At 70.3% G+C, this 56,584-nt stretch carries 47 protein-coding genes and 5 pseudogenes (1 of these 52 cut by a window edge); 21 read left to right on the top strand and 31 right to left on the bottom strand.

Going from position 1 to position 56,584, the window contains the following annotated elements; genetic code table 11:
• Positions 1 to 371, top strand: the final stretch of a protein-coding gene (locus ACTWQR_RS42105) for a GAF domain-containing protein (protein WP_443232552.1). 1,369 nt of this gene lie to the left of the window's left edge; only the last 371 of its 1,740 coding nucleotides appear in the window; the start codon falls outside the window, past its left edge; it ends in the stop codon at positions 369 to 371.
• A gap of 160 nt (positions 372 to 531) precedes the next feature.
• On the opposite strand, the gene ACTWQR_RS42100 is transcribed toward ACTWQR_RS42105, so the two are convergent.
• The 9 genes from ACTWQR_RS42100 to ACTWQR_RS42060 form a co-directional block, all read right to left on the bottom strand.
• Complete coding sequence (locus ACTWQR_RS42100) at positions 532 to 900, bottom strand: hypothetical protein (RefSeq protein ID WP_443232551.1); 369 nt, start codon at positions 898 to 900, stop codon at positions 532 to 534.
• Between the two features lie 30 nt (positions 901 to 930).
• Positions 931 to 1,185 carry a DUF2933 domain-containing protein gene (locus tag ACTWQR_RS42095; protein WP_443232550.1) on the bottom strand — a complete coding sequence of 85 codons (255 nt, stop codon included), beginning with the start codon at positions 1,183 to 1,185 and terminating at the stop codon, positions 931 to 933.
• A gap of 57 nt (positions 1,186 to 1,242) precedes the next feature.
• On the bottom strand, positions 1,243 to 1,509 hold the full coding sequence (locus tag ACTWQR_RS42090) for an SHOCT domain-containing protein (RefSeq protein WP_443232549.1): 267 nt from the start codon (positions 1,507 to 1,509) through the stop codon (positions 1,243 to 1,245).
• A gap of 562 nt (positions 1,510 to 2,071) precedes the next feature.
• Entirely contained in the window at positions 2,072 to 2,842 is a 771-nt protein-coding gene (gene narI / locus ACTWQR_RS42085) for a respiratory nitrate reductase subunit gamma (RefSeq protein WP_443232548.1), read from the bottom strand.
• Entirely contained in the window at positions 2,839 to 3,501 is a 663-nt protein-coding gene (gene narJ / locus ACTWQR_RS42080; RefSeq protein ID WP_443232547.1) for a nitrate reductase molybdenum cofactor assembly chaperone, read from the bottom strand. Before narJ (ACTWQR_RS42080) ends, narI (ACTWQR_RS42085) begins: the two co-directional genes overlap by 4 nt.
• Positions 3,498 to 5,222 (bottom strand): nitrate reductase subunit beta, encoded by a 1,725-nt coding sequence (gene narH, locus ACTWQR_RS42075; RefSeq protein WP_443232546.1) that lies wholly within the window; start codon positions 5,220 to 5,222, stop codon positions 3,498 to 3,500. The genes narJ (ACTWQR_RS42080) and narH (ACTWQR_RS42075) overlap by 4 nt, the downstream gene beginning before the upstream one ends.
• A complete protein-coding gene (locus ACTWQR_RS42070; protein WP_443232556.1) occupies positions 5,222 to 8,905 on the bottom strand; it encodes a nitrate reductase subunit alpha in 3,684 nt (1,227 codons plus the stop codon). Before ACTWQR_RS42070 ends, narH (ACTWQR_RS42075) begins: the two co-directional genes overlap by 1 nt.
• A 308-nt stretch (positions 8,906 to 9,213) precedes the next feature.
• A complete protein-coding gene (locus ACTWQR_RS42065) occupies positions 9,214 to 9,690 on the bottom strand; it encodes a hemerythrin domain-containing protein (RefSeq protein WP_443232545.1) in 477 nt (158 codons plus the stop codon).
• Positions 9,691 to 9,737: 47 nt separating this feature from the next.
• Complete coding sequence (locus ACTWQR_RS42060; protein WP_443232555.1) at positions 9,738 to 10,952, bottom strand: nitrate/nitrite transporter; 1,215 nt, start codon at positions 10,950 to 10,952, stop codon at positions 9,738 to 9,740.
• 387 nt (positions 10,953 to 11,339) lie between these two features.
• On the opposite strand from ACTWQR_RS42060, the gene ACTWQR_RS42055 reads away from it, so the two are divergent.
• Positions 11,340 to 11,762 (top strand): pyridoxamine 5'-phosphate oxidase family protein, encoded by a 423-nt coding sequence (locus tag ACTWQR_RS42055; RefSeq protein ID WP_443232544.1) that lies wholly within the window; start codon positions 11,340 to 11,342, stop codon positions 11,760 to 11,762.
• A gap of 756 nt (positions 11,763 to 12,518) precedes the next feature.
• On the opposite strand, the gene ACTWQR_RS42050 is transcribed toward ACTWQR_RS42055, so the two are convergent.
• The 5 genes from ACTWQR_RS42050 to ACTWQR_RS42030 form a co-directional block, all read right to left on the bottom strand.
• Positions 12,519 to 12,818, bottom strand: a complete 300-nt coding sequence (locus ACTWQR_RS42050) for a hypothetical protein (protein WP_443232543.1) — start codon at positions 12,816 to 12,818, stop codon at positions 12,519 to 12,521.
• Positions 12,819 to 12,910: 92 nt separating this feature from the next.
• Complete coding sequence (locus ACTWQR_RS42045) at positions 12,911 to 13,267, bottom strand: hypothetical protein (protein WP_443232542.1); 357 nt, start codon at positions 13,265 to 13,267, stop codon at positions 12,911 to 12,913.
• On the bottom strand, positions 13,264 to 13,878 hold the full coding sequence (locus tag ACTWQR_RS42040; protein ID WP_443232541.1) for a radical SAM protein: 615 nt from the start codon (positions 13,876 to 13,878) through the stop codon (positions 13,264 to 13,266). The genes ACTWQR_RS42045 and ACTWQR_RS42040 overlap by 4 nt, the downstream gene beginning before the upstream one ends.
• 634 nt (positions 13,879 to 14,512) lie before the next feature.
• Complete coding sequence (locus ACTWQR_RS42035) at positions 14,513 to 15,016, bottom strand: hypothetical protein (protein ID WP_443232540.1); 504 nt, start codon at positions 15,014 to 15,016, stop codon at positions 14,513 to 14,515.
• A gap of 102 nt (positions 15,017 to 15,118) precedes the next feature.
• Positions 15,119 to 15,952: a DUF2249 domain-containing protein gene (locus tag ACTWQR_RS42030; protein ID WP_443232539.1), complete on the bottom strand. Its 834-nt coding sequence runs from the start codon at positions 15,950 to 15,952 to the stop codon at positions 15,119 to 15,121.
• A 405-nt stretch (positions 15,953 to 16,357) separates the two neighbouring features.
• Here ACTWQR_RS42030 and ACTWQR_RS42025 point away from each other — a divergent pair, with 405 nt between their 5' ends.
• The 5 genes from ACTWQR_RS42025 to ACTWQR_RS42005 are packed head-to-tail and all read left to right on the top strand — an operon-like array spanning position 16,358 to position 23,804.
• Positions 16,358 to 20,056, top strand: a complete 3,699-nt coding sequence (locus tag ACTWQR_RS42025; protein ID WP_443232538.1) for a nitrate reductase subunit alpha — start codon at positions 16,358 to 16,360, stop codon at positions 20,054 to 20,056.
• A 1-nt stretch (position 20,057) separates the two neighbouring features.
• Complete coding sequence (gene narH / locus ACTWQR_RS42020; protein ID WP_443232537.1) at positions 20,058 to 21,614, top strand: nitrate reductase subunit beta; 1,557 nt, start codon at positions 20,058 to 20,060, stop codon at positions 21,612 to 21,614.
• Positions 21,611 to 22,405, top strand: coding sequence for a nitrate reductase molybdenum cofactor assembly chaperone (narJ, locus tag ACTWQR_RS42015; protein WP_443232536.1), 795 nt, complete (start codon positions 21,611 to 21,613; stop codon positions 22,403 to 22,405). Before narH (ACTWQR_RS42020) ends, narJ (ACTWQR_RS42015) begins: the two co-directional genes overlap by 4 nt.
• Entirely contained in the window at positions 22,402 to 23,172 is a 771-nt protein-coding gene (narI, locus tag ACTWQR_RS42010) for a respiratory nitrate reductase subunit gamma (RefSeq protein WP_443232535.1), read from the top strand. The genes narJ (ACTWQR_RS42015) and narI (ACTWQR_RS42010) overlap by 4 nt, the downstream gene beginning before the upstream one ends.
• Positions 23,169 to 23,804, top strand: a complete 636-nt coding sequence (locus ACTWQR_RS42005; RefSeq protein ID WP_443232534.1) for a vitamin K epoxide reductase family protein — start codon at positions 23,169 to 23,171, stop codon at positions 23,802 to 23,804. The genes narI (ACTWQR_RS42010) and ACTWQR_RS42005 overlap by 4 nt, the downstream gene beginning before the upstream one ends.
• Before the next feature lie 82 nt (positions 23,805 to 23,886).
• Here the strand turns inward: ACTWQR_RS42005 and ACTWQR_RS42000 are convergent.
• Positions 23,887 to 24,603, bottom strand: a pseudogene (locus ACTWQR_RS42000) (globin domain-containing protein); the annotation flags it as partial.
• 676 nt (positions 24,604 to 25,279) lie between these two features.
• On the opposite strand from ACTWQR_RS42000, the gene ACTWQR_RS41995 reads away from it, so the two are divergent.
• The 4 genes from ACTWQR_RS41995 (at position 25,280) to ACTWQR_RS41980 (ending at position 28,228) form a co-directional block, all read left to right on the top strand.
• Complete coding sequence (locus ACTWQR_RS41995) at positions 25,280 to 25,855, top strand: TetR/AcrR family transcriptional regulator (protein WP_443232533.1); 576 nt, start codon at positions 25,280 to 25,282, stop codon at positions 25,853 to 25,855.
• Positions 25,856 to 25,876: 21 nt separating this feature from the next.
• Positions 25,877 to 26,746, top strand: a complete 870-nt coding sequence (locus tag ACTWQR_RS41990) for an SDR family NAD(P)-dependent oxidoreductase (protein WP_443232532.1) — start codon at positions 25,877 to 25,879, stop codon at positions 26,744 to 26,746.
• The gene (locus tag ACTWQR_RS41985; RefSeq protein WP_443232531.1) at positions 26,743 to 27,000 is read left to right on the top strand and encodes a dienelactone hydrolase family protein; all 258 of its coding nucleotides are present in this window, start codon (positions 26,743 to 26,745) and stop codon (positions 26,998 to 27,000) included. Before ACTWQR_RS41990 ends, ACTWQR_RS41985 begins: the two co-directional genes overlap by 4 nt.
• An 88-nt stretch (positions 27,001 to 27,088) precedes the next feature.
• On the top strand, positions 27,089 to 28,228 hold the full coding sequence (locus tag ACTWQR_RS41980) for an IS630 family transposase (RefSeq protein ID WP_443232530.1): 1,140 nt from the start codon (positions 27,089 to 27,091) through the stop codon (positions 28,226 to 28,228).
• 521 nt (positions 28,229 to 28,749) lie between these two features.
• Here ACTWQR_RS41980 and ACTWQR_RS41975 read toward each other — a convergent pair.
• From ACTWQR_RS41975 to ACTWQR_RS41965, 3 genes and pseudogenes are all read right to left on the bottom strand, one after another.
• On the bottom strand, positions 28,750 to 29,742 hold the full coding sequence (locus tag ACTWQR_RS41975) for an Acg family FMN-binding oxidoreductase (protein WP_443232529.1): 993 nt from the start codon (positions 29,740 to 29,742) through the stop codon (positions 28,750 to 28,752).
• 440 nt (positions 29,743 to 30,182) lie between these two features.
• Positions 30,183 to 30,408 (bottom strand): annotated as a pseudogene (locus ACTWQR_RS41970) (NAD(P)-dependent oxidoreductase); the annotation flags it as partial.
• A gap of 94 nt (positions 30,409 to 30,502) precedes the next feature.
• Positions 30,503 to 31,195 (bottom strand): response regulator, encoded by a 693-nt coding sequence (locus ACTWQR_RS41965; RefSeq protein ID WP_443232528.1) that lies wholly within the window; start codon positions 31,193 to 31,195, stop codon positions 30,503 to 30,505.
• A gap of 356 nt (positions 31,196 to 31,551) precedes the next feature.
• Between ACTWQR_RS41965 and ACTWQR_RS41960 the strand changes: the two genes are divergently transcribed.
• From ACTWQR_RS41960 to ACTWQR_RS41950, 3 genes and pseudogenes are all read left to right on the top strand, one after another.
• A complete protein-coding gene (locus tag ACTWQR_RS41960) occupies positions 31,552 to 32,424 on the top strand; it encodes a universal stress protein (RefSeq protein WP_443232527.1) in 873 nt (290 codons plus the stop codon).
• A 50-nt stretch (positions 32,425 to 32,474) separates the two neighbouring features.
• Positions 32,475 to 32,733 (top strand): annotated as a pseudogene (locus ACTWQR_RS41955) (hypothetical protein); the annotation flags it as partial.
• 235 nt (positions 32,734 to 32,968) lie between these two features.
• Complete coding sequence (locus tag ACTWQR_RS41950; RefSeq protein ID WP_443232526.1) at positions 32,969 to 33,613, top strand: hypothetical protein; 645 nt, start codon at positions 32,969 to 32,971, stop codon at positions 33,611 to 33,613.
• On the opposite strand, the gene ACTWQR_RS41945 is transcribed toward ACTWQR_RS41950, so the two are convergent.
• From ACTWQR_RS41945 to ACTWQR_RS41915, 7 genes are all read right to left on the bottom strand, one after another.
• Positions 33,579 to 33,734, bottom strand: a complete 156-nt coding sequence (locus ACTWQR_RS41945; protein WP_443232525.1) for a hypothetical protein — start codon at positions 33,732 to 33,734, stop codon at positions 33,579 to 33,581. The genes ACTWQR_RS41950 and ACTWQR_RS41945 overlap by 35 nt on opposite strands.
• Positions 33,735 to 34,380: 646 nt before the next feature.
• Positions 34,381 to 35,127 (bottom strand): pyruvate formate-lyase-activating protein, encoded by a 747-nt coding sequence (pflA, locus tag ACTWQR_RS41940; protein WP_443232524.1) that lies wholly within the window; start codon positions 35,125 to 35,127, stop codon positions 34,381 to 34,383.
• Entirely contained in the window at positions 35,124 to 37,382 is a 2,259-nt protein-coding gene (gene pflB, locus ACTWQR_RS41935; RefSeq protein WP_443232523.1) for a formate C-acetyltransferase, read from the bottom strand. Before pflB ends, pflA begins: the two co-directional genes overlap by 4 nt.
• A 231-nt stretch (positions 37,383 to 37,613) precedes the next feature.
• Positions 37,614 to 38,237 (bottom strand): hypothetical protein, encoded by a 624-nt coding sequence (locus ACTWQR_RS41930; protein ID WP_443232522.1) that lies wholly within the window; start codon positions 38,235 to 38,237, stop codon positions 37,614 to 37,616.
• A gap of 153 nt (positions 38,238 to 38,390) precedes the next feature.
• Complete coding sequence (locus ACTWQR_RS41925; protein ID WP_443232521.1) at positions 38,391 to 40,775, bottom strand: phosphoketolase family protein; 2,385 nt, start codon at positions 40,773 to 40,775, stop codon at positions 38,391 to 38,393.
• Positions 40,776 to 40,901: 126 nt separating this feature from the next.
• Complete coding sequence (locus ACTWQR_RS41920) at positions 40,902 to 41,732, bottom strand: universal stress protein (RefSeq protein ID WP_443232520.1); 831 nt, start codon at positions 41,730 to 41,732, stop codon at positions 40,902 to 40,904.
• A gap of 250 nt (positions 41,733 to 41,982) precedes the next feature.
• Positions 41,983 to 42,423, bottom strand: a complete 441-nt coding sequence (locus tag ACTWQR_RS41915) for a pyridoxamine 5'-phosphate oxidase family protein (RefSeq protein ID WP_443232519.1) — start codon at positions 42,421 to 42,423, stop codon at positions 41,983 to 41,985.
• 280 nt (positions 42,424 to 42,703) lie between these two features.
• Here ACTWQR_RS41915 and ACTWQR_RS41910 point away from each other — a divergent pair, with 280 nt between their 5' ends.
• Complete coding sequence (locus ACTWQR_RS41910) at positions 42,704 to 43,096, top strand: STAS domain-containing protein (protein ID WP_443232518.1); 393 nt, start codon at positions 42,704 to 42,706, stop codon at positions 43,094 to 43,096.
• A 171-nt stretch (positions 43,097 to 43,267) separates the two neighbouring features.
• On the opposite strand, the gene ACTWQR_RS41905 is transcribed toward ACTWQR_RS41910, so the two are convergent.
• The 3 genes from ACTWQR_RS41905 to ACTWQR_RS41895 are packed head-to-tail and all read right to left on the bottom strand — an operon-like array spanning position 43,268 to position 47,264.
• Entirely contained in the window at positions 43,268 to 43,771 is a 504-nt protein-coding gene (locus ACTWQR_RS41905; protein ID WP_443232517.1) for a flavodoxin domain-containing protein, read from the bottom strand.
• Positions 43,772 to 43,787: 16 nt separating this feature from the next.
• Complete coding sequence (locus tag ACTWQR_RS41900) at positions 43,788 to 44,519, bottom strand: CBS domain-containing protein (protein WP_443232516.1); 732 nt, start codon at positions 44,517 to 44,519, stop codon at positions 43,788 to 43,790.
• 15 nt (positions 44,520 to 44,534) lie between these two features.
• Complete coding sequence (locus ACTWQR_RS41895; RefSeq protein ID WP_443232515.1) at positions 44,535 to 47,264, bottom strand: bifunctional acetate--CoA ligase family protein/GNAT family N-acetyltransferase; 2,730 nt, start codon at positions 47,262 to 47,264, stop codon at positions 44,535 to 44,537.
• A 278-nt stretch (positions 47,265 to 47,542) separates the two neighbouring features.
• Here ACTWQR_RS41895 and ppk2 point away from each other — a divergent pair, with 278 nt between their 5' ends.
• Positions 47,543 to 48,346 carry a polyphosphate kinase 2 gene (ppk2, locus tag ACTWQR_RS41890; protein WP_443232514.1) on the top strand — a complete coding sequence of 268 codons (804 nt, stop codon included), beginning with the start codon at positions 47,543 to 47,545 and terminating at the stop codon, positions 48,344 to 48,346.
• An 8-nt stretch (positions 48,347 to 48,354) separates the two neighbouring features.
• Here ppk2 and ACTWQR_RS41885 read toward each other — a convergent pair whose 3' ends face one another.
• A complete protein-coding gene (locus ACTWQR_RS41885) occupies positions 48,355 to 49,260 on the bottom strand; it encodes a universal stress protein (protein WP_443232513.1) in 906 nt (301 codons plus the stop codon).
• A 26-nt stretch (positions 49,261 to 49,286) separates the two neighbouring features.
• Positions 49,287 to 50,192, bottom strand: coding sequence for a universal stress protein (locus ACTWQR_RS41880; protein WP_443232512.1), 906 nt, complete (start codon positions 50,190 to 50,192; stop codon positions 49,287 to 49,289).
• Between the two features lie 362 nt (positions 50,193 to 50,554).
• Here ACTWQR_RS41880 and ACTWQR_RS41875 point away from each other — a divergent pair.
• From ACTWQR_RS41875 to ACTWQR_RS41855, 5 genes and pseudogenes are all read left to right on the top strand, one after another.
• Positions 50,555 to 51,385, top strand: a pseudogene (locus tag ACTWQR_RS41875) (transposase); the annotation flags it as partial.
• Positions 51,366 to 51,905, top strand: a pseudogene (locus tag ACTWQR_RS41870) (IS701 family transposase); the annotation flags it as partial. The pseudogenes ACTWQR_RS41875 and ACTWQR_RS41870, both read left to right, overlap by 20 nt.
• 187 nt (positions 51,906 to 52,092) lie before the next feature.
• A complete protein-coding gene (locus tag ACTWQR_RS41865; protein WP_443232554.1) occupies positions 52,093 to 52,359 on the top strand; it encodes a helix-turn-helix domain-containing protein in 267 nt (88 codons plus the stop codon).
• A 607-nt stretch (positions 52,360 to 52,966) separates the two neighbouring features.
• On the top strand, positions 52,967 to 53,920 hold the full coding sequence (locus tag ACTWQR_RS41860) for a hypothetical protein (protein ID WP_443232553.1): 954 nt from the start codon (positions 52,967 to 52,969) through the stop codon (positions 53,918 to 53,920).
• 2 nt (positions 53,921 to 53,922) lie between these two features.
• On the top strand, positions 53,923 to 55,029 hold the full coding sequence (locus ACTWQR_RS41855) for a hypothetical protein (RefSeq protein WP_443232511.1): 1,107 nt from the start codon (positions 53,923 to 53,925) through the stop codon (positions 55,027 to 55,029).
• A 134-nt stretch (positions 55,030 to 55,163) separates the two neighbouring features.
• Here the strand turns inward: ACTWQR_RS41855 and ACTWQR_RS41850 are convergent, their stop codons facing one another.
• Positions 55,164 to 56,582, bottom strand: a complete 1,419-nt coding sequence (locus ACTWQR_RS41850) for a gamma-aminobutyraldehyde dehydrogenase (RefSeq protein ID WP_443232510.1) — start codon at positions 56,580 to 56,582, stop codon at positions 55,164 to 55,166.
• Between the last annotated feature and the right edge of the window lie 2 nt (positions 56,583 to 56,584).

Raw genomic sequence — 56,584 nt, 5'->3', positions numbered from 1 at the left:
AGACCGACCAGGCCGCCGACACCCTCGGCTTCGCACCCGCGCTGCGCATGACCGGCCTGCTGGACACCGAGGTACCCGACGAGCACGCCGAGCACCTGCTGGCAGTGCTCCGCGAGACGCTGTCGAACGCCGCCCGGCACGCACACGCCACCGCGGTGGAGGTCACCGCCGAGACGGACGGCACCCGGCTGCGGCTGCGCGTCGCCGACAACGGACGAGGCATCGACCCGGCCGTCACCCGCCGCAGCGGCCTGGACAACCTCCGCCAACGCGCCACCGACCTGGGCGGCAACCTGGCTCTCACGCCGAACCAGCCCACCGGCACCATCGTCGAATGGACGGTCCCCCTGCCCACCCAGGCGGACGCCTGACCCGCCGCCCAACCGCACCTCCCGACCGGCTCGGTCCGCAGCGTCCCGTCAGGTCGACGCCCTGGAGTACGCGGGCATCCACGATCACTCCTCAGGATCGACACGAAACGCCGCCTGATGTTCGAGGCCGGCTCCGCGACGGTCAGAATGCCGACGGCGATCAAAAAGCCAGGTCAATGCCATCGTTACCGGTCACCTCCGGGCGGCCGGTCAACCCTGCCACAGGACGCATCCGGCGGCTGGGCCCGGGGTTCGCCCGGTTGAGCGGGCTGGGCCAGAACGCCGCGGTCTGCGTGGCACAGGCCGCCCGCTGCTCGCCGAAACGTCGGACTACCTCGCGTTCTTCCTGCGGGCCGGCCGGAGGTACATGGACACCAGCACCGGGAACATGATCAGAGTGGGGGGCGCGCCGCCCACGCGGCGGGCCGGCGGCGGGCAGCGGGGCTCGTCGGGGGACCAGGCGGGCGGTGTCGTAGACGACGCCCGCCTGGATCAGCACTCCGGCCGGCGTGGCGATCACGGCGGCCATGGCACCCACCGCACTGCTGCCGGGGCCTGGTCAAGCTCGCCCGGGACCAGTGTGGTGGTCATGCTTGTGCAACGGGTCGTCGTCCCGGTCGGCGGGACCATGACCGCCGGGCATGCCCGAGCCACCGTGCATGCCGCGCATCATGAAGAACATCATCAGGGGGCAGGCGGCGACGATCGCCAGCCAGACCATGGTCGCCAGCGGGACACCCAGCGCGAGGGCGCCGACGAGTGCGATCGCGGCGGCGATGGCGTACAAGCCGTAGTTGCGGTTGTTGGTGTTCATCGCGGATCTCCTTCACTGCAGGGCTCGGCCGCAACGAGTGCGGCCCTATGGATTGCTTCAGGACTTGGTGAGCGGGCCGGCGCGCAACGCGCTCAGGCGGCGCCAGTACTCCTCCTCATCGATCTCCCCGCGGGCGAACCGGACCCCGAGAACCTGCTCGGGCGTGGACGCCACGGGGGTGTGGGTGTGCTCCCCCGGGGGGCGGTTCAGAGCACGGAAGAGCAGCACGGCTGCGGTGATGATCAGCGCCCAGAACAAGATCATGCTGGCCGACATCGCGAACCAGCCCCATCCGCTCACGTCGTGGTCGTACCAGGACATCATCGCCACTCACCTGCTCGGGGTATCCGGCGCGGCCCGCCGGTGGGGTTCTTGCCTTACTCGAATGCTCTTCTTCGAACCGGATCAGGGGCAGGGGCCGGATGGTCCCAGCCGCTGGGCCGACCAGCACTTACGGGGTGGGGGTAAGCGGACAACGCTGGACGAGACCTGACAAAGGAGTCGAATGGCATGGGGCCGGGCCCTCGGGCCCGACCCATCCGGGCGAGGACCAGGGAAGGGACGACGGCATCGCCTGCGGGGTCCTTCCCCGCAGAAGCCTCGTCAGCACGACCGGATCCGCTTCACCCACCCGCGGAGTCAGCGACGACGTCGGCGGGAGCACGCGTCCCTCCGACGTCGACCAGGCCCTGGGTGTGGATCTGGCCCTCGACTCGCCCCGGTGGCTGCTCGGATGGCACAGCGCCGCCGAGGTCCTGGCGGCATCCGAAGGAGCTGAACGACGCAGTACGGGCCGGCGTGGAAGTGCGGAGGCCCGGCCTTTTGCAGAGATCTGATCCGGCAACAGACGACCAGCCGGTCAGCCGAAGGGCCATCCACAAGGCGCTCATGCCCCGGTGCGTTCCCAGCCCCGGCGCGGAGCCCGGGTGCCGAGTTGGGTGTCGCGGCTGCGGTAGACGATGTAGGGGCGGGTCAGGTAGCCGAGCGGTGCGGTGAGCATGTGCACGAGCCGGGTGAACGGCCAGGCCGCGAACAGCAGGAGGGCGCTGAGGGCGTGGAGCTGGAAGAGCACCGGGGCTTCGGTCATCAGGGCGGGGTCTGGCTGAAGGTAGAAGATGGAGCGGAACCAGGGGGAGATGGTCTCGCGGTAGTCGTATCCCCCGCCGACGACGTTCGCGGCCACGGTTGCGGCCAGGCCGAGCACGATGGTGACGGTCAGGGAGACGTACATGGCCTTGTCGTTGCGGGTGGTGGCGGAGAAGACCGGGCCGACCGTGCGGCGCCGGTAGATCAGGATGGCCAGCCCGCCGAGCGTGGCGACGCCCGCGATGGTGCCGAGCACGACTGCGCCGATGTGATAGGTGTCCTCGCTGATCCCGACCGCTTCGGTCCAGCTCTTGGGGATGACCAGTCCGCCGATGTGGCCGATCAGGACTACCAGGATGCCGAAGTGGAACAGCGGGCTGCCGATGCGCAGCAGTCGGCTCTCGTACAGTTGGGAGGAGCGGGTGGTCCAGCCGAACTTGTCGTAGCGGTAGCGCCAGACGTGGCCGAGGACGAACACCGCGAGGACGACGTAGGGCAGCACGACCCACAGCAGGATGCCGCCGGTTCCTGACTCCGCCGCCAGGGTGAGGTGCCGCGCGGGTGCGGTCATCGTGGACCTCCTACGACGGGGTCGGGCAGGAACACGGGCGATGCGTACGGGTCCAGGCCGACCTGCTCCTCGGGCGGGCCCTGGGCGGCGAGGCGCATGACGGCTTGGCGGTCGTCGCCGGCGAGGGCGGGCAGGGTGGCGGAAACCGAGTCCAGTACCTGTGCCCAGGGGGAGCCGTCGTCGTTCAGGGCCAGCCGCAGCAGCTCCAGGCCGGCACGATGTTCGGTGAGCAAGCGCGCCCCCGCGGCAGGGTCGGTGGCGGCGAATTCGAGGACGACGGCCAGGTGGTCGGGCAGTTCGTCGTCGCCCAGGCGCCATCCCGCCGCGGCGTAGGTCTGCTTCAGTCGCAGCAGGCCGATGCCGCGCTTCCTGGTGTCGCCGTAGGCGTAATACGTCAGGTACGGGCAGCAGCGTTTGCGGTGGTCGAAGGTGGCCACGTAGGCGGCGGCCAGGTCGGCCGGGGCAGTCTGCTCGGCGTGTGCGGTGAAGCGGACCAGGGGGCGAGCAACCGAGTCGGGAAGGGCGGCGGCGACCCGGTCGGCCAGGGCCAGGCGCTGTGCGAACCGCTCGTCGGGGTAGGCGAGCAGCAGGGACTGGGCCTGCCAGGCATGGGGATGCCAGGACTCGGTGCGGGCTGTGCGCGTGGTCTTCCGTTTCATGGCTTCGGCTCGACCTCCCCACCACTGTCCGCGCCGCTGCCGCTGCCGGATGGTGTGTCCGGGAACAGGCCGGGCGGGGTGCCCTTGCCGTCCCAGTTGAGGAGGTTGACGCGGGTGGCCTTGCCGGTGGGCGTGGCTTGGGTGTCGGAGGTCTGGCGGTCGCGCAGGGCGTGGAAGTTCTCCACGGCGATCGGGGCGGCGCCGCCGGAGGTCTCGCCGAAGGGGCCGGAGCCTCCCATGCCGGGGCCGCCCTCGTAATCGAGGCTGCACTCGGTGGCCAACTCCTCGAGCTTGTGGGCCTGTTCGGCGTGGGCGGGCGGGATGACGTACCGCTCGTCGTACTTGGCCAGCGCCAGCAGCCGGTACATGTCGTAAATCTGCTCCCCGCTCATGCCGACCGCCTTGGGGATGGCGTCGTTGGGTTCGCGGCCGAGGTTGATGTCGCGCATGTACGCGCGCATGGCGGCCAGCCGGTGCAGCACCGCATCGACAGGCTGTGGATCGCCCGCGGTGAACAGCTGGGCGAGGTAATCGACGGGGATGCGCAGGGCGTCGACCGCGGCGAAGAGGTTGCGGTGGTCCTCGGCGTCCTCGCCGGTGTCACGGACGGCGTCCACCACCGGGGACAGCGGTGGGATGTACCAGACCATGGGCAGCGTGCGGTACTCCGGGTGCAGCGGCAGGGCCACCTTGAAGGTGTTGATCAGGGCGTGGATCGGGGAGCGCTGGGCGGCCTCGATCCAGTCGCGGGGGATGTCCGCCTTCTCGGCTGCGGCGATGACGTCCGGGTCGTTGGGGTCGAGGAAGACCTGCCGCTGGGCTTCGTACAGGCCGGTCTCGTCCGGGGTGGAGGCGGCTTCCAGGACGCGGTCGGCGTCGTAGAGAACGAGGCCGATGTAGCGCAGCCGGCCCACACAGGTCTCGGAGCAGACGGTGGGCAGGCCGACCTCGACGCGCGGGAAGCAGAAGGTGCACTTCTCGGCCTTGCCGGTGCGGTGGTTGAAGTAGACCTTCTTGTACGGGCAGCCCGTGACGCACATGCGCCAGCCGCGGCAGCGGTCCTGGTCGACCAGGACGATGCCGTCCTCCTCACGCTTGTAGATGGCGCCGGAGGGGCAGGAAGCCGCGCAGGACGGGTTGAGGCAGTGTTCGCAGATCCGCGGCAGATAGAACATGAAGGTCTGCTCGAACTCGAACTTGATCTTCTCCGCGACCTCGTTCAGCAGGACGTCCTGCTCGCTGGTCGCAGCCGAGCCGCCGAGGTCGTCGTCCCAGTTCGCCGACCAGGCGATCTTCATGTCCTTGCCCGAGATCAGGGACTTGGGGCGGGCGACCGGGGTGTGCTCCTGCAACGGAGCGTTGGTCAGCGTCTCGTAGTCGTACGTCCACGGCTCGTAGTAGTCGTCGAGAGACGGCAACACCGGGTTGGAGAAGATCTGGATCAGCTTCCTGAACCGGCCGCCGGCTTTGAGTGCGAGGCGGCCGCGTTTGTTGAGTTCCCAGCCGCCCTTCCAGGTTTCCTGGTCCTCGTAGCGGCGGGGGTAGCCCTGGCCGGGACGGGTCTCGACGTTGTTGAACCACACGTACTCCACCCCGGTACGGTTGGTCCACGCCTGTTTGCAGGTGACCGAGCAGGTGTGGCAGCCGATGCACTTGTCGAGGTTCATCACCATCGCCATCTGGGCCATACAGCGTCCGATGGCGGCTTCGCCACGGGGCATCAGTACGTCACCTCCTGGTTGGCGCGGCGGCGGATGACGGTCACCTCGTCGCGCTGGTTGCCGGTCGGGCCGAGGTAGTTGAAGGCGTACGACAGCTGGGCGTAGCCGCCGATCAGATGGCTGGGTTTGATCAGCAGGCGGGTCAGGGAGTTGTGGATGCCGCCGCGCCGACCTGTCGTCTCGGTGCGGGGCACGTCGATGAGCCGGTCCTGGGCGTGGTGCATGTAGACGGTGCCCTCCGGCATGCGGTGCGAGACGACCGCGCGGGCGGCGACGACGCCGTTGCGGTTGACGGCCTCGATCCAGTCGTTGTCCTTCACGCCGACCTTGGCCGCGTCCTGGGCGCTCATCCAGATCGTCGGGCCTCCCCGGGAGAGGGAGAGCATGAACAGGTTGTCCTGGTACTCGGAGTGGATGGACCACTTGTTGTGCGGGGTCAGATAGCGCACGGTCACGCCCAGCTCCCCTACGTCCCCGAGGCGCGGCTCGTCGAACAGGGCGTCCATGTTCAACGGGGGCCGGTAAACAGGCAGTTGTTCACCGAGTGCGGTGATCCAGTCGTGGTCGAGATAGAAGTGCTGGCGGCCGGTGAGGGTGTGCCAGGGCTTGAGGCGCTCGACGTTGACGGTGAACGGCGAGTAGCGGCGCCCGCCCGTCTCCGAGCCGGACCACTCGGGTGAGGTGATGACCGGGACCGGTGCGGCCTGGGTGTCGGCGAAGGTGATCTGCTTGCCCTCGTGCTCGGCGGCCAGGTCGGCGAGCTGTGTGCCGGTGCGGGCTTCGAGGGTGTGGAAGCCCTGGGTGGCGAGACGGCCGTTGGTGGTGCCGGAGAGGGCGAGGATCGCCTCGCAGGCGTGTACGTCCCTGGCGATGGAGGGCCGTCCATCGGCCGCTCCGCCGCGCACGGTGCCGTTCTTGTGGCGCAGGTACTCCAGCTCGCGGTCGACCTTGAAGGTGATGCCCTTGGTGGTGGCGCCGAGGGAGTCCAGCAGCGGGCCGAGGGCGGCCATCTTCTCGGCGACGGCCGCGTAGTCGCGCTCCACCGTCACCAGCTTCGGCATCGTGCGGCCGGGCACTGGCTCGCACTCCCCTGCCTTCCAGTCGAGCACCTTCCCGTGCGGGTTGGCCAGTTCGTCGGGAGTGTCGTGCAGCAGCGGCGCGGCCACGACATCCTTGCGGGCGCCGAGGTGGTCGGCGGCCTGGCGGCTGAACTCCTTGGCCAGGGTGTGGAAGGCGTCCCAGTCGGTGCGGGTCTGCCAGGGCGGGGCGATCGCCGGGTTGAAGGCGTGCACGAAGGGGTGCATGTCCGTGCTGGACAGGTCGTGTTTCTCGTACCAGGTGGCTGCGGGCAGGACGACGTCGGAGAAGACGGTCGTGCTGGTCATCCGGAAGTCCAGCGTCAGCAGCAGGTCGAGCTTGCCGGCCGGCGCCTCCTCCCGCCACACCACGTCCCGCGGACGGGCATCCGGCGGCGCCTCAGTGGCACGCACGGACGCGTCGGTGCCGAGCAGATGCTTGAGGAAGTACTCGTTGCCCTTCGCCGACGAGCCCAGAAGATTGGCCCGCCATACGGTCAGTACGCGCGGGAAGTTCTCCGGCGCGTCCGGGTCCTCGCCCGCGAACTTCAGCCGTCCTGTCTTGAGTTCGTCCACGATGTGCTCGCCGACCGGGCGGCCCGCGGCCTGTGCCGCGTCGGCGAGGTCGAGCGGGTTGCGGTCGAAGGTCGGGTACGACGGCATCCAGCCCATCCGCGCGGACTGGGCGATGACATCGGCGGTGGTCTTCCCGGCAAAGGGACCCCCCGCACCGGCCGCCGAGAGCGTGTCGGCCGAGAAGGGGTCGTAGCGGAACTGGTCGCTGTGCAGATACCAGTACGCGGTCTGGATCATCAACCGGGCCGGCCGGTTCCAGTCGGCCGCGGTCGCGATCGCCGAGTAGCCGGTGATCGGGCGGACCTTCTCCTGGCCGACGTAGTGCGCCCAGCCGCCGCCGTTGACCCCCTGACAGCCGGTCAGCGTCGTGAGAGTCAGGAAGGCCCGGTAGATGGTGTCGGAGTGGAACCAGTGGTTGGTACCCGCCCCCATGATGATCATCGAGCGGCCGCCGGACTCCTCCGCGTTGGCCGCGAACTCCCGGGCGATCCGGGCGGCCCGGCCCGCGTCCACGCCGGTGATGGCCGCCTGCCAGGCCGGGGTGTACGGCTCTTCCGCGTCCTCGTACGAGGACGGCCATCGTCCGGGCAGGCCGTCTCGGGCCACTCCGTACTGGGCCAGCATCAGGTCGTACACCGTGGTCACCAGACGCCCCGCCACCCGCCGCACCGGCACGCCGCGCCGCAGCCGTCCCGCGCTGCCGTCTGGCGCGTCGAAGCGCGGTAGGTCGACCGCGACCGGCGTCTGGTCACCGCCTTCGGCGGACAGCAGGGGCTGGGTGTCGCCGAGGTCCAGGTTCCACTTCCCGGCGCCGGCCGCGCCGTAGCGGTCGCCGAGCGTGCCATTGGGCACCACCGGCCGCCCTGTGACCGCGTCCAGCAGTACGGTTCGAAACTCCGCGTGATCGGCCTCCGCGTACTCGACGCCGAGGTCGGCGGCGGTAAGGAACTTGCCCGGCCGGTAGGTGCCCGGCTCACCCTCGGCCTCGTCAAGGGCAACCAGGAAGGGCAGATCCGTGTACTTCTTGACGTAGTCGGTGAAGTACGGCGTGGCCCGGTCGACGAAGAACTCCTTGAGGACGACATGCCCCATCGACATCGCCAGCGCCCCGTCGGTGCCGGGCTGAGCCGCAAGCCACTCGTCGGCGAACTTCACGTTGTCCGCGTAGTCCGGGGAGACCGCCACCACCTTCTGGCCCCGATAGCGGGCCTCCGCCATCCAGTGCGCGTCCGGCGTCCGCGTCACCGGCAGGTTGGAACCCCACATGATCAGGTAGCCGGCATCCCACCAGTCCCCCGACTCCGGCACGTCGGTCTGGTCGCCGAACACCTGCGGCGACGCCACCGGCAGGTCGGCGTACCAGTCGTAGAACGACAGCATCGCCCCGCCGAGCAACGAGTAGAACCGGGCTCCGGCCGCGTGCGAGACCATCGACATCGCGGGGATCGGCGAGAACCCGGCCAGCCGGTCGGGCCCGTACGCCTTGATGGTGTGTACGTGGGCGGCGGCGACCATCTCCACCGCCTCGTCCCAACTCGCCCGCACCAGGCCGCCCTTGCCGCGCGCCTGCTTGTAGCGACGGGCGCGCTCGGGGTCGGAGACGATGTCCGCCCAGGCCGCCGCCGGATCCCCGAGGCGGGTCTTGGCCTCGCGGTACATCTGCAGCAGTACGCCGCGTACGTACGGGTAGCGGACCCGGGTGGGCGAGTACGTGTACCAGGAGAACGCCGCACCGCGCGGGCAGCCCCGCGGCTCGTACTCGGGGCGGTCCGGGCCCACCGACGGGTAGTCGGTCTGCTGCGCCTCCCAGGTGATGATGCCGTCCTTGACGTACACCTTCCACGAACACGAACCGGTGCAGTTCACGCCGTGCGTGGAGCGCACCACCTTGTCGTGCGACCACCGGTCCCGGTAGAACTCGTCCGCCTGTCGGCCGCCCTTTCGGTGCAGGGTGCGCAGGTCGTCGGAGACCTCCGCCCGGGTGAAGAACCGGCGGCTGCGCACCAGCGCCTCCGCCAGATCGCTGTCCATGGCCGCCTGCGTCTGTTCCCGGCTGGTCTCCGTGCTCACCGTGCCACTCCGCCCCGGGCGCCACGGGCCCGTTCGAATTGTGATCGGTTCCGGCCGCAAACGACTCTACGACCGCCGCCCCCTGAAGGGTCAACAGCCACACCACGAACAACGCGGGGCCTGATAAAGATCGCCTGCGTGCAGGGGCCGGTTACCCCGGCTCCGCGCGGCCAAGCCCTCGTCTGCAAAGCCCCGTACCCCCGCTCAGGTGGGGCGGGGGTACGGGGCTTGCGTGGTGTGTCGCCCTGCCGGGGCTGGAGGGCGATCGGTCAGGCGGACGGCCGGGACAGGGCGTCGCCCGCCTTCAGACGCTCGGCCTCGACCGCTTCCCACTCCTCAGTGCTGAGGTTGGCGAGTGCGGCCGGGAAGACGCCGTCCTGTTCCTTGAGGATGTGATCGCGCAGCATCGCCATCGCCCCCAGCAGCCGGTCGGGCCAGGCCGGATCCGAGGGCGTGACGCCGTCGGCGGCCTCCACCAGGACGGCCTCGATCCGACGATGTTCGGCCTCCAGGGCGGAGATCTGCTCCGGGAAGTCCCGGGCCATCGCGGGAAACAGCCCATGCTCCTCCACCTGGGTGTGGGGGCCAAGCACGGTCGCGATCTCGCGGGCGACCTGTGCCATCCGGTCCACGTCACCGTTCTGGTGAGCGGGGCGGAGGTGGCTGATCAAACGGACGACCTCGTCGTGCTCCCGGGTCAGCTCGTCGATCGACGCCAGAGACTGGCAGCCGCAGTACTCGCACACCGGTCCTCTCCCTGCCCTTCGTTCCCGCTGGTCCCGTCCGTGTGCCCTTATGCGGTGGTGCCGGCGGTGGTGCCGTGCCCGCGCCGGCGATCAGTGCGGGGCTTCCGCTCCCCACCTTCGGCGGCCGCGCGGACGGCGGTGAGGGTGAAGCCCAGCGCCGCGGTGGCCACGATCGCGAGCAGGACAAGGCCGATCGCGTACGACTCGTACGCCCCGTACAGCGAGCCCATGACCAGCGGCGGCAGGAAGCCGCCCAGGCCGCCTGCGGCGCCGACCACTCCGGTGACCGAGCCGACCTGGTTGGGCGGGGTCATCAGGGCCACCAGGGCGAAGGTCGCTCCGCTGGCTGCGCCGAGCGCGGCGGCCATGGCCAGGAAGGCGATGGTGCCCAGCGGTGCCAGGGCCGGGGTGAACGACTGGGTCACGGCCCCGGCCACGACCACCGCGAGCGAGCCGGCCAGCACGCGGGCCGGGCCCATACGGTCCGACAGCCAGCCGCCGACAGGCCGCATCGCCACCGCGAAGAGCACGAACCCTGCCATGCGGTTCGCGGCGTCGGCCTGGGTGAGGCCGTAGCCGGTCTTGAGGTAGGTGGGCAGATAGACGGAGAAGGCCACGTAGCCGCCGAACGCGACCGCGTACAGCGCGGACGCCTGCCATGTGATGGGCAGCCGGAAGGTGGCGGCCAGTCGGCGGGCCAGCGGCTCGGTCGGCACGGTACGACCGGGAGCGTCACGCAGCAGCAGCGCGGCAACCACGGCGTACACGGCCAGCACCGCGGCGGTGATCAGGAACGGAGTGGACATGCTGCCCGCGTCGACCAGCTTCACCGTCGTCAGTGCGCTGATCGCGGTGCCGCCCATGCCGGCGCCGAAGACACCGATGGCAAGCCCTCGCCGCTCGGGCGGGAACCAGGCGTTGACGAGCGGCACACCAACAGCGAAGGCGGTGCCGCCGATGCCGAGGAAGAACCCGCCGACCAGCAGGGCGGCGAGGGAGGAGTGCCCGGCCAGGCCGAGGTAGAGCACCGGCACGATGGTGGCCGCCGACACGATCGGGAACATGACCCGTCCGCCGAACCGGTCGGTCAGCGCGCCCACCGGGATCCGGCCCAGCGAGCCGACCACGACCGGCACCGCCACCAGCAGCGACTGCTCGAACGACGACAGGTCGAGGCCATCCTTGAACCGAGGGCCGAGCGGGCTGAGCAGCGCCCACGCCCAGAAGTTCACGGCGAAACCGACCGTGGCCAGGGCCAGCATCAGCCACGCCCGTCCGGACACCTGCGCACCCGACGGTGAGCTGTCGCTCTTCGACTTCAACGGCTGGACCATGTTGTCCGTCCCTTTCCTCTTCATGGTGGTACTGCGCCACCGGGATCGCACGCGCACCGCAGGCCCCGTGCCTGCGGAGCAGCGGGCCGTCTCCACTGTCCGCGTCAGCACTCACCGGAGGCATGGGCCGTCAGTCCCTGCCGGCGGACAGACGGTCCCCGGGTTCGGACCCGGCCGTCCTCCAAACAGCCCCGATGTACCACCTGCCCGCGCGGCTCCCGCGTAACGACGGCTGCGATCGGCCGTCCCTCGCGCGGCGAGGGGTAGGGCCGGTCGGCCCTACCCCCTGGCCACGATCGCGGGGACGATGGACCGATGTTCCAGAACGACGCCTTTCGCGCACTCGACCGACAGGAGTGCCTGCGCCTGCTCGCCAAGGTGCCGGTCGGCCGCGTGGTCTACACCCGGCAGGCACTGCCCGCGGTCCTCCCCATCAACTTCTCCCTGGACGCGGACGCCTCCGTTCTGCTGCGCACCTCACAGGACTCGGACCTCGTACGCGCCATCGACGGCGTCGTGGTCGCCTTCGAGGCGGACGAGTTCGACGCGGCGACCCGGTCCGGCTGGAGTGTGGTCGTCACCGGACGGGCCACCGTGGTGACCGACCCAGCCGAGCACGACCGGCTCACGCAGGCCGGCCCCACTTCCTGGATGCCCCTGCGGGAGGCCGTGTTCGTACGGATCGAATCCGAAATGGTCACCGGACGCGACCTCAAAGGAACGCGCGGCCCTCAGTGAGGCGCAGCCCGCAGCGTTCCTCTGCGCTTCTGCCGCCTGCACGGCCGACCGTGCACACACCGACGGTGCGGAGTCAGTCCGTCGGCTCGGTCCACAGACCACTTCCCATGTGAGAAGCCTCTGGCTCTGACCCCGCGACGGCAGTATGTACGGGATCTGCGGCCGCACGGGGCGTACGTCCGCCGTCCGGGCCGTACCCGAAACGGATCAGCGGTTGCGGGCAGCACCGCCGCCTCGATCCCGCCATCGCCGCCCGCAGGTCCGGCCACTCCATCGCCTGGTGCAGTATCGAGGTGCGCACCCCGCGCCGGTCGCCGTGGGCGACACATGCTCCAGGGCCTGGCCCGCCCGCAACCAGTCCTCCCGCCGATCGTGAGATGTCCACAGCAGGGCCGCCTGGGCGTGGCGTTCGAAACGCAGGGCGGGCAGCCGCGGCGGGCAAGGCGGCGGTGAAGTCCCGCACCGGCATCCGCCCGGAGGCATCCCGCGGGCCGGGCTGTGATGGGAATGCCGTAGGAGACGTCCGTTCCCGGAGCGGTGATCCAGGTGCGCGCCTCGGCTGCGCGGGCAGGATGGACGGCGTTGCGGGCCTCCGCCGCCTGGGTCAGGCGCAGCAGGCGCCGGGTTCCCGGGATATCAGGTATCTCCAAGTGGCCGCCCTCGGCCCGGGCCGAGCTGATCATCTCGGTCACGATCGGCTCCGGAACCGGGCGGCCGGTGAACGGCATCCGGCTCGTGTGGCGCCGCTCGACCGCCTCATGCAGGTCGCACAAGAGCAGCTGCGCGTCTGGGGGCGGGCCCGGCCAGTTGCACCGTGGCCAGCAGGTCCCGATCGTGTGCGGCGGGAAGCAGCCGGACGATGGGATCCCAGCCCAGATGCACAGCGGCCACCCGCGGGTTGAAGACGGCCGCGCCCACCGACGGCTGCTGGGGCGGGCAGATCCGGGTCGGCCATCGGCAGCTGCCGCCGCCGGTCGACACGACCTCGACCGACCGGCTCTCCGGGGCCAGGCCGAACCGCCAGGGCTGCGTGCTGTGGATCGACGGCGCCGCCACGCCGGCCCAGGAGCGACCCCACCGTGGCTGCGTCCAGCAGGGCTTGGGTGCGCAAGATGCCTTCTCTTCCTTCCTTCGTCGTGGCCGCCCGGTCAGGTGGCGGGCAGGGCCATGGCCAGGAGCACGACGCCGAGTGAGCCGACGAGGGAGACGACCGCCAGGGCCCGGGCCAGGTCGGCGCGGCCCTTGGCGTGGGCGATGCCGTGGCCGGCCGCGGCGAGCATCACCAGGGCGAACAGGGCGAGTTTGGTTGCCAGGGTGCGGCCGTAGCCAGGTTCGGCGAGGGAGGCCCAGGTGACGCACTTGTGCCAGGCCATGGCCCAGCCGGTGGCCAGCTGCACGGGCAGGAACACCGCTCCGGTCGGCAGGCCGAAGCGGCGGCCGGCTGCGGCGGTGAAGCTGTCCTTGGCCTCCGGGGCCAGCAGGTGGCGGGCCAGTGGCAGGATCACCTCAGGGCGGGCAGGTCGGCCCACACGCCGGTGAGGACGCCCACGACCCCGGTGTTGACGCCGGCCAGCCGGGCGTTGCTCCACCGCCGGTCGGGCTGCGGGGCGTGCAGCATGGCGACGGCGAAGTGCTCGCTCCACACCACGATGGCGGTGGTGGCGGCGCCCAGCAGGAACAGGTGGATCGCCAGCCAGCGGGCCACCGGCAGCGTCTGCTGGGCGGTCGCCGACAGCAGCGAGAGCCCGACGGCGCCCGCCGATTGCAGGTCCCGCAGCCGCTCCGCGGTGAGTGTCGGGGTGCCGGACGGGGACACCGCGACCCGGACCCCGACCTCCCGGCCGTAAGCGGTGAGCTCCGTCAGGTCGGGGCGCTGGAACGGGTCACCGCCGGTGATCACGAACAGTGGGGCGGGCTGCCCGAAGGCGGCCACCTGGTCCAGCAGGTTCTTCGCGGCGGCGGTGTCCAGCTCGCGCCGGTCGCGGTCGGGCACGGCCTCGGCACGGCAGTGCAGGCACGCCAGCGGGCAGGCCCGGGTGGACTCCCAGATGACGATGAACGGCCGCTCCCTCGCGTCGTGCCGCTGGCGGCGGATCGCCTGGACGGCGGCGCTCATCACACCGCCCTGCCCAGCGCGCGGGGGCTGCGTCCGGCCGCCCTGGAGTCAGGGCAGACGAGGCGGGCGGCCGGACGGTGACCGGGCCGGACCGTGCGCGGCACCCACCGCGAGCGACAGCGGTGGAATCGGCCTTGAGGACGGTCGACGTGGTCGTGCACGGGGTACCTCCGGATCGGTCGCCGTCAGCATCCACCGGCGGCGGTGGCCGGCGCGGCGGCCAATGGTCTTCTCGAACAGGGCCGATGGTCCCGCTTCGCGGCAGGTGCCACAGGGCCGGACGGCCCGTCAGAGAGGCGACGTGGCGCTGGAGAACGGCCCGGGGAGCGCCCCTGGGGCCGGTGTCGGAAGTGGCGTCGTCCGCCCGGAGGGCGGGCCGGGCCGCGGCGATGGGGGTCCCCCGCGCGAGCTCAGGTCCGAGCGTAGTGGAGCGTGCTCTCGGCGTGCCGGGCGGAAGCCCTCGTACTGGATGTACTTGGGCTGGATGTACTTGGGCTGGATGTACTTGGGCCTTTTGCCCCGTGTGGCGAGAGCACGTGCCAGGCGTCGGCCGGCCGGCGCCACTTCCGACACAGGCCCCAGGCACCCCCGGACAGCGCGGGTCCAGGTCCCGTCCGTGCGCGCGGCCGCGTGTTCAGGAGCGGTTCGCGCAGCGGGGTGCCAGGGCGTCCGCGGTGGCAACCATGGCGACGCCCAGGCCGGTCAGTGCGGCGCCCAGGCCCGTGACCAGGGTCGTGAGGTGCCACGCCTGGTAGGCGGACATCAGGGAGGCCCGCAGGGACTGGCCCATGAAGGCGGTCTGGCGCAGCTTGGAGAGCTTCTCGTCGTCGCCTCCGGTGGCGTGCAATTCGGCAGTGATCTCGGCGTAGGTGCGGCCGCCGGTGGCCTGGTCGAGATTGCCCTTGATGAACTCGGCGTAGGCGTGCGCTTCGGGGCCGGTTTCCACGCGTCGGCCGGAGTGGGCGGCGAGTTCGGCGGGCAGTCCGTGATCGGGGAAGGTGATCTTCTGGGCGGCCAGCTCGGTACGGATCTCCTTCCTGCCACCGCGGCCGCGCCACACCATGACCGGCCCGGCGACTGCCAGGGCTGTACCGACCGTCCCGAGCAGGAGGCCGGCCCGACGGTGTGATCCATCCATGACGTGTTGTCCTTCTTCCTCATGTGCTTGCGGGTGCGGCGGTGGGTGCCAGCCTGGTGAGGCAACGTCCTTGCGCCGCTGGGAGGTTGGAGTGGCTTCGGGTCAGCGGTGGCTGAGCCGCAGCCGCCAGGTTCCGGGGCCGCGTACCAGGTACTCCACGGCGAAGACTCCCGGGCTGCGCTGTTCGATCTGCGCGAGCAGCGGCAGCGGGTCGTGCGGGGCGACCAGCACCATCGCGGTGCCCGCCGGGACGGCGTCGAGCGCGCCGAAGACCGTGGCGTGGCGCAGGGCGTGCGGAACCTCCCGCACATCCAGCTCGGGCTCGGCCGTCTCCTGCGCGCCGCCGCAACCGCAGACCCCGCCGCAACCGCCGGTCTCCTCGAACTGCTCTTCTCGCATGTCCTGTTCTTCCTCGATGTCCTGATCTTCCTGACCGCTCTTGTCGCCCGTGTCGTTCGCGAGCCGGTGGTGCATGTCGGCGAGCAGCTCTGCCAGGGAGACCTCGGGCGTCATGGCGAGCAGCGGCAGCACGAGGCCGTTCTCCTTGGCCACGTGCTCCTCGAAGAGCACCTGAAGGGCCCGGGCGTCGGCCGCCGCAGCCGCCGGACTGGGCGCGGTGTGCAGAGCGTCGATGAGGGCGGTCAGGCAGCGGTGTTCGCCGATGAGACTCTCGATCAGCAGGCGGGCCTCGGGCATGCGGTGCGCGACGGGATAGAGCGCGGCTTCCTCGGCTGCGGCGTGCGGCAGCAGCGAAAGGTCGCAGAAGGCCACGAGCCCGGCGCGGATCTTCTCCGCGGCGATCGAGTCGCGGTCCACGGCGGTGAGCAGCATCTTCACCCGGCCGGCCAGCTCCCCGGCCAGGCGGGCGTGATGCGCCTCGGCGCCTTGAAGGGCCGTGGCGTCTTCGGGGGCCGAGGCGAGGGTGAGCACGCTCATGACGGTGTCTCCAGCAGGTCCACGGTCGGCTCGGCCGACCGGTGCGGGTGTGTACGGCATTCCGAGGTGTTGGCACTGGCGAGGAGGAGGCGTCCGGCCGCGAGGGCGGCCGGAAGCACGACCGAACCGGGCGCCACGCGCCGTACGCGCTACACCTGCGGCGGCCAGGGACGGGGGAAATTGGCCGCCTGGCAGGCACGGAATGCGGTCGTACAGATGGGCATCTGCGGTTCGATCAATGCCCAGCATGCATCGCCGGCCACACCCGCCTACCCGGCCGACCGGGCCCCACCACCGGGACCATCGGGCCCCATTACGACCGCCCGGACTGGGCCGGAAGGTCATCCAGCGGGGACCGCCCGGCCCCGGGCGCACCCCGGCCCGCGCCGCTTAGCGTTCCTGGCCATGGAGAACGATCAGAACGCACGGCAGCGGGAGTCGCACGCCGGTGAAGGCTGGCCGCTGGCCGCCCGTCGGCTGCTGACGCGCCGTGAGGTGTCGGCCGACGGACGCGCCGTGTTCGGCGAGAACGACGGCAAGTGGGAGGGCTTCTACCGGGACCGGTGGGCGCACGACAAGGTGGTGCGCTCCACGCACGGCGTGAACTGCACCGGATCCTGCTCGTGGATGGTGTACGTCAAGGACGGCATCATCACGTGGGAGCACCAGGCCACCGACTACCCCTCGATCGGCACGGACTGCCCCGAGTACGAGCCGCGCGGCTGCCCGCGCGGTGCCTCGTTCTCCTGGTACACCTACTCCCCCAGCCGGGTCCGCTACCCATACGTCCGGGGCGCGTTGCTGAAGATGTGGCGCGAAGCCCGCAAGCGGCTCGGCGACCCGGTGGCGGCCTGGGCCGAGATCACGGGCGACCCGGCAAAGGCACGCGCCTACAAGCGGGCCCGCGGCAAGGGCGGCCTCGTGCGCGCCGACTGGGACGAGGCCAGCGAACTGATCGCCGCCGCCCAGGTGCACACCGTCAAGGCGTACGGACCCGACCGCGTCGCCGGCTTCTCGCCCATCCCGGCGATGTCGATGGCGTCGTTCGCGGCCGGAGCGCGGTTCCACTCGCTGATCGGCGGCACCCTGCTGTCGTTCTACGACTGGTACGCCGACCTGCCGATCGCCTCACCGCAGGTGTTCGGCGACCAGACCGACGTACCGGAGGCCGCGGACTGGTGGAACGCGGGTTATCTGATCATGTGGGGCTCCAACATCCCCGTCACCCGCACGCCCGACGCGCACTTTCTCACCGAGACCCGCTACAACGGCACGAAGGTCGTCGCGGTCAGTCCCGACTACGCCGACAACGTCAAGCACGCCGACGAATGGCTCGCCCCGCACCCCGGTACGGACGGCGCACTGGCGATGGCCATGGGTCACGTGATCCTGCGCGAGTTCCTCGTCGACCGCGAAGTGCCGTACTTCCAGGACTACATGCGCACGTTCACCGACGCCCCGTTCCTGGTGACCCTGCGCGAGCACGACCGCGGACTCGTCCCCGACGGGTTCCTGACCGCCGCCGATCTGGGCCATGAGGACGAGCATGCCGAGTCCAAGACGGTGCTCCTGGACCGGGCCACCGGCGAACCGGTGGTCCCCGGCGGCTCGCTCGGCTTCCGGTGGGGGGAAGCCGGGCGAGGCCGCTGGAACCTCGACCTGGGCGATGTGGTGCCCGAGCTGAGTCTGCTCGAACGGGCCGAGGAGACGGCCGAGATCGCGCTGCCCCGGTTCGACGAGGGCGCCACCGAGGGCGGCTCGGTCATGGTCCGCGGCGTTCCGGTCCGCAGGATCGGCGGACGGCTCGTCACCACGGTGTTCGATCTGATGCTGGCACAGTACGGGGTGAAGCGGCCGGGTCTGCCGGGCAGCTGGCCGTCGTCGTACGAGGACACGTCCGAGCCCTACACCCCGGCCTGGCAGGAGACGATCACCTCGGTACCGGCGGAGCAGGCGGCCCGCATCGCCCGGGAGTTCGCCCGCAACGCCGAGCGCACGAACGGCCGGTCCATGATCGCGATGGGTGCCGGTACCAACCACTGGTTCCACTCGGACACCATCTACCGCGCCTTCCTGGCGCTGACCACGATGACCGGCTGCCAGGGCGTCAACGGCGGCGGCTGGGCGCACTACGTCGGCCAGGAGAAGGTCCGCCCCGTCACCGGGCAGCAGCACCTGTCGTTCGCCTTCGACTGGCAGCGGCCCACCCGGCACATGGCGGGCACCTCCTACTGGTACCTGAACTCCGACCAGTGGCGCTACGAGGCGTTCGGGCCCGACGAACTGGCGTCCCCGCTCGGTGACGGGCGGTTCGAGGGCAAGGGGTTCGCCGACTGCCTGGCGCAGGCCGTGCGGCTGGGCTGGACTCCCGGTCACCCCGGCTTCAACCGCAACCCCCTCGATCTGACCGACGAGGCGGCGCGGGCGGGCCGTCCGGTCGCCGAGCACATCGTCGACGAGCTGAAGTCGGGGCGGCTGCGGTTCGCCGTCGAGGACCCCGACGACCCGGCCAACTTCCCGCGCGTGCTGACCGTGTGGCGCGCCAACCTGCTCGGCTCCTCCGGCAAGGGCAACGAGTACTTCCTGCGCCACCTACTGGGCACGGACGCGGCGGTCCGCTCCGAGGAGACCCCGCCCGAGGGGCGTCCGAAGGACGTGGTGTGGCGGGAGGATGCCCCCGAGGGCAAGCTCGACCTGCTGGTCACCATGGACTTCCGGATGACATCCACCGGCCTGTTCTCCGATGTCGTCCTCCCGGCCGCCACCTGGTACGAGAAGGACGACCTGTCGTCGACCGACATGCACCCCTTTGTACATGCCTTCACCCCGGCCATCGCCCCGCCGTGGCAGGCCCGCACCGACTACGACACCTTCCTGACCATCGCCGACAGGTTCAGCGAACTGGCCGCGGAGCACCTGGGCACTCGTACCGACGTCCTCGCGGTGCCGCTGCTGCATGACACGCCCGACGAACTCGCCCAGCCCGGGGGCGTCGTACGGGACTGGAAGGCCGGCGAATGCGAACCCGTCCCCGGGCGGACCATGCCCAAGCTCGTCGTCATCGAGCGCGACTACGCCGCGACCGCGCAGAAGATGCGCGCCGTCGGCCCGCTGCTCGACACACTGGGCACCACCACCAAGGGCGTCACCGTCCACCCGAATCAGGAGATCGAGGAACTGCGACGCCGTAACGGCACCGTCAGGGACGGCATCGCCGCCGGACGGCCCTCACTCGCCACCGCGAGCAACATGTGCGAGGCGATCCTCGCCCTGTCCGGCACCACCAACGGGCGTCTGGCCACGGAGGGCTTCCGCGAGTTGGAGCGGCAGACCGGCAGCAAGGGCCTGGTGGAACTGGCCTCCGAGCGCGAGGCCGAGCGGATCACCTTCGACGACACCCGCACCCAGCCCCGCTCGGTGATGACGTCGTACGAGTGGTCGGGCTCGGAGACCGGTGGCCGCCGCTACTCGCCATTCGTGATCAACACCGAGCACAAGAAGCCCTGGCACACCCTCACCGGCCGCCAGCACTTCTTCGTCCAGCACGACTGGATAGCCGAACTCGGCGAGCAACTCCCGGTCTACCGGCCCCCGTTGAACACGCCCAAGCACTACGGCGACGAGCGCCTGGGCGAGAGCGGCCGGGCCGAGGTCACGGTCCGCTATCTGACCCCGCACTCGAAGTGGTCCATCCACTCGAACTACCAGGACAACAAGTACATGCTCGACCTGTCCCGCGGCGGCCCGACGATCTGGATGTCCACCGCCGACGCCGAGAAGATCGGCGTGAAGGACAACGAGTGGATCGAGGCATACAACCGCAACGGCGTCGTCGCCGCCCGGGCCGTGGTCACGCACCGCATGCCCACAGGCACCGTGTACATGTACCACGCCCAGGACCGCAACGTGAACGTGCCGAAGACCGAGGTCAGCGGCAAGCGCGGCGGCATCCACAACTCACTCACCCGGCTCCTGCTCAAGCCCACCCATCTCGCGGGCGGCTACGCCCAGTTCACCTACGCCTTCAACTACTACGGCCCGACCGGCAACCAGCGCGACGAGGTCACCGTCATCCGCCGCCGCAGCCAGCAAGTGGAGTACTGACATGCCCCCCGGCGAAGCCACCATCGGACGCGTGATGGCACAGATCGCGATGGTCATGAACCTCGACAAGTGCATCGGCTGCCACACCTGCTCCGTCACCTGCAAGCAGACGTGGACCAACCGCACCGGAGTCGAGTACGCCTGGTTCAACAACGTCGAGACCAAGCCCGGCGTCGGCTACCCCCGCCGCTACGAGGACCAGGAACACTGGAAAGGCGGCTGGATGCTCGACAAGCGCGGACGCCTCGTCCTGCGCTCCGGCGGCCGGATCAAGCGGCTCCTGTCACTGTTCTCCAACCCGGACCTGCCGTCCATCGAGGACTACTACGAGCCGGTCACCTACGACTACGACAACCTCGTCAGCGCCCCCGCCGGCCAGGACATCCCCGTCGCCCGCCCCCGCTCCGTGCTCACCGGCAGGCCCACCGCCATCACCTGGGGCGCCAACTGGGAGGACGGCCTGGGCGGTGCGCCCGAGAACGCCGGCGGCGACCCGAACCTCACCGGCGAGTGGGCGGAGAAGGTCAAGTTCGAGTTCGAGCAGACCTTCCTCTTCCACCTGCCCCGCCTGTGCGAGCACTGCCTCAACCCGGCCTGCGTCTCCGCCTGTCCGTCCGGCGCGATGTACAAGCGTGTCGAGGACGGCATCGTTCTCGTCGACCAGGACCGCTGCCGAGGCTGGCGGATGTGCGTGACGGCCTGTCCGTACAAGAAGGTGTACGTCAACCACGCCACCGGCAAGGCCGAGAAGTGCACCTTCTGCTTCCCACGCATCGAGGCCGGCCAGCCCACCGTCTGCTCCGAGACCTGCGTGGGCCGCCTGCGCTACCTGGGGCTGCTGCTGTACGACGCCGACCGCGTCGGCGAGGCCGCAGCCACCCCCGACGAGCACGACCTGCTGGACGCCCAGCGCGGCGTCTTCCTCGACCCGCACGACCCCGACGTGATCGCGGCCGCGCGGGAGTCGGGGATACCGGAGGACTGGCTGGACGCGGCGCGCCGCTCCCCGGTGTACGACCTGGTCATGCGGTACAAGGTGGCGCTGCCGTTGCATCCCGAGTACCGCACCCTGCCCATGGTCTGGTACGTACCCCCGCTCTCCCCCGTCCTCGACGCCGTCGACGCCGCGGGCGGCAACCAGGACAACCCCGACCACGTCTTCGCCGCCGTCACCCGGCTGCGCATCCCACTGGAGTACCTGGCGGAGCTGTTCACCGCCGGGGACGCCGATGTGGTCGCCGGGGTGCTGATGAAACTCACCGCGCTGCGCTCGTACATGCGCGAGCGCACCCTCGGCGAGGCCGGGGACGAGGCGACGCTCAAGGCCGTGGGGCTCACGGCACGTGAGGCGGAGGACCTGCACCGGCTGCTCGCCGTCGCCAAGTACCAGGACCGGTACGTCGTCCCCGCCGCCCACAAGGAGGACGCGGCCGCGCTGACCGCGATGGAGAGCCGCTGCCCGGTCGAATCGTCCGGCGACCAGACGGACGACGGTGGCCGACGGGTGATGCTCGGCATCCCCACGCTGCGCCGCAAGACCGCCGGAGGCCAGTCGTGAGCCCGCTGCCCGCAGCCATTCCCGCCCTCGTCCGCACCCGTGTCCGCGCGGCCGTACGCCGCCCGGCCCGGCTCACGCCCGAGGAACTGGAGGCGCGCACCCTGCTGCTGCGCCTGTGCTCGCTGCTCCTGCAGTACCCGGACACCGAACTCGCCACCGCCCGCCCGGCGCTGACAGCCACCATCGAGGCGCTGCCGCCCTCGCCGGCCGCAGAGGACCTGGCCACCTTCACCTCCTGGTTCGCCGGGCAGGAACCGGAGACGTTGGAGCGCCACTACGTCGAGATGTTCGACCTGCGCCGCAAGAGCAGCCTCTACCTCACCTACTACCTGCACGGCGACACCCGCCGCCGGGGCATGGCCCTGCTCACCTTGAACCAGCGGTACAAGGCCGCGGGCTGGGACACCGACGGGGGTGAACTGCCCGACCACCTGCCGGTCGTGCTGGAGTTCGCCGCCCTGGCGGGTCCGGGCGGCGGCGAGGCACCGCTGCGCCAGCACCGGCGCGGTCTTGAGCTGATCCACCGGGCACTGACCGACTCCGACTCGCCGTACCGGCACGTACTGGCCGCGCTGCTCACCCTGCTGCCACCGCCCACCGAGGCGGACCGCGCGGCGGTGGCCCAACTGGTCGCCGAGGGCCCGCCGAACGAGGAGGTCGGCCTCGACCCCTACGGGACGTACGGGGAGGGGGAGTTCGCCCCTCCCGGCACCTTCGTGCCGCCGATGGCCGCTCCGCCGACCCGCGTGTCGCCGCCCGCCCCGACCAGCCGCACGGAAGGAACCCGATGAACACCTCGCTCTCCGCCTCGGCGAGCGGCGCCGATCTGCTCCTGTGGGTCGCAGTCCCCTACATCTGCCTCGCCGTGTTCGTGGTGGGACACGTCTGGCGCTACCGCCAGGATCAGTTCGGCTGGACCACCCACACGAGCCAGCTCCTCGAACACCGCTGGCTGCGCTGGGGCAGCCCGCTGTTCCACCTCGGCGCCTTCATGGTCATCGCCGGGCATGTCGTGGGGCTCGCCATTCCCGACTCGTGGACCGAGGCCGTCGGCATCACCGAGCACGCCTACCACACCACAGCCGTCTGGGCCGGTTCGGTGGCGGGCATCGCCATGGTCGCGGGCCTCGGCATGCTGTGCGCCCGCAGGCTGCTGACCCGCCGGATCCGGCTCGGCACCGACCGCAGCGACAAGCTCCTCTTCCCGCTGCTGTCCGCCACCGTCCTGCTCGGCATCACCGCCACCGCCGCCCACAACGTCTTCGGTGCCGGCTACGACTACCGCTCCACCGTCTCCGTCTGGTTCCGCGGCCTGTTCGTCCTCCAGCCGCAGCCGGAGGCGATCGCCGGAGCCCCACTGCTCTTCCAGCTCCACGCCCTGACCGCCTTCCTGCTCTTCGCGGCCTGGCCGTTCACGCGCCTTGTCCACGTGTGGAGCGCCCCGATCGGCTACCTGGCCCGCCCGTACCTGGTCTACCGGCGGCGCGCCACACCGGCCGCGGCCCCGACGGCAGGCGGCCGGCCCCGGCCGGCCTCCAGCTCCCGGCGAGCCGCATGAGCCACGGCCCCACCCTCGCACCGGACGCCACGACCACCCCGCGCCCGCGCACCGTGGGCGCGAGCCGCCGAACGGGCCTGGTCATGCTCTCCACAGGGACCGTCGGCTGGCTCGCCTCCTTCCAACTCACCGTGGACGACTGGCGGCTGCTCCGCGACCCCGCCTACCAACCGCCCTGCAACATCAGCCCTGTTGTGAGCTGCGGCAGCGTCATGTCCAGCCCGCAGGGCAGCCTGTTCGGCTTCCCCAACATGCTGCTCGGCCTCGGCGCCTTCGCCGCCGTAACCGCCCTGGGCATCGCCGTGCTCTCCGGGACGCGCCTGCACCGGCGGCTGTGGCTCGCGCTGGACGCAGGAGCTCTGGTGGGAGTGGTGTTCGTCCACTGGCTCATCGGGCAGTCGCTCTACGAGCTCAACAAGCTCTGCCCCTACTGCGCCGTAGTCTGGGTCGTGACCATCGCCCTGTTCTGGTACGTCACCCTGCACTGCCTGGAACGGGGAATCATCCCTGTGCCCCGGGGTGTGCTGCAGGTCTTCCGGGACACGCACTGGATGCTGCTCGGCGCCTGGTACGGGGTGATCGTGCTGCTCGTCCTCACCCGCTTCTGGCCGTACTGGAGCAGCCTGCTGTAACCGACACCGCACTCCGCTCCCAGGTCACACGGATGAGAGAACAGCCACCAATCATGGACGGCGTTTGAGTCGGCCTGCATCCGCGTAGGGCGTGGTGGGCCGGGGAACGGTCAGCGTGCATGACCGTGACGGGGCGACCGGCGCCCGTGGCGGCAAGATGCCCGAGCATCCCGACCATCGGGGTGCAGCCGATGCCGGCCGAGACCAGCAGGAGCGGGCTATCGGCGTCATCGAGGACCACGTCGCCGTACGGGGCGGACGGGCTGAGCTCGTCGCCGTCCCGGATCGTGCGGTGCAGTTCGTTGGACACCTCGCCCTCGGGGGCGTCCGCCACACTCGCGACGCGTTTGACGGTGATACGGCGCAGAGCCCGGACGCTGACGTACTGGCCGGCTCGGGTGGGCGGCGCAGGGCCTTCGTCGGCCCGGCGCAACAGGAAGGAGACTGCGTCGAAGGTTTCTCGCGCCGCTCCACCACGGTCCACTGCCGCCAGGGATACCGGGAACCGACCCGCGCCTCCTGGTAGAGGCAGGCCTCCTGGGTGATGAGGGCACCGGCCAGGAGGCCGTACACCTCCTCTCAGGCGGCGGCGACGTCCGGGGTGACCGCGTTGCCGAGTACGCGGCGACGGCGCGGAACAGGTACTTGTGCACGATCATGTACTGGTGATCGGTCACCCCGAGTGCGCGTGCTGGTGGGCGATGCGGGGCAGCAGCGCGTCCGGGCGGGCGTCGGGGTCGGGGTCGGCGAGCAACGCCTCGGCGAATGCCGCGATGGCCCCCGCCAGGGTACGGCGCTGTTAGCGTCTCTAATCAGCTAAGTGGTCCACTCCGGAAGTCCTTCGGGGGTTGACCGGGGCACTTCTCTCGTGGTTTCCGTGGGCCGGTGGCGGAGTGGACGGGCGACCGGTGCCGGTGTGTGCGCTGTTGGCTAGGCGAGGCCGCTCTACGGGATCCGGGAGATCCGAGCCTGGATCTGGCCCGAAGTTTCACTCGGTGGCGGCATGCCGTGCGTGCTGTAGGCCGGCCGCCGGGCGCTAATACGAGCGGGGGGCAAGAGACGTGAGGATGATCTCCCGCGCCGCGCTGACGTAGCCGCGAGGGCGCCTGGGTCCCCTCCGATGCGGCCAAATGCTCTTTATGGGCGTACGTGCATAGTCGTTCGCCGCGGGCCCTCACTTGTCGGAGTAGACACTTTAGGCTCAATGTGTAAAGCTGAGCCCAAAGCCCAGTGAGGAGTGTGATGACGACGCAGACCTGGACCGGGAGCCGAATCTCGGACATGGCCGGCCAAACACCGATCGCGACACGGGCGGACTCGGACCCATCTGTACGACCATCGCGGTCCGGCGTGCGCAGGGCGCAGCGCCATACGGGCCCAGGACGCGAATGGCGCGTCGGCCGCGGGGAGGCGAACGCGGACCTGACGGGTATGGACTACGCGCCCCTCAGGCGGCGGGAAGCGCAGGTGCCCGCGTGACGAGCCAGAGCGGGCGGGCGCTGTCGCGCAGTGAGGAGATCGCGGACGCCGCGATGCCGGTCTTCATGCGCTTCGGCCTACGCAAGACATCCATGGACGACCTCGCCGAGGCAGCCGGGCTCTCCCGTCAGGGCCTGTACCTGCACTTCAAGAACAAGCAGCAGCTCTTCCACGCCAGCCTCCAGCGCGCGGTCGCCCAGACCCAGGCCGCCGTCGCCCAGGAACTGGCCAGAGCGGACCTACCGGCGCACGAGCGGCTGATGGGCGCCTTCATTGCGTTGCATGGACCCGCCGCCACGGCGACCAGCGAGGCGGTGAACGAACTCCTCGCCGCAGCGCGCACGTTGGGGGACTCGCTCCTGCACGACCTGGAGCGCTTCGTCGTCGAGGCGGTGGCCGACGTTCTCCGCGCCGAGGGGGCGCCGGAGCGCACCCCAGGCGTCTCCGCCGAGGACCTCGCCTTCCAGTTGCTCGCCGTCGCGGCCGGCGTCAAGCAACTCACCGTCCCGCCCAGCGACCGAGCCCGGCACATCCAAATCGCGATCGCTCTTGTCCTCGGCCCAGCCGACTAACCCCCCACGACTGGACACACCATGACGTCAACTGAAACCCAAAAGCTGGTCGTAGTCACCGGAGCCTCCACGGGCATGGGCGCGTCAGCCGCCCGCGAACTGGCCCGGCAGGGATTCCACGTCCTGGCCGGCGTGCGACGCGACCGTGACGCCGACGCCATCCGATCGACCGGCATCGAGCCGGTCATCCTCGACATCACCAAGTCCGAGCACGTGGAGGCACTCGCCGCGCGGGTCGCCGACGACTCGCGCGCACTGCACGCACTCGTCAACAACGCCGGCATCCAGGTGAACGCCCCGGTCGAAGCCCTGCCAATGGCCGAGTGGCGGCGGGTCTTCGAAGTCAACCTGTTCGGCCACATCGCCGTCACCCAGGCGCTCCTGCCCGCACTGCTGCGTAGCAAGGGCCGCGTGATTAACATCAGCTCGATCGGCGGCAAGTACGCCATGGCCACATACGGCGCGTACGCCGGCGCGAAGTTCGCCCTGGAAGCAGTCAGCGACTCACTCCGCCGCGAGGTCGCACCGCTGGGCGTACAGGTCGTCGTGGTCGAGCCCGGCGGCGTCCGCACGGAGATCGCGGCCCGCGGGATCGCGACGGCCAACGACCTGGCGGCCAAGATGACACCGGAGCAGGATGAGCGCTACGGCAGCCTGGTCCAGGCGAACAACAAGTTGATGGCCTCGGGTACTGCATCGGGCCTGACCGCCGACGCCGCCGCCCGGGTCATCGCGAAGGCCGTGACGACCCGCAGACCGCGCACCCGCTACACCGCCGGCCGGGATGCCGCCCTGATCATGCGCCTGGGACCGATCCTGTCCGACCGCACACTCGACCGCATCCTCGCCGCCAACCTGCGCCGCCTCTCCCCAAAGGCAGCCACGGCATGACCCACCGTGTCAGCATGGTCGGGCTGAGCCTGGGCGGTCACATCGGCTACGTCGCAGCCACCGAGTTCGACCTCGCCGAAGTGGCCGTCTTCTACGGCGGCTGGCTGCCGAGCACCGACATCCCGATCAGCCGGCCCGAGCCGACGCTGTCGCTGACCCCGAACCTCACCGGACGTGTCCTCTTCCTCGTCGGGGAGGAGGACCATGTCGTGCCGCCCGCACAGCACACACTGCTGAACAGCGCCGAAAACTAACCAGCGAGGCTTCCGGGCCGTGCCGATGAGGGGAACTGGCCCGTGGCTCGTGTTCACCGCCCCCGGAGAGATGGGCCGCTTTTCTTCCATGCCCGTGTGCCCTGCCGTGCCGGTGGAACTGACCGCTTGTGAGCGCCATCGGCTCAAGAAGATGGCCTACGGCCACAAGACCCTGTATCAGGCACGCCAGCGGGCAACGGTCGTGCTGCTGGCAGCGCGGGGCCGCGGCAACGCCCGAATCGCTGCCGAAACCCACCTTCACGTGGACACCGTGCGCCGCTGGCGCGGCCGGTTCGCGGCTGGCCGGATGCCCGCCCTGGCCGACCGCAAGCGGCCAGGGCGACCACCGACGTTCACCGCGCTACAGATCGCCGAAGTCAAGGCGCTGGCCTGCCAGTTGCCCACCCAGTGCGGAACCCCGCTCTCACGTTGGTCATGCCCTGAACTCGCACGCGAGGCCGTCACCCGGGCCATCACCGAGACGATCTCCGCCTCCACGGTGCGCCGCTGGCTCAAGGACGACGCACTCAAGCCCTGGCAACACCGCTCCTGGATCTTCATCCGCGACCCGAACTTCCGCGCCACCGCTCAACGGGTCCTGAACCTGTATGCCCGCATCTTCGACGGCGCCCCGCTCGGCGAAGACGAGTACGTCATTTCCGCGGATGAGAAGACCTCCATCCAGGCCCGCTGCCGCTGCCACCCCACCCTGGCCCCGGGCCAGGCCCGCGCGATGCGCGTCAACCACACCTACGGACGCGGCGGAGCCCTGGCCTACCTGGCCGCCTACGACATCCACCGGGCCGAAGTCTTCGGCCGCTGTGAACAGACCACCGGCATCGTGCCGTTCATGAAACTGGTCGAGCAGGTGATGGCCAGCGAGCCCTACACCAGCGCGAAACGGGTCTTCTTCATCGTCGACAACGGCTCCTCGCATCGCGGCAAGCGGGCCATCGACCGTCTGGCCTCCAGGTTCCCGAACGCCGTAATGGTCCACACGCCCGTCCACGCATCCTGGCTGAACCAGATAGAGATCTTCTTCTCCATCGTGCAGCGCAAGGTCGTCCCACCCAACGACTTCACAGACCTCGACGAGGTCCGAAACCGGCTCCGAGCATTCGAAGACCGCTACAACGCCACGGCACAGCCGTTCCAGTGGAAGTTCACCACCTCCGACCTGAACGATCTGCTGGCCCAGCTCGACCGACACACACTCGCCGACCGATGAGAAGAATCCTCCGTCGCCCTGACCGCTTGATCAACCCCCGAAGGACTTCCGACGCCGACCACTAAGCGATCCCATGCAAGACGTAGTGTCTGGCGCGGGTTCTGCCCACCGTGGAGGGGTGGCGTGGGCGTGCAGGGGGAAACCCGCAGCCCAGCCCACCCGCTCCGCCAGCACGGTGGCGGGCAGGACTTCGCCGGTCCTTTCGTCCACACCCCCAAGCAGGAGGCCACGGGCGCAGGCGGTGCGGGCGGTATCGCCCTCGCGAAGCGGCAGCTTCCGGCTCACCTGACCCCTCCCCACCCGTGATGCTGTCATCCGATCAACGACACCCCCGTGAAAACGTCACACATTCGACTTAGGTACTCACCTACGGCCCGACACGGGTACCCGACGCACGGCATGACGTCGGCGGATGACGAATCATCAGGGATACCTAAGGAAAACGTGAGCCTGCGGCCCGGTTGCCGGGGTTGAACAGCGCGTCCAGCAGTTCGGGCCGCGCGGCGAACATCGTGTCGCAGTCAGGTGATCTCGAGAATGTCTCGTACCGGGCGGCGAGGCGTCGCGGGGCCGCGTGGGCCGTAGCCAAGACGCAGCACCATCTGTACCTGCCCGGTGCCCGACGCGGGATCGCGGGCCAACAGGCGCAGTTCGGGCTCTTCCAGGGCGTGAGAGGTCAGGGAGGTCGCCAGGTCGGCCAGGGTGGCCTCCAGCAGGACGCGTTCCAGTGCCTGCCCGGCGCGCAGCCAGTCGGTAGGGCCCTCTCCGCGGGTGCTCAGCAGGGCCAGGTGCGGGGTGTACTCGAAGGCGGTGGTGCCACGGTCGGCCACCGGACGCCGTCCGGAGAAGTCCCGCACAGGCGCCTTGCCGTTGCGTTTCCGCGGCCCGAAGGCGTACTCGGGGACGCCGTCGACGGCGGTGTCCGCCTCCGGTCCGAGCCGGGTCCAGCGAACCAGGTCCTCGTTGGCACCGGGGTCCATGAGGTCGCGGCTCTCGGCGTCGTGGGCCAGGTCGAGCACGGTCTCGGCGTGCCAGGGGCCGGGGAAGAGCAGGACGGCACCCTCCTGTGCCGCTGCGTCCTGCAAGGCGGCCCGCACGTCCTCGGGAATGTCCTTCTCGGCGAAGGGATGGCGGCTTGTGTGCCGTTGCCGGATCGCCGGGTGCAGTCGCGCCAGGTCCTCGTCCCGCACGCCGTGGACCGGGTCAGCCAGGTGGACGGCGGCGAGCAGCAGTGGATCGTCCGGCTCGGGCAGCAGGGTTGTCTCCGGGACGAGATCCGCGTGTGCCGCGGCGACGCGCAGGTTGAGCAGCGCGGCCCCGCAGCCGATGTGCAGGGCCCGGTTGTCGGGATCGGACCGGGGCATGGCCCGGTCGGGGTCGGCATACAGCAGCACGAAACGCTGGTCGGTCCGGTAGCGGAAGCGCCATGGCTGCGCGTTGTGCATGGACGGGGCCGCGCTGGCTTCGGCCACCAGTGTGGTCACGGTCTTCTCATCGAGTGGTCGCGAAGCCATGGCATCCTCCTTGCGTGTCGCCCGGGCGACGCAGATCCGAACCATCGAGTACCCCGGAGAGCGGATACGGGCACCACTGCGACTGCGGTGGTCGGTCGGCGCCCGACGCCAGATTCCTGTTTCCACCTGCCGGAACCGCTGGTCTCGTGGCCTTCCGCTCTTCGTGCGTGCGCCCTACCTCCAGACACCATGGCGCAGGGCGTCAAGCAAGGTGCCCATCAGCTCCCAGCTGGGTCCGATCGGCCCTCTTGCGCGTGCGGCCCTGGAGTGATCACCGAGTCAGGCTCGGACGCTGGGTTCGGTGTCCACGAGGGGATCCCCCGTCCCTCGTTCGAACGGCGCCCGCGCCGGTCGACGGCCCGTGGGAGGGCCCTGATGAGTTCCTTCCAGACGGCCACGATGTCGAGAACAGCCTGCCGTTCACCGGACTGGCCGGTCCCGCCCCCGCGCAAGGTCTCCAGCAGCACGCCGGTGCCCACCACGCCGCCCCGGCCGGAGTTGACCAGGACCGCGTCGTCCTTCATCAGGGCCAGGGCGCGGCCGTCGACGAGGTGGTGGGTGTCCGGGCGTTGCGGCACGTGCAGGCTGACCAGGTCCGCCTCGGCGAACCACTACTTCCCGTTCCACGTACCGCAGGCCCAGGGCCAGACCGTCGGGGTTCTCGGATGCGCTGCCAGCCTTCCGGCCGGGAATGCGATCGGGCTTGGGCCGTACGGGGGTGAGCCGGGGGACGTTCGGCCGTGCGGCTCACCCTGCGGCGTCAGTGTCCTTGTTGCTTGCGCCGGTCCTGGGCCTGGGTGGCGATCACGGCGGCCTGGATGCGGCGCTCCACGCCGAGCTTGGCCAGCAGGCGGGAGATGTGGTTCTTGACGGTCTTCTCGGCGAGGTAGAGCCGCTGGCCGATCTGGCGGTTGGTCAGGCCCTCGCCGATCAGGGCCAGGATCTCCCGCTCCCGCTCGGTCAGGCCTGGCAGGGCGTCGGGCTCGGGCTCCGGTTCCTGGCCCTGACGCAGACGGGCCATCAGCTTGGCGGTGGCACTGGGGTCGAGCAGGGACTGCCCGCGGGCGACGGTGCGCACGGCCGACACGAGGTCCGTGCCCTGGATCTGCTTCAGCACGTACCCGGAGGCGCCGGCCATGATCGAGTCGAGCAGGGCCTCCTCGTCGTCGAAGGAGGTGAGCATCAGGCAGGCCAGCTCCGGCATGCGCGAGCGCAGCTCGCGGCAGACGGTCACTCCGTCACCGTCGGGCAGGCGCACGTCGAGGACCGCCACCTGCGGGCGCAGCGCGGGAACACGCACCAGGGCCTGCTCCGCCGTGCCCGCCTCGCCGACCACGGTGATGTCCGGCTCGTCGTCCAGCAGGTCGCGCACCCCGCGGCGCACCACCTCGTGGTCGTCCAGCAGGAAGACCCGGATCGGGTTGTCGGGTCCGGGGCGCTCGCTGTCCGCCATCAACGGCTCCTGTCCTGTGTCGTCTTTCTCTGGCACCGGAAACCGCCAAATGGGCGAGACCGGTCCTTCCTGTCGCAGATCGTGCGCGTTTTAGGGCCGAACGGCCAGGGCCGGTCGGCCCTATTCGCTCTGTCGTTCCCATCTTCCCAGGAGTACCGATGTCCGTCGCCTACCCGGCGCCGGCCGGTGCCGAATGCTGAGCAGACCGGGTGGTCCTGCACCGTTGGGACCATGCCGTCCGAGTCGGGACCATCGGCCCCTGGAACCGCGGCCGCCCTGTCGTGAGGCTCGGGACAAGGGCCGGCGCAATCGTCCGCGGCCCGCTGGACCCGTATCGGACCCGGAGGTCTCTTCCCATGATTCGCCCCATCGCCGTCGGCCTGGACGGCTCCCCCGAAAGCCTGGCCGCCGCCGACTGGGCCGCCCGCGATGCGCAGCGCCGTGGCGTGCCGCTGCATCTGGTGCATGCCTGGATCTGGCAGCCACACGACGTGCCCGTCGCGCAGGACGTGGACACGCAGAAGCACTGGGCTCTGCACATGCTCCGGGAGGCCGAGGAGGAGCTGCGCGGGCGGCATCCGGAACTGACCGTCAGCACCGAGCAGATCTCCGACACTGCCGCCGAGGTGCTGCTGAACCAGGCAGAGAAGGCGGAGATGCTGGTGCTGGGCTCCAGCGGTCACGGCGCCATTGCGGGGTTCTTGCTCGGTTCCGTCGGACAGCGGGTGCTCGCCCGGGCGAACGGCCCGGTGGTCATGGTGCGGGCGAACGCCCGCTCGGCCGCCAAGCATGACGGCGGGGAGGTCGTGGTCGGGCTCGACGACTTGAGCGACCCGGCCGCGCCGCTGTTGGATTTCGCCTTCGACACGGCCGCCATCCGCAGGACCGCAGTGCGCGCCGTGCACGCGCCGAGCCTGCCGCCGCTGTACGGGTACGGCCCCGCTGTGGGGCGGCTGGCCGGCCAGGACGGCGGGATCACGGGGCAGGCGGAGCGGGCACTGTCCGACGCTCTCAAGCCGTGGCGCGAGAAGTACCCGCAGGTGCCGGTCGTCCTGACGGTCGATCTCGCCCGTCCGTCCGCGGTCGTGCTGCAGGCCGCCGCACAGGCCGGCCTCGTGGTGGTCGGCCGCCGCGTGCAACTGCCGGCGCTCGGCATGCGCATCGGGCCGGTGGCCCACGCGGTGCTGCACCACGCGGCCGCACCGGTCGCCGTGGTGCCCCACGGCTGAGGGCCGGGTTCCACTCGGCTTGAGGCCGGGTGGCCCCACGGGCGAGGACGGCCGCCACACCGACCGAGGGCGTGGAGTCGCTCGCCTCGCGGTGGAACGCCTACGGGACGCGGTGGGCATCGAGCCGTCGTTCCAGGCCCTCAGCGTCGACGAGCGCGCCTTCCTCGACGCGCTGCCCCAGCAAGCCCTCAACGCCTACGAGGACCAGTGCGCGCCCGCCAACCCGCGGATGCCCATGCTCGACGACATGCAGGAGATCTGCGAGTGGCTTACTACGGTCCCGTGCCCGTCGACATACCTGGGGAATAGGCTCCAGCGGTGATGGAGTCGAGCGCGACTGCGCATCGCAGTCGGCCACAGGGCCCCAGAGCAGCTGCCGGCCCGTCCGGGGCCCGTCGGCGACCCACACAGGGCTGATCGGCCCATACGTGGGTCCCTCCCGGCTCGTACCGTCAGAGATGGACCGGTGACGGCTCCTGGACGGAGGCTGGTCATGAACACTGCCTCGGACCTTCGCGCACACACGGAGCGAACCGGCGCCTTCGTGGACCTGTATTGGCTGCCTCTGGGCGCCGGCGGGGTGCGATTGGTGCGCTGGAACGGCCGCCTCTATGAGGCGATCGTCGCGCATCGCGAACACCGTGAAGCGCTCGATCTGTACCACTCGGCCTTGCAGGTCCAACTCGGCGGCGACAGCTACGTGATCGAGATGGCCCCGGTGTGGCGCACCGAGGAACCCGATCGTGGCGTGGTCACCGAGGGCCCTGTGGGGCTGCCGTGGCTAAGCCGCTCGCGACTGTTCCGCTACGAGGTCCGGCGATGGCGCAACGGGATCATCCCGGACCTCGCCGAGGCGGTCGCCAGTCCCCGGCGCCTGAGCACGGATACCGAGCGGGCGCGGCGGGTGCTGGATCTCGTACCGGACTTCCCGACGGTTACCTGGGGACGCGACGAACTGCGCGTCGGCGACATGTGGAATTCCAACTCGCTGATCTCCTGGCTGCTCGCTCTCAGCAGTCATCTCGTCGACGCGATCGATCTGCCTCCTCATGGGCGCGCGCCCGGGTGGACCGCGGGGATCGCCCTCGCGGCGCGGCAAGGCCAAACGACGACAACACACACTCGAGCACGGGCACTGAGAGCCCGTGACACGATCATGAGTGCGCCTTTTCGAGACGTCGCCGGCTGATCAGGCCGCAGGCCAGGGAGACGAAGGCGTCGTGGAGTTCGGTGCGGCGTTCCCATCGGACGGCGAGTCGTTTGAAGAGCAGGGCGAAGGTCTGCTCCACCACGTAGCGGAGCTTGTGCATGCCCTGTATGTTCGGGGCGCCCTTGCGGGAGATGACGGGCAGGATCCGGCGCTTGCTGTGGCAGTAACGGCTTGATCAGCACCCACAAGTCGTTGCCCACGATCCACGGCCGAGTACTCACACCAGCACGAACGGCCAAATCATCAGACCGGTCACGCCCGACCAGGACACCTCAACTGGAGGTGCACGCGGGCCTGCTGCCCCGCGGCGTGCCCGCCGACCGCATCCGCTGCGAGGTCGTCTGCCCCGGCCCGCTGGACACCACGCCCTGGCCGGCCACCCACGTCGGCCCGTGAGGGCCCGGTTCCCCCGTGGATCGATGTGCCGACGAATTCCCGATGTGATCAGCAAATTGTTGTGGACAAATCAAGACCAGCAAAGTATTGATGAAATGGTCTCGGTGAAACGTCGGTTCGTTGCAGTGATCGCCGATCAGCCGATGTTGTTCCGGCAAGCACGGTTGCCGCTCCAGGGGGAATTCAGCGGTTGTGCCTCACCCCTGCCGTGAAAGGCGGGGAAGCGGGCGCCACGGGGTATTCCTTTACGCCGAGGCGACATGCCGATGAGGCTGCACAGCAGCATCCCAGCGCCCCGCCAGGGCGCTTCGGGCGAGGTGCATCTCGCCCGCCTGTGGCGGGCCGTTCGGTCAGAGCGCCCGCAGGCCGTGCTCCCGGAACTGCTCGCGCACCCGCTCCGTCAGGTCCGGATCCGGCGTACGCGTGTCGCGGAGGGGGAAGGGGATGCCGAGCGCGTCGTACTTGTGGGCGCCGAGCTTGTGGAACGGCAGGACGTCCACCCGGTCGACGTTGCCGAGCCCGGCGAGGAACGCGCCGAGGCCGTCGACGGCCGCCGGGTCGTCGGTCCAGCCGGGCACGAGGACGTAGCGGATCCACACGGGGACGCCGAGCCGGTCCAGGCGGGTGGCGAAGTTGAGGGTCGGGGAGAGGTCTCCTCCGGTCAGCTTCCGGTAGGTACGAACGTCGAAGGACTTGATGTCCAGCAGCACCAGGTCGGTGTCGGCGAGGAGTTCGTCGGTGGCGCGGGCGCCGAGGAAGCCGGAGGTGTCGAGGGCGGTGTGGAGACCGAGCTCCTTGCATCGGTGGAAGATGCCGGCCGTGAACGCGGGCTGCAGCAGGGCCTCGCCGCCGGTGAGCGTCACTCCCCCGCCGGCGGTGGTGATGAAGGGCCGGTACTTCTCGATCTCGCCCATCACCTCGTCGACGGTGCTCTGTTTCCCGTCGCGCATGTGCCAGGTGTCCGGGTTGGCGCAGTACAGGCAGCGCAGCGGGCAGCCGCTGAGGAACAGCACGAACCGGGTCCCGGGACCGTCCACTCCCGTGGACAGGTCCCAGGAGTGGACCCGGCCCGTCACCGGCTCGATGATGGTGCTCACAGCGATCCGTGGAAGGTGCGGCTGATCACGTCGAGCTGCTGCTCGCGGGTCAGGCGGACGAAGTTGACGGCGTACCCGGAGACCCGAACCGTCAACTCCGGGTACTTCTCCGGGTGTTCCATGGCATCCTCCAGCGTCGCCCGGTCCAGGACGTTGACGTTCATGTGGAAACCGCCGGAGGCCATGTACGCGTCGAGGATGCCGACCAGATGGCCCGGGCGCTCGGCCGGGTCATGGCCCAGTCCCTCGGGCGTGATCGTCGTCGTGAGTGAGATGCCGTCGCGGGCCTGCTCGTACGGCAGCTTGGCGACCGAGAGGGCCGAGGCGGCCACGCCGTGGCGGTCGCGGCCGTTCATCGGGTTGGCACCGGGCGCGAACGGGGCGCCCGCGCGCCGGCCGTCGGGAGTGTTGCCGGTGTGCTTGCCGTAGACGACGTTCGAGGTGATGGTCAGCACCGACTGCGTGTGCTCGGCGTTGCGGTACGTCGGGTGCTCGCGCACCTTGGACATGAAGGACTCCACGAGGTCGACGGCGATGGCGTCGACACGGTCGTCGTTGTTGCCGTACGCCGGGAACTCGCCCTCGACCGCGTAGTCCACGGCCAGCCCGGTCGCGTCCCGGATCACCTTCACCCGCGCGTGCTTGACAGCGGACAGGCTGTCCGCGGCCACCGACAGTCCCGCGATGCCACACGCCATGAAGCGGTACACCGGGTGGTTGTGCAGTGCCATCTCGATGCGCTCGTAGGCGTACTTGTCGTGCATGTAGTGGATGACGTTGAGCGTGTTGACGTACGTGGCCGCCAGCCAGTCCAGCATCCGGTCGTACGCGGCCGACAACTCCCCGTACTCCAGGTACTCGCCGGTCAGGCCAGGCGTCTGGGGCCCGATCTGCTCACCGGTCACCTCGTCCCGGCCACCGTTGATCGCATACAGCAACGCCTTGGCCAGGTTCACCCGTGCGCCGAAGAACTGCATCTGCCGGCCCACCGTCATCGCCGAGACGCAGCAGGCGATCGCGGTGTCGTCGCCGGTGCGCGGGCGCATCAGGTCGTCGGACTCGTACTGGACGGCGCTGGTGTCGATGGACACCTGGGCGCAGAACTCCTTGAAGCCCTCGGGCAGCCGCGGCGACCACAGGACGGTCAGGTTGGGCTCCGGGGCCGGGCCGAGGTTGTAGAGGGTCTGCAGGAAGCGGAAGGAGGTGCGGGTGACCAGCGGGCGGCCGTCGCCACCGATGCCGCCGATGGACTCCGTCACCCAGGTCGGGTCACCGGAGAACAGCGCGTCATACTCGGGAGTGCGCAGGAACCGCACGATCCGCAGCTTGATCACGAAGTCGTCGATCAGCTCCTGGGCCCCGGTCTCATCGAGGGTCCCCTCCTCCAGATCCCGCTGGAGGAAGACGTCCAGGAACGTGGACGTGCGGCCCAGCGACATCGCGGCGCCGTTCTGCTCCTTCACCGCCGCCAGGAAACCGAGGTAGAGCCACTGCACAGCCTCCTGCGCGGTGGCAGCGGGACGGGAGACGTCGCAGCCGTACGAGGCCGCCATCTGCGTCAGCTCGCCCAACGCCCGGACCTGCTCGGCCAGTTCCTCACGGTCCCGGATCACGTCCGGGCCCGAGGGCCGCGCGTCCAGCAGGGCACGCTCAGCCCGCTTCGCCTCGATCAGCCTGGCCGTGCCGTACAGCGCCACGCGCCGGTAGTCGCCGATGATCCGGCCGCGACCGTAGGCGTCCGGCAGGCCGGTGATGATCCCGGCCTTGCGGGCAGCGCGCATCTCGGGGGTGTACGCGTCGAAGACACCGTCGTTGTGCGTCTTGCGGTAGGTCCCGAAGACGCGCGTCACGAAAGGATCGGCCTGGTAGCCGTACGCCTTCAGGCTGTTCTCGACCATCCGCAACCCGCCGTTGGGCATGATCGCCCGCCTCAACGGGGCATCCGTCTGCAGGCCCACGATCAGCTCCCGCTCACGGTCGATGAAACCCGGCCGGTGCGAGGTGATCGTCGACGGGGTACCCGGGTCGACGTCGAAGATTCCCCTGCGCCGCTCCTCGGGGAACAGACGAGCGACCTTGCCCCAGACCGTGAGCGTGCGCTCGGTCGGACCGACCAGGAACGCCGAATCGCCCTCGTACGGCGTGTAGTTGGCCTGGATGAAGTCGCGCACGTCGACGTCGCCCCGCCAGCGCGCACCGGCGAAGCCTCGCCATGCCTCGGCCCTTCGGCTGCCAGCTGTCACCGTTGTGGTCATCGCCGGTCTCTCCCTCGCTCTGCACGTGAACTTCTGTGCATTCGATGCTCGTCGCCCGCGGCGCCTGCGGGGAGGGCCTGTCGGCGTACCCGGGCGCGCCATCGGTCCCTCGCCTGCCGGGCCGTTGGGCCCGGTCAGGCCGAGCCCGGCATCGCATGGCCGTCGGCGCACGCACGACCGGGGCACCTCCGCCCGACGGCGGAGGTGCCCCGGTCATCGAGCGCGCTGCCCTCAGAGCAGCCAGCGGTTGCGGCTGACGAAGGGCAGCCGCGCCCACGCCTTGCCCAGGCCCCAGGTGGCGCCCGCGCCCGCGGCCGCGAGGGCGATCAGGACGATGGCGTAGATGAGGTGGTAGTCGGCGAACGGGTTGGTCGACATGCTCGGCGAGCCGTCGGAGAGGTGCTTGGCCGACGGCCACTCCGCGATCCACATCAACGCCATCATCACGGTCCCGGCGACCGCGGCGAGCCGCAGGCCGATGCCCGCGATCAGGGCGAGGCCGATGCCGAGCAGGCCGAGCATGAACAGCCAGTCCGCCCAGGCGGCCCCGGCCCAGTCGTGGAAGGTGGACTCCATCGGGCCGACGGCGACACCGCCGAGGAAGCCCTTGGTGGGTGAGCCGCCGTCGATCCAGCCCCTGCCGGAGCCGGTCGCGTAACCGAAGCCGAAGGTCTTGTCCAGGAACGCCCACAGGAAGACGAAGCCGGTCAGCAGGCGTAGCCCGGCGAACACGTGCGCACGGGTCGCCGTCGCGGCGGCGGTCGTCTCGCCGGCGGAGGCGTGAGCCGCCCCGGCCCTGTGCAGGGACGGGAAGCGGAATCCCAGATGCCGGTGCGGGTGGTCGTGCACTGCCATGATGCTCATCCCTTTCGAGGGGTACGACGCTCAGGATGTCGGGCGACTTTCCTTGCTCCTTCAATGTCCCGCGTCGTCGACGCCCGTCGGAGGGGCTGCAGGGCCCGGACCGCGGGCCGAACGGCCCCCTGCCCGGGCCCCGTTGGCACCGGTTCAGCCGTCCCAGGACCAGTCGGCGACCTCCGGCAGGTCGGTGCCGTGAACGCGGATCCATTCGTGGTGGCGCAGCCGGGCGTCCTCCATCCGCTGCCGTACGGCCGCGGCGCGCACCGCCAGGCCGGGGACGCGGTCGATGACGTCCATGACCAGGCGGTAGCGGTCGAGGTCGTTGCGGACGACCATGTCGAACGGTGTGGTGGTGGTGCCGATCTCCTTGTAGCCGCGCACGTGCATGTTCTTGTGGCCCGTACGGCGGTAGGCCAGGCGGTGGATCAGCCAGGGGTAGCCGTGGTAGGCGAAGATGACCGGCTTGTCGGTGGTGAACAGCCCGTCGTACTCGAAGTCGCTCATCCCGTGCGGGTGTTCCTCGGCGGGCAACAGCCGGGCGATGTCGACGACGTTCACGATCCGCACCGTCAGTTCCGGGAGATGGATGCGCAGCAGCTGCGCGGCGGCCAGCACTTCCTGGGTGGGGACGTCACCGGCCGCCGCGAGCACCACGTCCGGCTCCCGCTCGCCGTTCTCGTTGCCGGCCCACTCCCAGATCCCGGCGCCCCGCGCGCAGTGGACCTTGGCCTGCTCCATGGTCAGCCAGTCGAAGCAGGGCTGCTTGCCGGCCACGATCACGTTCACGTAGTCGCGGCTGCGCAGCGCGTGATCCGCCACCGACAGGAGGGTGTTGGCGTCCGGCGGCAGGTAGACCCGTACGACTTCGGGGCTCTTGTTGAGGACGTGGTCGATAAAACCGGGGTCCTGATGGGAGAAGCCGTTGTGGTCCTGGCGCCAGACGTGCGAGGTCAGCAGGTAGTTGAGGGAGGCGATGGGGGCGCGCCAGGGCAGTCGGCGGGTGACGCGCAGCCACTTGATGTGCTGGTTGACCATTGAGTCGACGATGTGCACGAACGCCTCGTAGCAGGAGAACAGCCCGTGCCGACCGGTCAGCAGATAGCCCTCCAGCCAGCCCTGGCAGGTGTGTTCGGAAAGGATCTCCATCACCCGGCCGTGCCGGTCCAGGTGCTCGTCCACCGGAAGTGTCTGCGCCTGCCACGCCTTGCCGCTCGCGTCGAAGACGGCCTGCAGTCGATTGGAGGCGGTCTCGTCGGGCCCCACGATCCGGAAGTCACGGCTCCCGTGGGTGGCGTGCATGACGTGTTCCAGCACGTCGCCGAGAACGCGGGTGGGCTCGTGCAGGGTCGCGCCGGGCTTGTCGACGGGGACGGCGTACCGCTCCAGCGGGGGCAGGGGGAGTTCGCGCAGCAGGAGCCCGCCGTTGGCGTGCGGGGTGGTGCCCAGGCGGCGGGCGCCTTCGGGGATGCAGGCCAGCACCTGCTCGCGGGGCCGGCCGTGCTCGTCGAAGAGTTCTTCGGGCTTGTACGAGCGCAACCATGTCTCCAACTGCCGCAGGTGGTCCGGGTTGTCCCGTACGGCGGAGAGCGGGACCTGGTGGGAGCGCCAGGTGCCCTCCACAGGGAGGCCGTCGACCTCGGCCGGGCCGGTCCAGCCCTTTGGCGTGCGCAGCACGATCACCGGCCAGTGCGACCGCTCGGACACGCCGTCCTCGCGCGCGGTGCGCTGGAGGAGCGCGATGCGGTCAAGCGCGTCGTCCATCGCGGCGGCCATGGCACGGTGCACGGTCATCGGGTCGTCGCCGGTGACGTGGATCGGGGAATGGCCGTATCCCCGCAGCAGGGCGTCGAGTTCGGACTCGGGGAGCCTCGACAGCACCGTCGGGTTGGCGATCTTGTAGCCGTTCAGGTGCAGGATCGGCAGCACGGCGCCGTCGTGCACCGGGTCGAGGAACTTGTTGGAGTGCCAGGACGCGGCCAACGGGCCGGTCTCCGCCTCGCCGTCGCCGATCACACAGGCGACGAGCAGGTCCGGGTTGTCGAGAGCGGCTCCGTAGGCGTGCGAGAGCGAGTAGCCGAGTTCGCCGCCTTCGTGGATCGAGCCGGGTGTCTCGGGTGCCACGTGGCTCGGCACGCCGCCGGGGAAGGAGAACTGCCGGAACAGCCTGTCCATGCCGGCCGCATCGCGCGACACGTCCGGATAGGTCTCGCTGTAGCTCCCCTCCAGCCAGGAGTTGGCGAGCACCGCGGGGCCGCCGTGGCCGGGGCCCCAGATGCACAGGGCGTCCTGGCCGCGGGCCTTGATCACGCGGTTGAGGTGGGTGTGCACCAGGTTCAGCCCGGGCGAGGTGCCCCAGTGGCCGAGCAGTCGCGGTTTGACGTGCTCGGGGCGCAGCGGCTCGGTCAGCAGGGGGTTCGCCATGAGGTAGATCTGGCCGACGGACAGGTAGTTCGCGGCGCGCCAGTGGGCGTCCAGCGTCCTCAGCTCGTCGTCCGTAAGCGGGGCGGATGCCTGCTGCGTGTCGACGGACATCGTGGGTCCCTTCTGGGTCTGGGTTCGGTCGTAGGTACCTGCGGATCCGGATTTCCTCACCCTCCCGCCATCCGCCGGGTACCGACAGGGCCGACTGGGCCATCCGCTTTGCCGCTGTGCTCGTCTTCAGGTCGTCGGCACCAGCACCACAGGGCAGTGGGAGTAGTGCAACAGGACATGAGCGACGGGGCCGAGCGGTGGACCGAGCCGGCCCGCGCGCCGGCGCGTGCCGATGACCACCACGCCGGCCTCGCGGGTACCCGCCAGCAGGGCGTGGGCCGGGCCGGTACGGACCGTGCGGGTGTCGACCTCAACCTCGGGGTACTCCTCCCGCAGTCGGGCGATGCTGAAGCGGGGCACGGCTTCTTCCGCCCGGTCGTTCCGGGCCTGGCGCTGCTGGCCGGGGCTCGTCGCGGTCACCAGCGAGGGCAGTTCGGGCGTGGTGTGCCGGTGCGTTGCGGAGTGCACGACACGCAGCCGGGCCCCACGCCGTGCCGCCTCCTGGAAGGAGTAAGCGGCTGCGGCCTCATCCGTGTCGCTCTCCAGGCCGAGCAGCACCGCGCGCCCTTCGTCGCGAGGGTGATCCCCCCGGGCGACCAGCAGCGGACCGTGCACGTGTCCGACCAGACGCCAGCTCACCGAGCCGGCCAGCAGACCGGAGACACCGCCGAACCCCCGGGTGCCCACGACGGTGAGGACCGCGCCCTCGCTCTCCCCTGCCAGCACCCGCACAGCGCCGCCCTCCACGGCCCTGGACTCCACCGGCAGACCGGGATGACGCTCGTGGACCCGCGAGGCGGCCGACGCCAGAACCGGACCGCCCTCGTCGCGGTCGGCCACGGCGTACACGATGCGCAACGCGGCGCCGCGGCGCACCGCCTCCTCTGCGGCCCGGTCCAAGGCCCGTACGGCGACCAGTGAACCGTCCACTCCAACGACCACATGACGGTCAGTCATTGTCCTGTTCCCTTCTGTTCCATACACGGGGTGTTCACCCCTGGGAGTGCCGAGGGCGGTGGCGGGCTCGTCGGCCGGCTGTGCGTCGATCGGTCCCACGGCGGCTCCACGAGGGATGCTTGTCGCCCGCTGGCGCTGCCGGCAGAGGCCGATGGAACCCGTCGGCACGCCGTACGGCCCCCTCCCGTCGGGCTGTACGGCCCCGGCCCCGGCCGGACGAGAAGAAACGGGAAGAAAGGAAGAAAGACCTTCAGGCGGTGAGGTCCACCCCGTACAGGCTGCGCCCGCCGACGAGCTCACGCCCGGTGACCAGTTCGGGCTCGATACGGACGAAGACCTGCTGCGGCGCGGGCACCCAGGAGACCGGGCCGGTGCGGGCCAGGCGTTCGTGTTCGGCCGGGTCGGTCACCACCGTGGCCGAGCCCGTGACGACAACGCTCCAGCCGGAGTGCCGGGCGGCGTCGACCTCGTCCGCCTCGAAGGCGACCACCGCGCCGTCGATCGCGCGGACCAGTTCCGAGGCTGCGGAGGTGCGCAGCAGGACCGCGCCGTCGCCGTCCAGGCTGAAGTTGACCGGCAGCACGGCGGGCAGGGCGCGGCGCGTGAAGACGATGCGGCCGACGGGCATCTTGGCCAGCAGCCGTCGGCACTCCTGCCGCCCGAGTTCGCGGAAACCGTCATTGGGGTACATCAGCCAGCCCGTCCTTCACCTGGTACAGCGGTACTGCGTCCTTCCACCCTGCGCCGGACGAGGCTCGGGGATGAGGGGCCATGGGTCCCGGCCGAGCCGGAGAACGACCCGTTGGTACACCCCGGTCCATGGGCCACGAGGACCGGGTCCGGGGTGTTCGGAGGATGCGTCGGCTGGTCGGCCGTTACGCCCCGCCGGGCGGGCCAACAAATCTGGCGAAACCGGGCAGTAGGGCCGATCGGCCCTTCCCACACCTCGCCTTGCCCTGTTTTCTCAGACTATGTCCGAGAACGACCCCAGGTCCGCGCCTCACCACACGGAACGCACCGTCGGTGAAATCACCGTCGTGGAGCTGCGCGGCGAGATCGACATCTTCACTGCGCCGTCCCTCGCGGCCCGGCTGGAGGCCCTCACCGCCGACCAGCACCCCGATCTGGTCCTGGACCTGCGTGCCACGGCCTTCATCGACTGTACGGGCATCGGCGTCCTGTGCCGGGCACGGAACCGAGCCGAGGCCCGGCACGGCCGGTTGCGGCTGGTCACCGACAGCGTGCACTTCCGACGGATCCTGCGCGCTGTTGGCCTGGCAGGTGTCTTCGAGCTGCATCCCAGCCTGGGCACGGCCCTGACCCGTACGCCGCAGGCCGTCGCCGTGCCTGCCGCCGCGGGTTGATGACCAGGGCGGAGGCCCGGCGCCGAGCGCGGGTACAGGATTCGGTCCCTGTTGCGAGAGGCCCACGTGCCCCGTGGCCGTGGTGCCGTCGTAGGTGCGGCCGTGCGGCGACCCCGGTGCCGGGCACCGGGGTCTGGGTGGAGCGGAGCATTCCGGCCCGCCATGTGTGTGTCAGCCTCTTGTGTGCGTCAGCTCGTCGGCGACATGTGCCGCCCACGTCTCGATCGCGGTGAAGTCGCGGAAGTCTCCGCCCTTTCCGTTGCGGAGGATCATTCGTGCGACCCATCCCTTCGCACCCTCCTCCAGGCAGCCTCCGAAGGTGACGTGCTCCCTGGCGTCGAGCGTGACCATGGCCTTCTTCACTCCGGGTACGGGCGGGATGTCCCGCTCCGAGGCCGAGGCGTCGAGCGGGCCGCTGCTGAACAACCACAGTGGGCGTTCGGCCAAGTCGTGACGGTGCCGACGAAGGAACCGGCGGGCGTGCTTCTGCCAGCGTCCGGCATACACTCCGCCTCCGACCACCACGGCGTCGTACGACGCCACACCCCTGACGGACTGGGCCGGAAGGGCATCGGCCGTCAGCCCGCTCTTGCGGAGGACGTCGGCGATGGTTTCCGCGATCTCCTCTGTTGATCCGTTCGTGGTTCCGTAGGTGACCAAAACGGTGCCGGTCATCTCGGTACGCCTCCTCTCACATCTTGCGCAGCCAGTCGTCGGCCACGCCGTGCAGCGCCTGCTCCTGGGCGCGCAAACGCGCGTCGTCCAGTCGGTACGAGAGCCTGTCGACCACGTCGACCACGCCGTCTATCCGTGCGGTCATCGACAGGGCGATCTCCGTCTCGCTCTTGCGTTCCATGTGGCCGGTGAGCGTGACGACGCCCTGCACCACGGACACGTCGATGCTGCGGGGCGTCAGCCACAGGGTGCGCCCCAGTACGTCCTCGATCACCTCATCTCGGATCTCCCCGTCGGGCCGCAGGAACACCTGCAGCAGGTCGCGGCGGGTGACGATGCCGACCAGCCGGTCCGCCTCGTCGAGCACCGGCAGACGTTCCACCTGATGTTGGGCCATGGTGCGGGCGGCCTCGACGATGGTGTCGTCGGCGTGCGCGGTGACGGGCGGCTCGGTCATGAGCCGACCGGCGGTGCGGGCATGCACCCTCGCCGCCTGCCGTCGGGCACCGCGCGTGAGCCCCGAGAACGCGAAGCGACGGCGCGGTTCATACGGTCCCGAGGTGGCCGCCTGGCGTGCCACCAGGTCCGTTTCGGAGATGACGCCGATGACCTTGTCGTCCTCGTCCACCACCGGCAGCCCGCTGATCCGGTGGGCCGCGAGCATCCTCGCGACCTCCTTGAACGGGGTGCCGTACACGGCGCGGACGACGTCCGTGGTCATTACGGAGCCGACCTTGTTGTGCTTCATGTCCATTTTCCCTTCTCAGCGGAGCCGGCGCAGATAGGGGTCCTGGGGCCTGCACGGCACCAGGCGGATCCGCGCGTCCAGTACGGTGACGCCGCCCGGTGTCGCAAGGACCGGGTTGAAGTCGGTCTCAGCGAGCTGCGGCAGGTCCACCGCCATACGGGACAGCCGCAGCAGCAGCTGCTCCAGCGCCTCGAGGTCGACGGGTCCGTTGCCGTGCGCGCCGAACAGGAGCGGGGCACAGCGCGGGGCGGTGATCAGGTCGTGCACGTCGTGGTCAGTGAGCGGGGCGAGTCGGGCCGCATGGTCGGCCAGCACCTCCGTGGCCGTACCGCCGAGTCCGAACAGGACGAGCGGTCCGAAGACCTCGTCCTGGACGACGCCCGCGAACAGCTCGGTGCCGCGGGCAGCGAGCGGCTGCAACACGACACCGGTCATCAGCCCGGCGAAGCGGGTCTCGAGGTCGCGGAAGGCGGACCGAATTTGGGAGTCGCCGCGCAGGTCGAGGTGGACGGCGTGCTGCTGGCTCTTGTGCACCAGCCCAGGCCAGTGGGCCTTCATGACCACCCGGCCATCGCTGCCGCGCAGCCGGTCGGCGGCCAGGACGGCCTCGTCCTCGGTCTCGGCCCAGGCCCAGGCGATCTGCGGGATGCCGTAGCAGCCCAGCAAGTCGGCGCAGGTGCGCGGGTCCAGCCAGCCGCCATCCGGGTGCGCGTCAAGGTAGGTCGCGACGACGGTGCGGGCTCGCTCCGTCGCGACGCCGTCCAGGTCTGGGACCATCCCGGCGGAGCGGGCGAGCCAGGCCGCGCGGTGGGCGGCGTGAGCCAACGCCCGGGCCGCCGCCTGGGGTTCGGAGTACGACGGGATGGTTCTGTCGCCTATAGCGGGCAACAGCTCGACGGGCAGGCCCTGTTCGAGCCGTACCGCGACGATGGGTTTCGCCCTCCGGCCGGGGATGGGGGTGCCCCCGCTCGAGCGCAGCCGAGAGTGGGGGAGGGTGAGGGCCCGGACGAGGTCGTCGCCGGTCGCCGCGGCGACCGCCGTGGGGACCAGGACAACCAGGACGGCGTCGACGCCGCCGTACCGCATGATCCGGTCCACGCAGTCCGCGAGCTGTTCCTCCGTGACGGCGGCGGTGGCGTCGACCGGATTGCCCACCGCGGCCCCGTCCGGCAGTACGGCGAGCAGGTCGTCGACCAGTTCCGGGGTGGGCGCCGGGAGCGACAGCCCGGCCTCGGCACAGGCGTCAGCCGCGAGGACACCGGCCCCGCCCGCGTTGGTGACGATCGCCACCCGGCTGCCCGTGGGCAGTGGCTGCGAGTGCAACAGCGCTGCCGTCTCAAGGAGTTCGCCGATCGACCGAGTGGCGGTGATGCCGGCCTGGGTGAAGAGCGCTCCGCGGGTCATGGTGCGGGTGGCGGCGGCCGCGGTGTGCGAGGCGGCGGCGCGCCGGCCCGCGTCGGTGCGGCCGGCGTCGACGGTCAGTACGGGCATCCGGCGGGTCACGCGCCGGGCGGTGTGGGAGAACGCCCGCGGGCTGCCGAAGGACTCCAGGTGCAGGAGGGCGAGGTCGGTGCGGCCGTCGCTCTCCCACCACTGGAGCATGTCGTTGCCGCTGACGTCGTACTTGTCACCGAGGGAGGCGAAGGAAGAGACGCCGATACCGAGCCGGGACAGCCCGTCGAGCAGGGCGATGCCCACACCGCCGGACTGCACAGCGACGCCCGCGGTGCCGGGGCGCGGATGGCCGGCGGCGAACGTGGCGTCCAGGCTCAGTTCCGGGTCGGTGTTGGAAACGCCGAGGCAGTTGGGGCCGACGAGCCGCATGCCGTACGCACGGCAGGCCGTCAACAGGGCGTGCGCTTGATCGGCGTGGAGGCCCGCGGTAACGACAAGAAGGGCCCGTACGCCCGCCTTCCCGCACTCCTCGGCTGTCTCCGGGATCGCGGCGGCAGGTACGGCGAGCACCGCGAGGTCAGGTGTCCTGGGCAGGGCGCTGACCGACGAGTAGGACGGCACGCCGAGAATCGAGTGCGCGGCGGCGTTCACCGCGAACAGGCGCCCGGTGTAGCCGCCCGCGTGCAGCTGGTGCACGATCGCCCGGCCCACCGAACCCGGCTTGCGCCCGGCCCCGACGACGGCGACCACCTCCGGCCGCAGCAGCGGCTTCAAACTGGCGACGTCGGCGGAACGCCCCCGTTCCTCGACGGCCGTGAGGTAGGTGTCGCTCTGGTCGAGGACGATGGTGCAGCGCACCTCCGGGCCCTCGAAGCGACGCTCCGTGCGTAGACCGAGGTCGGCGAAGAGCTTCAACACCTCGTGGTTCTCACTGAGCGCGTCGGCCGTGAAGGTCGTGATGCCCTCCGCGCGGGCGGCCGAGACGAGGTGCTCGACGAGCAGAGTTCCAACGCCCCGGTGGTGCAGCCCGTCGGCGACGGCGATGGACACTTCGGCCGCGTCCTTCTCATCCCCTGTGTCGTACTCGGCAAGGCCGATCACCCGGCCCTGCGTCTCGGCCAGCAGCGCCCGGTAGCCTGTGCGGGTCGGAGCACAGGCCCGGTCGGCGGCCAGACGGGCCGACCGGTGGCTCGCGGCGAAGAACCTCAGGCGCAGGTTCTCCGGCGACATCTCCTCGTAGAGCCCCTCCAACTGGTCGTGGTCGCCCGGCACCACGGGACGGATGCACACCGTGGTGCCGTCCGCGAGCAGGGCGTGGACGGGGGGTCGGTCGGTCACGTGATGCGTCATCGCGGGACTCCTCCAAGCCTCTTGTCATGTCGAGCATCCGGCGGATCGGGGAGTGGCCCCATGGGCTGTCTGGGGGCGATTCGAGGGCCGGTAGGCCCAAATTCCGCCGGTCGTCCCCGGGGCCGCCACCGGCCCGGAGGCGGGCGGGCACGCTTGACAGTGCGCGTTCAGGGTGCGCCGCCCCGTGCCGGTCAGTACGGTGCTGTCCCGGTCTTGGACCGGGGCACCAGTGATTACGTTGAAGTCATCGACGTAAGCCATCGGGCAATGGAGGCGGCATGGCCGGCAAGAAGGCGGCAAAGGTGCCGCGCGCGGCATACGAACGGGAACTGCTCCGCCTGCAGACGGAGCTGGTGAAACTGCAGGAGTGGGTGCGGGCAGAGGGCGCCCGCCTGGTCGTCGTCTTCGAGGGACGGGACGCGGCGGGCAAGGGCGGCACCATCAAGCGAGTCGCCGAGCACCTCAATCCGCGTGTCGCGCGGATCGCGGCGCTGCCCACACCGACCGAGCGCGAGCGCACCCAGTGGTACTTCCAGCGGTACGTCGAGCATCTGCCCGCCGCCGGGGAGATCGTGCTGTTCGACCGCAGCTGGTACAACCGGGCCGGTGTCGAGCACGTGATGGGCTTCTGCACCAAGGAGGAGTACCAGCTGTTCCTGCGCCAGTGCCCGATCTTCGAGCGGATGCTGATCGAGGACGGGATCCTGCTGCGCAAGTACTGGTTCTCGGTGAGCGACGCCGAGCAACAGGAGCGCTTCCGACGTCGGCTGGAAGATCCTCTGCGGCGCTGGAAGTTGTCCCCGATGGATCTGGAGTCACTCACCCGCTGGGAGGCGTACTCCCGGGCCAAGGACGAGATGCTGGTGCACACCGACATCGCCGAAGCGCCGTGGTACGTCGTCGAGAGCGACGACAAGCGCCGGGCCCGGCTGAACATGATCGCCCATCTGCTGGGCTCGATCCCGTACCACGAGGTGCCGCCGCCGGTGCTCGAGTTGCCACCCAGGCCGTCATCGACCGGCTACGAACGCCCGCCGCGCGATCTGCAGACCTACGTCCCCGATCACGCGGCGAGCATCTGAGGCACCGGTCAGGCGTCCTGCGCCCGGTGCGGTACAACGGCGACCGGGCAGGCGGAGTGGTGCAGCGCCGCGTGGGCGACCCTGCTGAGCTGGAGCCCGAAGTGCCCCTCGCGGCGCAGGGCGCCGACGACCAGCAGGTCGGCCTCGTGCGAGGCGTCCAAAAGCACTCGGCGGGCATGGCCCTCGACGGTGCGCCGGCGCACATCGATGTCCGCCGGGACATCTTGCAACGCCGCTTCCAGTTCCTCGACCGCCCGCTCCTCGTGCAGCCGGGCGGGCTCGCCGGCCATCAACGGGTGGTCGGTGGTCTCGTGCGCGGGACACCGCCAGGCCCGCACGGCCTCCAGGGGCACCCCGCGTCGCCGTGCCTCCTCGACGGCGAACCTCACCGCCTCCGACTCCTTCACGTCCTCGCCGACGCCCACGACGACCCGGCCGCGCACCAGGGGCGTCACCTGATTGTCGTGACTGCCACGCAGCACGATCACCGGGCAGTCGGCATAGGCCGCGACGGCCAGGCTGACAGAGCCGAGCAGCATCTCGGCGATGCCGCTGCGGCCGCGGGTGCCCACGACCAACGCGGAGGCGTTCCGCCCCTCGCGCACCAGGGCGTACTCCGGCTCCTCGAACACCACGTCGGCGGTCACCTCCAGGTCGGGGTGCCGGGAACGCGCCCGCTGAGCGGCGGCGCCGACGACGTCCTGGGACAAAGGCAGCGCGGTCGGCCTGCCGAGGCCCCCGGCGAGCGCGGCACCCTCGTACCGCTCCCACAGGCAGGCATACACCACCCTCAACGGCACCCCGCGCAGCACCGCCTCGTCGGCCGCCCAGTCGACGGCCCGCAAGCTCGGCTCGGAACCGTCCACGCCCACGACCAAGGGCCCGCCGAGGACTCGTTCCACCCCTGCGTTCATGATCTCCACTCCTTCAGAGGGTGCGCTCAGTCATGCGCGACGACGGCGACGGGCGCGGTGGCGTGGTGCAGTACCGCGTGCGTGACGGGGCCGATATGGGCGCCGAACGGGCTGCGCCGGACCCGGCGGCCGACAACGACCAGGGACGCCTCACGGGAGGCGTCGATGACGTGGTTGGCAGGGCTGCCCGAGCGGGACTGCTCGACGACCTCGACGTCCGGGTACTTCTGCCGCCAGGGGCGTAGCACCTCGGTCAGCGCGGCAGCCTCCTGCCGACCAAGTTCGGCGTTGAGATCGGGGTCGGCGGCCAGGCCGTAGGCGAAGTAAGGCGGAAGGTTCCAGCCGTGCACGACCCTCAGCGCGCTGCCGCGGCGGGCGGCCTCCTCGAAGGCGAATACGATCACCGCGTCATCGGGGTGGCCGGTGTCGAGGCCGAGCACCACGGGCCGGTACGCGGTGGCGGCGGACGGGATGCCCGCCGGATCCGCCTCGTGCTCGTCGGCGGCCTGCTCGCCGGCCCGCACGAGGACGACAGGGGTCTCGACGCGAGCGATCACGGCCATGCCCACGGACCCGACGAGGAATCCACCGATGCCGCTCAGCCCGCGCGAGCCGAGAACCAGCAGCTCGGCGTCCTTCGACGCCTCGGCCAACGCATCCACCGGACTGCCGGGAATCTGCACCATGTCCACGTGCACGCCGGGGTGGCGCGGGCGGAGTCCCTCGGCCGCCTCGCGCGGAATCCGCTCGCTCCAGTGCTGCTGCGTCTCGGCACCCAGGAGCGGCGCCTGCGCCATGGGCTCCGGGACGGGTTCCCAGACGTGCACCAACCGCAGCGGCAGGCCGAGCAGTTTCGCCTCGCGCGCCGCCCACTCGGCAGCGGCACGGCTCTCGGACGAGCCGTCGAGGCCCACGGTGACGTTGCGGGACATGTTGTCCACCTCCTGGTCGGGGTTCTGACTCCAGGGTGTCGACAAGGAGGGACGCGGTGTAGAGACCGCAGGTCCTTGGCCTGGGGCCGATAGGCCCCATCGGCCGAGGTGTCCGCGCCATCGCAGTGCCGGCGATGCCGACCGCGAATCGCAGCCACGGACTCTACGTATCTCCGGCCATCTGGGGGTGTTGGGCGAAAGTGGATCAAGGGGCTCGTTCGGCGCCTGGTACGGGTCGTGTGATGCTGGCGCATTGACGCTCTCCCCCGTGAACGACTCCGTTGGGAAACTCGTGATTCGAGCAGGGCTGTGTCGTTCGTCTTGTTGATGGCTTTGGTTATCGGCGGGATGGGGAGAGCGGGATGTCGCTGGAGTCGCGGTCGGATGACGGGGTGCCTGAGCTGACGGCCCGGGTGGTGCGGGCCTCGTTCCCCAAGGGGACTTTGGCCATCCGGATCCGGGAGGTGCTCGGTCCGCTGTTCACGGACGAGGACTTCGCTGAGGCTTTCTCTGACCGAGGCCGGCCCGCGATCTCCCCGGGAGCTTTGGCTCTGGTGTCGGTGTTGCAGTACGCGGAGGGACTGTCCGACCGGCAGGCCGCTGACCAGGTCCGGGCACGCATGGACTGGAAGTTCTTGTTGGGGCTGGAGCTGGATGATCCGGGATTCGACTTCACCGTCCTGGGAGACTTCCGCTCCCGTCTGATCGCGCACGGGCTGGAGGAACGGGTCCTGGAGGTGGTCCTGTCCCGGCTGTCCGATGCAGCACTGCTGCGGGCCGGTGGTCGCCAGCGCACCGATTCCACGCACGTGCTGGCCGCGGTGCGCACGCTGAACCGGATGGAGTTCGTCGGTGAAACGCTGCGGGCGGCGCTGGAGGCGCTGGCCGCAGCAGCCCCGGACTGGCTGGCCCCGTTGATCAGTACCGCATGGGTGGAGCGGTACGGGGCCAAGGTCGACAACTACCGCTTCCCCAAAGGGGACAATGTCCGCCGGGAATGGGCCCAACAGGTCGGCCGGGACGGATTCGTACTCCTGGACGCCGTCGATGAAGCGGCCGCTCCGGGCTGGCTGCGCGAGGTCCCCGCGGTGCGGATCCTGCGCCGGGCTTGGGCGGAGCAGTACCACCGGGATGGGCAGGGGGTGCGCTGGCGGGAGGGCAAGGACCTCCCGCCGGCCGAAGCGCGCCTGGCAGAAACTCTCCGCCGGCGCCGGCGTCGGAGCCAAGGGGCAACGCTTCTACGACTGGGCCTTGGCCGACATCGCCGACGACCGGCCCGGCCACCACCATCTGCTCGTCCGCCGTAACCGGCGCACCGGCGAACTCGCCTTCTACCGCTGCTGCTCAGCCACCCAGGTTCCGGCGTCCACCCTGGTGCGGGTCGCCGGACGCAGATGGACGGTCGAGGAGACCGTTCAGTCCGGCAAGGGCTTGGCCGGACTGGACGAACACCAGGTCAGACGCTGGACGTATCTGGCACCGCTGGGTCACCCTCGCGATGCTCACCACGCCTTCCTCGCCGTCGTCCGCGCCGACGAACACGTCCGCCACCCCGGGCCGGGCGGGCCGATACCGCTGACCTGCGACGAGATCCAGCGCCTGTTCAACGCGCTCGTCGTCCCGCCCGTCCACGGTGCGGCCCACCGGCTCGACTGGTCCCACTGGCGACGCCGCCGCCAGGCCCGATCCCAGGTCAGCCACCATCAGCGACAAGATCGCTCAGGCATGAAGACCGCACGGCACGGCGCAGGAGGTGGTGCCGCCTGCTCCCGGCTGTCCGCGCCTCGCCGCGAACCGTCAGACGGCGATCAGCTCCATGCCGAAATAACCGCCCCCCCACGGGGTACGTCTTCGAGCGGCGCCACCCCGAGGCCGCAAACAGGGCGTCGAACTCGTCCAGATCGCGTTCCATTCCGTTCGTCATGGTGAGCATGGCCATGTCCGCCCGGGTGGCGAAGTCAGGCTTATACGCCGCAGACGGCTGGAGCAAGCCCGGCTTGAACTGGCGGCATCAGTCGGCCCTCCGAGCATTTCGGAACTCGCTGCACACTGGCAATTCGCCGACAGCAGCCACTTCATCCGTTCCTTCAAGAAGCAGTACGGCCAAACACCCGTCCAGTTCGCCCGGTCCAGAAGCCGCCCGACGCCCGGACGAACGTCCACATGAGATGCCTTCTCCGAAGATTGCAGGCTGGCCTGCCCTATGCGCGGCGAGCGGAGACCACGGGGAGCACGCTCCTGGTCTGAGCGCCGTGTTCACCGTCCGACTTGCCACAGCCATGACTCGCGCCTGGGAGACGGCTCAGACCTGACTGTCCGCGGGAGCCACGAGCGCTGAATGGGCACCTGCTTGTTTGGCCACAACCGTACGTTCGTTACGCCGAGTTGATCGCGGGCGGCGGTGAACTCGCCACCGTGGCAGCGGAACACCGGAAGATCTGGACCGAGGTGGTCCGGTCCGTACCGGAGGACAGCGGCGCGCTCCGAGTCGCTGGACTGACTGCGGCTGGAACTCCGACCTGGAGCCACGAACTCCGCTCGTGGCTCCAGGAGCCCCACGACACGGTGGGCCTCCAGAGGGAACCGTGATGGCCGAATGCCGTCTGTGCACGGGTGGGCGAACGTCATACGCTGTGCGACCTTCGGGCTCTGGGGGTCTCGTGAACGGTCTCCGTGCAGTCATTGTTCGTGCGGTCGTTGTCTGCCTTGTGATCACGTGTGCCGCGGTGGTGTCGCCGGCCGCGGCTGTGACGCCGAGCTGGTCGGCGCTGCCGGTGCCGGCGGCGGCGGCCCCGCCGGTGACCGTGTCCGACCTCGCCGCCCGCGGGCCGGGCGAGGCGTGGGCGACCGGGTACGAGCACGCCGCCGATGGAGTGCGGCCGATGCTGTACCGGTGGGACGGCACGGCGTGGAGCCGGGACACCACCTTCCCCGGCGCCGGTGAGTCGGGCTGGCTCGGCAAGGTGCAGTTCGTCGGCGAGGAGGTGTGGATCTTCCACAGCCGCGACGGGGTGGGAGAGATCCTGCGCCGGTCGGCGGGAGGGTGGAGTGCCGTCCCGCTGCCGCAGACCTTGTGGGTCTACCAGGACTTCGCCGCGGTTCCGGGTGCCGCTTGGGTGGTCGGTGAGGACGACACCGGACTGAAGGTGCTGCACTACGACGGTTCCGGCTGGACCACACAGTCCACCCCGGACGGTGTGTATTTCGTGGCGGGGATCACCGCGCGTACCGCGACCGACGCCTGGGCCTGGGCGGACACCAGCACCGGGACCACCGTCCTGCGCTGGGACGGCACGGTGTGGCGGGACGCGAAGGTGTCGCTGCCGCCGAACAGCAACGTGCACACGATCCTGCTCGAACCGTCCGGCCGGGTCACGATCGGCGGCAGCCAGTACACCGACGGCGTGGCCCGCACGTACCTGATGACCTTCAACGGGCACGCCTGGCGCACCACCTACCCACCGCTGGGCGACACCTACACCGAGGCCATGGTGCGCGGCCCGGACGGTTCGCTGTGGCTGCCGGTGCGCAGCGACCGCGCGTTCCAGTCGAAGTACGCACGGGTGGACGGCTCCCGCACCACCTTCTCCTACGGCCCGGAGCGTACGAACGCGATCGACGTCAAACCGCGTGCACTGGCGCGGGCCGGGTCCGCAGTGCTGTCCTTCGGGACCGTCGAGATCTACGGCTCGAAACCGAACCTGATGAGTGAGCGGCTGGGAGGCTGACCATGGCACGCAGACTTCTCGTCGCGGCCCTCGCGGTCGCCATGACCATCGTGACCATCATGACCTCGGCCGCGGCGGAAACCCTGTCCTGGCAACACGTTCCGGTCCCGGCACAGGTACGCCCCCAGGCCGGGCTGAACGAGGCCGTGGCGTTCGGGCCGGACCGGGCGTGGGCGGTGGGCGCGGACGCCGTCGGTCGCGAGGCGCCGGGCTTCCCGTTGCTGCTGCGCTGGGACGGATCCGCGTGGCAGCGCCAGAGTCTGCCCGGGATCGGCTGGCAGGGAGAGCTGTTGTCCGTCGCCGCGACCTCACCGACGGCGGTCTGGGCGGTCGGCCGCGACTCGGCGGGCGGCGCCCGCCTGCTCCGCTACGACGGAAAATCCTGGTCGGAGAGCCGGCCGCCGCGCGGTGTCGTACTGACCAAAGTCGTCACCGGCGGCGGTGAGACCTGGCTGATCGGTTCGCGGGACGGTATGCAGGTACTGCTGCGCCGGGACGGGAGCGGCTGGCGGGACCTGCCGGTGCCGCCGGGAGCCGTGTACGGCCTGCACATCCTGGCGGCCGACGACGTCTGGGCCGCGGGCGACACCGCCTCGGGTGCGGCCGTGTCGCACTGGAACGGGCAGGCGTGGCAGCAGACGATCGTGGACGGGTTCCCGCGGTCGGCCGTGGGCAGTGTGCTGGCGGTCTCGCCGACGGAGGTGTGGGCAGGGGGCACGGCCGGGTTCGTCGGCGGCCCGGTGGGCCGGCCGATTCCGCCGCTGCTGGTCCGCTTCGACGGGCAGACGTGGAGCCGGGTGACCATGCCCACCGATTTCGGCTCGGTCAGCTCACTGGCGCCCACCCCGTCCGGCGAGCTGGGCTGGGTCGCGGTGTCCCGCTCGCAGAAGAGGGACCCGGACAGCTTCCCGCCGTTTGTCCCCGGGCCGGATTTCCTCGCCTGGAACGGGCAGTCGTTCACCGGGTACAGCGAGCCGGCGGTGGCCGGGGAGGGTGAATCCTCGCGGCTGCAACTGGCGCCGGTGCCGGGCACGGGGACGGTGTGGTCGGTCGGCCGCGCAGACGGTCCCGAGGGCACCTTCGCCCCACGCATCCTGCGGTTCGGCTGAGACAGACGACGAACGGGGCTCCGGGCGACCTGGACAAGGCCCCGTTCCGTGCGTGGAACCTCAGCACCGCAGCACGTGCTGCATGATGCCGCCGTTGCCGCTGCCCTTTCCAGCAGGTCGTTCAGGACGCGATGTCAGCCGTCGAGCGAGGTCATCACGTGCTTGATGCGCGTGTAGTCGTCGAACCCGTACGCCGACAGGTCCTTGCCGTACCCGGACTGCTTGAAGCCACCGTGCGGCATCTCCGCGACCAGCGGAATGTGCGTGTTGATCCACACGCAGCCGAAGTCGAGGACCTTGGACATGCGCATCGCGCGTGAGTGGTCCTTGGTCCACACGGAGGAGGCCAGCGCGTACTCGACGCCGTTCGCGTACTCGACGGCCTGGGCCTCGTCCGTGAAGGACTGGACGGTGATGACCGGGCCGAAGACCTCGTTCTGGATGATCTCGTCGTCCTGCTTCAGGCCGGACACGACGGTCGGAGCGTAGAAGAAGCCCTTCTCGCCGACCCGGTGGCCGCCCGCCTGCACCTTGGCGTGCGCGGGCAGCCGCTCGATGAAACCGCTCACCTGCCTGAGCTGGTGGGGGTTGTTGAGCGGCCCGTACAGCACGTCCTCGTCGTCCGGCTGGCCGGTCTTGGTGTCGGCGGCGGCCTTGGCCAGCGCGGCCACGAACTCGTCGTGGATGGACTCCTGGACCAGGACACGCGTGGCGGCCGTACAGTCCTGGCCCGCGTTGAAGTAGCCCGCCACCGAGATGTCCTCGACGGCCTTGGCGATGTCGGTGTCCTCGAAGACGACGACCGGCGCCTTGCCGCCCAGCTCCAGGTGGACCCGCTTGACGTCCCTGGACGCCGACTCGGCGACCTGCATACCGGCACGTACGGAACCGGTGATCGACGCCATCGCCGGGGTCTTGTGCTCGACCATCAGACGGCCGGTGTCACGGTCCCCGCACAGGACGTTGAAGACGCCCCCGGGGACGATGGAGCCGATGATCTCCGCGATCAGGACGGTCGAGGCGGGGGTGGTGTCCGAGGGCTTGAGGACGACCGTGTTGCCCGCCGCGAGCGCCGGGGCGAACTTCCACACGGCCATCATCATCGGGTAGTTCCACGGCGCGACCTGCGCGCAGACACCGACCGGCTCACGGCGCACGATCGAGGTCAGGCCCTCCATGTACTCGCCTGCCGAGCGCCCCTCCAGCATGCGCGCCGCGCCCGCGAAGAAGCGGATCTGGTCGACCATGGGCGGGATTTCCTCGGACCGGGTCAGACCGGTGGGCTTGCCGGTGTTCTCGACCTCGGCCGCGATGAGCTCCTCGGCCCGCTCCTCGAACGCGTCGGCGATCTTGAGGAGGGCCTTCTGGCGCTCGGCGGGGGTCTGGTCGCGCCAGGCGGGGAAGGCCGCGGCGGCGGCCGCCATCGCGGCGTCGACATCGGCCTGGCCGGACAGCGGCGCGGTCGCGTAGGCCTCACCCGTCGCGGGGTTGACCACCTCTGTGGTCCGTCCATCGGCGGCATCGCGGAACTCTCCGTCGATGTAGTTGCGCAGAC

This window comes from Streptomyces sp. 2A115 (genome assembly GCF_052245575.1).
Classification (GTDB): domain Bacteria; phylum Actinomycetota; class Actinomycetes; order Streptomycetales; family Streptomycetaceae; genus Streptomyces.
This window is presented reverse-complemented; position numbering and strand designations above follow the sequence as displayed.

Excerpts from the sequence above, each read along its gene's own strand:
- ACTWQR_RS41925 (WP_443232521.1), bottom strand. The coding sequence starts at position 40,775 with ATGTCCGTCGACACGCAGCAGGCATCCGCCCCGCTTACGGACGACGAG.
- ACTWQR_RS41895 (WP_443232515.1), bottom strand. The coding sequence starts at position 47,264 with ATGACGCATCACGTGACCGACCGACCCCCCGTCCACGCCCTGCTCGCG.
- ACTWQR_RS41990 (WP_443232532.1), top strand. The coding sequence starts at position 25,877 with ATGACGTCAACTGAAACCCAAAAGCTGGTCGTAGTCACCGGAGCCTCC.
- ACTWQR_RS42100 (WP_443232551.1), bottom strand. The coding sequence starts at position 900 with ATGGCCGCCGTGATCGCCACGCCGGCCGGAGTGCTGATCCAGGCGGGC.
- ACTWQR_RS42040 (WP_443232541.1), bottom strand. The coding sequence starts at position 13,878 with ATGAGCGCCGCCGTCCAGGCGATCCGCCGCCAGCGGCACGACGCGAGG.
- ACTWQR_RS41980 (WP_443232530.1), top strand. The coding sequence starts at position 27,089 with ATGCCCGTGTGCCCTGCCGTGCCGGTGGAACTGACCGCTTGTGAGCGC.
- narH (WP_443232537.1), top strand. The coding sequence starts at position 20,058 with ATGCCCCCCGGCGAAGCCACCATCGGACGCGTGATGGCACAGATCGCG.
- narI (WP_443232548.1), bottom strand. The coding sequence starts at position 2,842 with ATGACCGCACCCGCGCGGCACCTCACCCTGGCGGCGGAGTCAGGAACC.
- ACTWQR_RS41910 (WP_443232518.1), top strand. The coding sequence starts at position 42,704 with ATGTCCGAGAACGACCCCAGGTCCGCGCCTCACCACACGGAACGCACC.
- ACTWQR_RS41945 (WP_443232525.1), bottom strand. The coding sequence starts at position 33,734 with ATGCACAAGCTCCGCTACGTGGTGGAGCAGACCTTCGCCCTGCTCTTC.
- ACTWQR_RS41930 (WP_443232522.1), bottom strand. The coding sequence starts at position 38,237 with ATGGCAGTGCACGACCACCCGCACCGGCATCTGGGATTCCGCTTCCCG.
- ppk2 (WP_443232514.1), top strand. The coding sequence starts at position 47,543 with ATGGCCGGCAAGAAGGCGGCAAAGGTGCCGCGCGCGGCATACGAACGG.
- ACTWQR_RS42095 (WP_443232550.1), bottom strand. The coding sequence starts at position 1,185 with ATGAACACCAACAACCGCAACTACGGCTTGTACGCCATCGCCGCCGCG.
- ACTWQR_RS42025 (WP_443232538.1), top strand. The coding sequence starts at position 16,358 with ATGGAGAACGATCAGAACGCACGGCAGCGGGAGTCGCACGCCGGTGAA.
- ACTWQR_RS41905 (WP_443232517.1), bottom strand. The coding sequence starts at position 43,771 with ATGACCGGCACCGTTTTGGTCACCTACGGAACCACGAACGGATCAACA.
- ACTWQR_RS41975 (WP_443232529.1), bottom strand. The coding sequence starts at position 29,742 with ATGGCTTCGCGACCACTCGATGAGAAGACCGTGACCACACTGGTGGCC.
- ACTWQR_RS41900 (WP_443232516.1), bottom strand. The coding sequence starts at position 44,519 with ATGAAGCACAACAAGGTCGGCTCCGTAATGACCACGGACGTCGTCCGC.
- ACTWQR_RS41920 (WP_443232520.1), bottom strand. The coding sequence starts at position 41,732 with ATGACTGACCGTCATGTGGTCGTTGGAGTGGACGGTTCACTGGTCGCC.
- narH (WP_443232546.1), bottom strand. The coding sequence starts at position 5,222 with ATGCCCCGTGGCGAAGCCGCCATCGGACGCTGTATGGCCCAGATGGCG.
- ACTWQR_RS42035 (WP_443232540.1), bottom strand. The coding sequence starts at position 15,016 with ATGGATGGATCACACCGTCGGGCCGGCCTCCTGCTCGGGACGGTCGGT.
- ACTWQR_RS41985 (WP_443232531.1), top strand. The coding sequence starts at position 26,743 with ATGACCCACCGTGTCAGCATGGTCGGGCTGAGCCTGGGCGGTCACATC.
- ACTWQR_RS42055 (WP_443232544.1), top strand. The coding sequence starts at position 11,340 with ATGTTCCAGAACGACGCCTTTCGCGCACTCGACCGACAGGAGTGCCTG.
- ACTWQR_RS41960 (WP_443232527.1), top strand. The coding sequence starts at position 31,552 with ATGATTCGCCCCATCGCCGTCGGCCTGGACGGCTCCCCCGAAAGCCTG.
- ACTWQR_RS42070 (WP_443232556.1), bottom strand. The coding sequence starts at position 8,905 with ATGGACAGCGATCTGGCGGAGGCGCTGGTGCGCAGCCGCCGGTTCTTC.
- ACTWQR_RS41855 (WP_443232511.1), top strand. The coding sequence starts at position 53,923 with ATGGCACGCAGACTTCTCGTCGCGGCCCTCGCGGTCGCCATGACCATC.
- ACTWQR_RS42005 (WP_443232534.1), top strand. The coding sequence starts at position 23,169 with ATGAGCCACGGCCCCACCCTCGCACCGGACGCCACGACCACCCCGCGC.
- ACTWQR_RS42060 (WP_443232555.1), bottom strand. The coding sequence starts at position 10,952 with ATGCTGGCCCTGGCCACGGTCGGTTTCGCCGTGAACTTCTGGGCGTGG.
- ACTWQR_RS42030 (WP_443232539.1), bottom strand. The coding sequence starts at position 15,952 with ATGAGCGTGCTCACCCTCGCCTCGGCCCCCGAAGACGCCACGGCCCTT.
- ACTWQR_RS41965 (WP_443232528.1), bottom strand. The coding sequence starts at position 31,195 with ATGGCGGACAGCGAGCGCCCCGGACCCGACAACCCGATCCGGGTCTTC.
- pflB (WP_443232523.1), bottom strand. The coding sequence starts at position 37,382 with ATGACCACAACGGTGACAGCTGGCAGCCGAAGGGCCGAGGCATGGCGA.
- ACTWQR_RS42090 (WP_443232549.1), bottom strand. The coding sequence starts at position 1,509 with ATGATGTCCTGGTACGACCACGACGTGAGCGGATGGGGCTGGTTCGCG.
- ACTWQR_RS41885 (WP_443232513.1), bottom strand. The coding sequence starts at position 49,260 with ATGAACGCAGGGGTGGAACGAGTCCTCGGCGGGCCCTTGGTCGTGGGC.
- narI (WP_443232535.1), top strand. The coding sequence starts at position 22,402 with ATGAACACCTCGCTCTCCGCCTCGGCGAGCGGCGCCGATCTGCTCCTG.
- narJ (WP_443232547.1), bottom strand. The coding sequence starts at position 3,501 with ATGAAACGGAAGACCACGCGCACAGCCCGCACCGAGTCCTGGCATCCC.
- ACTWQR_RS41915 (WP_443232519.1), bottom strand. The coding sequence starts at position 42,423 with ATGTACCCCAATGACGGTTTCCGCGAACTCGGGCGGCAGGAGTGCCGA.
- ACTWQR_RS41880 (WP_443232512.1), bottom strand. The coding sequence starts at position 50,192 with ATGTCCCGCAACGTCACCGTGGGCCTCGACGGCTCGTCCGAGAGCCGT.